Below are 57,193 nucleotides of genomic sequence, written 5' to 3' on the forward strand. Positions count from 1 at the left end.
ACTGGTACGCATCCCGGACGACCCCAGAATTCGCGCCGACCTCCGCAAAGTGCAAAAAACCACCACAACGGCAGGCAACATCCGTTTCGTTGCCGAAAGCGAAGGGGACGGCCACGCCGACCGCTTTTGGGCCTTAGCTTTGGCACGCCATGCGGGTGCCAACCCCACAGCGCCCCTTGAATACACAAGCGGAGGCCCGCGTGAGAGCAGCCAGCCACTAGGAGACTTCATCTATGGCTAAACGCACCCAGCCCACCCGCCACACCCCGATGACAGCACCCCAGCGGCCAGAACTCGATACCGAATTTGCCCACCGCCTACGCGACCCCTTTGAGCAGCACTACATGGGCGTGCTGCGCACCAACGACCCCCTGCTGTTAGAGCGTGGCAACGGCAGCGTCGAGTTGTACCGCGACCTCAAGCGCGACGGAAAAGTCTTTGCTGGCCTGCAAAAACGCCAACTTGCACTGATCGGCAAACCTTGGCAAGTGGAACCCCGGCAAAAAGACCATGCCAAAGCCAGCGCCGATACCGAAGTCGTGACCACTATCCTCAAAGCCTGCAACTTTGACCGGCTGTGCTCCGACCTGCTCGAAGCCCTATTGGCCGGATTTACCGTGGCCGAGATTGTCTGGACGGTACGCGATGGCTTGGTCGTACCGGCCCGGATTACCAAACGGGCGCAGCGGCGCTTCGTTTATGTGCAAGCAGACGACCAAACACCCCCTTGGCTGCACCTCCTGACCCGCGACAACATGCTCACTGGCACCCCGGTACCAGAGCGCAAATTCATCGTTCACCGGGTCAACCCCGAAGACGACAATCCCTACGGCACTGGCTTGGGCCTGCAACTATTCTGGCCGGTGTATTTCAAGCGCAAAGGCATCGTCGCTTGGAACAAGCTGTGCGACCGTTTTGGCTCTCCAACCCCGCACGGCAAATACCCCCGCAACGCTGGCCCGAAAGAAAAAGGCACACTGGCCGATGCCCTGCGCGCCATGAGCAACGATGGCTACTTGATGACCCCCGAAGGCATGGAGATTGCACTGCTCGAAAGCAAGCTCTCAGGCAACGTCACCACCCAACAACAGCTTTGTGAGTACATGGACGACTGGATTGGGGCCGTACTGACTGGGCAGGAGTCGCGTGCATCAGGTGGCGGTGCCTTGGCAGCGGCCAGCAAGGAACGCCAAGACGTGCGCCAAGACCTGACGCAGGCCGATAGCGACCTGCTCTCAGAAACCCTCAACGAAACCCTGCTGGCGTGGATTTGCGAATACAACGGCTTGGAACCTTGCCTCGTCTATCGCCAGATCAAGGACGAGGACGACACCAAAGCGCTTGCCGAGGCCGACAAAATCGTCTTCGATATGGGATTCGAGTTGGACGAAGATACCGTACGGGCCAAGTACGGTGAAGGCTGGCACAAAAAGAAGGCGTCACCATCACCGAGCACACCACAAAACACACCAAGCCCCCCCAATTTTGCCGAACCCGCTGCGGCAGGCGGCCCCGCCCTCGACCCCCTCCAGAAAGAAACCAAGCAACTGCTGACTAGCACCGCGCCGGTATGGTCTGGCATGGTGGAGCAATTGCAGGCATTGGTTGCACAAGCCAAAGACCTCGCGCAGGTACAGCAAACACTGGTGCAAGCCTACGGCCACCTCGACAGTGCCGAGCTGGTCAAACTGATGGCCGCTGCGCTGGCACTGGCAGAACTCAAAGGCATGGCTGCCGTGCAGTCCGAAGGCTGAACCCATGCCCACCGCACCCCTGAACATCGGCTTTGGCACACCGTGGGCCGATCAAATTGATTTTCTGCGGCAAAAACTGCGCTTGCCCACCGAACGCTGGGACGACATTCAGCGTGCCGCACATGACCGCGCCTTCATGGTGGCCGGGGTTGCCAAAGCAGACTTATTGGCCGATTTGCAGGGGGCAGTGACACGGGCGGCAGAAATGGGCATGGGTGTAGCGCAGTTTCAACGCGAGTTTCTGGCCATCGTTGCCAAGCACGGTTGGACGGGCTGGACGGGCGAAGGCAGCGCCGCCGGTGAAGCATGGCGTACCCGCATCATCTACCAAACCAACATGGCCAATAGCTACGCTGCTGGCCGCTATCGCCAACTCACCGACCCCGATTACCTGCGCCTGCGCCCATATTGGCGTTACATCCACAGCGATGGCGTAGCACACCCGCGCCCACAGCATCTGGCTTGGCATGGCCTGACCCTGCCGCACGATCACCCCTTCTGGCAAACCCACTTCGCCCCCAACGGCTGGGGCTGCGAATGCCGCATTACCTCTGTGAGTCGCAAAGAAGGCGAAGCCAGCGCCCGTGCCGGACTGGGTGAGCCGCCAGCGAGCTGGGACGCCATCGACCCCAAAACCGGGGCCATGCTGGGGATAGATAAGGGGTTTGACTATGCGCTGGGGGCGGGTGTCAAACAAAGCTTTCAGCGCCTGATCGACGACAAGCTGATCCGCTTGAATGCACCGATTGGCGCGGCAATGTGGGAAGCGTTGAAGCCCACCTTGTTACAAGAACGGCTTGTTGCATGGCAGCCGGTGGCTGATGCCACGTTCGCCAGCATGCGCAGCCAAGGTATCGCCACCCTCGTCCATACCCTAGAGCCAGCAACGGTAGCCGCACTGCAAAGCCAAGGCGTGGTGTTAGAAAACGCTGCAGTTTGGATACGCGACACCGAGCTGCTGCACGCCATCCGCCATGACAAGACCGGACGCGGTGCCGCCATCCCACATGAGGTGTGGCGCGAGCTTCCGGCGTTGCTGGCGCAAGCCACGCCCTACTGGGACAAGGTGAAGAAGAACCTGATTTACGCGATTGATCTTGGTTCCAAGGTGGGCAAGTTCGCAGTGGAGATCAACTACAACGAAAAAGGCTGGTTTGATGGCGTGCGCGCCAAGTTGGTGTCTAACTTTGTACGCACTGGGGGACTGGTGGAGCCAGCCAACCTGTTAGAGCCTAAGTATTTTCCGCTTAACGGAACCTAAACCGAGGCCTCTGATGCCGGGTTGGACTCGAACCAACATACACGGAGGACTTTCGTCCCTCGTCCCCTTCCCATCGGGGTACACAGCACCAGAGGTAGGTTGATTCTAGAAGAAATTGGGGACGTCGTGTTTGCGGCGATTATCGTAAAAGCGTCAATTTGAAGCATCCATGATTACCATCACCATCCAAGACCGAGAGGTACTCGCCACGCTGCAAGCCTTAACCCGGCGTATTGGCAACATGGCCCCCGTGCTACAAGCCATTGGCGACGACATCACCGAACGCACCAAGCGCCGCTTCGAGACCAGCACCGGCCCGGACGGCACACCTTGGGAAGCCAACAGCCCCACCACAATGGGTATCTACTCCCTACGCTTGGGCCAAGGCCACCGCAAGAAAGATGGCAGCTTGAACAAGCGGGGCGAAGCACGGGTAGCAGGCAAAAAACCACTGATCGACACCGGCGAGCTACGTCGCCAGATCGTGCCACAGGTATCAAACAACGTTCTCACCGTCACTGCCACCCCGGTCTATGCTGCCATCCACCAGTTCGGCGGCCAAGCTGGTGGCGGCCACAAAGTCAAAATTCCAGCCCGCCCCTACTTGCCGGTGAAAGCTGATGGCAATTTGTACCCGCAGGAACAAGCACTGATTCTTGAGACCTTGCAGTTGTTCCTGACCGAAGACCTGTGACCCCGACCACGTAAATGTTCCACAATGGGACGTGCAGTGCGGGCCATCCCCTCCAGAAAAAGAAAAAGTGCCAAATCGGCACTTTTGCTATCCCGAGTTTCGATTTTCATGTGGGGAAAAAGATTTCTATAGTTCTATCCCACGTCATGCCGCAGTAGCCCAATAAATCCCGATTTATCGCGCCGCTCACTCTTTCTTTATCTCAACTCCCCTCAAGCAACGCCCGATTCCAGCATCATCTCGTCAGTGCTCAGGCCATCGGGAGCGTCACTGCGAAAGAGATGCTCGACAACTGCTGCATAAGTTTTACGCGCTTTTGCATTCAGATTTGCTTTTTCCAGCTTGTCTAGCGCTTCGTCCAAGGTAGCAACCTTCAGGCTGTTGGGGAAAACACGCGTACGGTTTTCCTTTCTTTGGAGGAAACCGCTGCGTTCAAGCCATGCAATTGCTGTAGTCACTTTGGTTGCGGCGTCTCGCGAGTCGACCTCGATAGTTGTGCCCTCACTTTCAGCAAGCAGTTCCTTTGCTGACACAACAACCTCTGAGCTTTTCATCCGCTCACAACGTTTTCTGATGGCGCGCAATAGACCGTTGAAGTCCTGGTACCTCAGCTGCGAACCGGCTGAGAGCTTGAACTGGGTTTCAACATCTTCTTCATCAAAGAGGAGCACGCAGTGTGCAGACTCGCCGTCGCGGCCAGCGCGTCCGGCCTCCTGAAGATAGTTCTCAAGGGAGCCCGTGATGTCAGCGTGTATGACCAGGCGTACATTGGGTTTGTCCACCCCCATTCCAAAAGCATTCGTCGCAGCTATGACCTGAAGCGTGCCGCTGAGGAAGTCTTGCTGCACCTCCTTCTTCTTATCAGAGGCTAGCCCTCCATGGAAACAACCACTGACGACACCATGCTTTTCAAGGATTTCGGCAAAGAACTCGGCATTTTTCCTCGTGGCACAAAAGACAATGGCCGCTCCATCCGGCTTAAGGTCTTCCCGAATCAGTTCTAGGATGCGCTGCGCCTTTTCTGCTTTGGTCGCAGGCACAACCGAAAACGTGAGATTGGTGCGTTCATGGCCACCCAAGAACTTTTCAAGGGAAATTCCCAAACTGTCTTGGAAGTGCTCGCACAAGTCTTCGACCACATCCAGCTTAGCTGTAGCTGTAAAGCACGCAATAGGGGCACCTTGGGCCGAGAAGTTTTCACCAATGTATCGCGCCACATAGAGGTAGTCCGTGCGAAAGTCATGCCCCCACTTGGAAAGGCAGTGCGCTTCGTCGAACACCCAAGTGGCAATTTGTCGGTGTCGAATGGCATCACAAAACGTTCGACTCCGGAACTGTTCGGGCGAGACCAAAACGATGCCAGCATCTCCAAGACGGATTTTGTCCAAGGCTGCTCTGCGCTCGATTGGGGTGAGGAGGCCATTGATGGTGACCGCGCATTGCACGCCAGCCGCCACTAGGTTATCCACCTGGTCCTTCATCAAGGATTGAAGTGGGGATACGATGACAGTGAGCTTGCCAGTTCGCCAGTAGTGCGCCAGTGCTGGAAGCTGGTAGCAGATGGACTTTCCTCCTCCAGTCGGAAGTACAGCAAGCAAGCTATGGCGCTGGAGACCCGCTTGAACAATGGCCCGCTGCAAGGACGCACCGTCCGCAGTTGTCGGTTTATCCCTAAAGCTGGGTTTCGAGAAATAAGACTTCAGTAGTGCTTCAGGGTCGTGCTGCGTTTGGCAATAGGTACAAGTAGGGTCGCCGCAGTCTCTCTCCCGCAGGTGCTCCACCTGCCCAAACACGGTGGGCATGGTCTCACTCACCCAAAGTGGCAATACTGAGTTCCCTCCTGAGACTCGAATCCATCCCAAGGCATAGGCGAGTGCAGTTTGCGCCTCGGCCGCTTCTTCAGAAAATTTGGAGAAGCCTTCCGTTAACTGGCGCAAGGCTGTCTGGCAACACTTGTTCTGAAATTTTCGTAATGCAATGTCCTGTGCGGCCTGAGGTTCGGGCGCTGTCGAAGTTCGTATTTCTCCCAGCAAGCTACATAACGGCCCATCGCGGCGTAACAGGAAATGAAGCAGAGCGAACCAGTCTTCGTCACTTCGCCACATCTCTTCCAAAGCAACCAGTTCGTCAACGAGAAGGTCGAGCGTGATACGGGCATCACGTTCGGGCTCGTTCTTAGAATCGGAGACAAGCTTGTAGCCTTTGACCAGTCGGTGGTAGGGATTGTTCGGAAAAGCAATTGTGGACAGTTCCAGCGTGTCCAGCATAGGCAGGTGCAGGCACTGCAAGGTCGGATACTGTTTTTTGAGTTCAACCAGGTCGTGGCGCCGCAGGTTGTGGCCCACCAGGAGCCTTGAATCTATAGCCAGTTCGTCGACTTTTTGAACAAGGTCTGCGGCTGTCAACGTGCTCGCGGAGAGCGTCAGGCCACGCTGGTCTAAGCTGCGAACTGCTCCCAGCTTGAAGATACGATTGTCATCTTGAGGAACGGTTTCAACGTCTACCGAAAAGGCACGCCATGTACTCAGACGTGCAAGCCAATGCTGGCGGCGGTCAGGCTCAAGCTGCACCGGGTCTAGAACCTGTTCAGTGGAAATCAAACCCTCTCCTTATTATTTGCGATGGTCACCGCCAGCACGGTGTTCTGTACGAATTCAGAGGAAAACCGGCAGAAATCTTTGCACGCTTTGTGTATTCGCGAAACGAGTGAGACCCGCAAAAAGCAGCCTTACGGACCTTTTGTTACTAGTCTTATAGTCACAATTCAGCCGCAACTCTAGGTTGGGTGGCGCTGATGGCATGCATGATTACTGTTCTTGGCATGATACAGAAAAGGGACTCAAACCGAGATGGCGACCAAACCAATTGATAGGCTTCTGTTTGCTCAGGGCGGGGATTGCTTTTTTTGCAAACAACCGCTGGCCAAGGCAGAGGCCAGCCTTGAACATCTTGTAGCCCAGACCCACGGTGGCAAGGACAACGACGAAAACCTTGTCGTCTGCTGTAAGACGCTGAACACCCTGCTGGGCCGTATGTCGTTGAAAGAAAAGCTCGAGGTCATCCTCAAGCAGCGGGGCAAATTTCACTGCCCGGCCAAAACGGCTGCGCCTGAAAATTTGCCTACGAAAACTGTACCCACCAAGCCCGTCAGTCCACAGCCCAAGCCAGGCACCCCACTAGCCATCGTGGTTGATAACCTCAAGAAGCGGGGAAGCTCGCTGCCAACCAGCGTGGACAAGCTCTTGAACACTATCAAGACCACCCTGGAACACCAGAAACTGGATGCGTCCTTGGCTGAGAAATTACTGGTGCAGTTACGGTCCAATAAATGGATTTCGGTTACAGCTGACAGGGTGAGCTATTCGCTCCCCGGCGGCAAAGCAATCGTGCAAACCAATACGTCGCAATAGAGGTGGGCAGTGGCACGAGTCTGTGAACACAACAGCTTCTGTTGGCCACTAGACTTGTAGAGCTCTTCGCATCGGTGTTCGAGCTCCCAACGGCTTTGTTGCAAAGGCTCTCCGACTGGGAGTAAGCTTGCACCATGAGTGAAGCCAGCCATCGAGCCACGCACTACAAAACAACCAACTGGCCTCAGACAACTTCGTGCAACAAAGCCGTCAAAATGGGGCAAATCCATCAGAGGTAAGTAAGCCCGCGCAACCGTCGTGGAAGTGACTACACTGGAGAGACACCCAAAAAATTCCACATCAGTCCCGCGTGCTTACTTACCACTCATCATGTCCATCGGACGCAAACAGCTTCTTGGTTTTACCTGTACCCTGCTATTAGGGTCGACGATTGCGAGTCTCGCAAACGCCGGGAAAGGCTACCAGATTGAATGTGAAGATGCACAAGGCCGTAAAACCCAGCATCGTGTTTCAATAGGCGGCGGCATGGATTTTTCCATGGTCACTGGCTTTTGTCGTAGCAGCAAGGAGTATGTTTCCTTTTCTTGGTCAAACAACGAGGCTGCGCCAATCTCATCTGGTAGCGGCGAAGACCAGCGTGTAACGGTGCCGACCTGTCCTGAGCCGATTAAACCGATTAAGAGCATGAATGAACTGACTTATTGTCCACAGGACAGTGGAGAGGTCAGAGGTGTTCATCTCAAAATTAGGTACGATTGAGGGGCGTTCGGATGCTAGCGTTGTCTATCACCGCAAACATCCGCTTGTGAGGGTCACTGCTGCGGGCGATTTCATCCAGAAACTTGGTGCGGTGCGTACGGTAGACGCCATGTTTGTACACCCAGTCGCTGAAATTTTTGTGCCTAGCTCACTGCCCGGTGACTGGCAAAGCATCTATTTCCCGCCGGAAAGCGTGGTCAAACGTCTCACTTTCCAGCAACTTCACGAACCGTTCGGTCGCACCGGTAGCAGCAAATTTTTCTAAGGCTCTACGCTCGTCAGGGCTCAGAGTTTGCAGTAAAGCAGCCAAGCGCACGGTGGCTGAGACTTTTTTATCCGCAGCTGCAGCCGCCTGTGCCTGCTCGCCCAGGAGGGTCATCTTCTTACCGAGGCTGGACTGGTAGTGGGCAGCAATCAGGGCTTTATCTGAGGCGGATAAGCCGGTCTCCAAAGCACGTGCAATCGCCCCACCTAATGCAGTCTCGGACAGGCTGATGATTTTTTTCTCTAGCGTTAGCACATGGGGTGAATTTTTTTCAGCATGCTGTGGCAGGGACTGCATTCGCTGGGCCTGTGCTTTGAACTCGGCGGCAAAACCCATGGATTGAACTAGCATCTCGGTCGTAGACGGGGTTGGCACCTCTGGGAAGGTTTCTGCCTGCGTTGTGAGAATAGTGGCCAGCAAAGCCGTCAACCCCATTTTTTTAAAGTTCGGGAGCATAAGCGTAGGGAGGTTAAAGTGGAATCAATTGCAAGGCCAGCGGTACACCAAACAAAACTTGACCTTTCTGGGCGGCTTTGTTGCGCAAGTCCATCTGGGGCGCTGTCCTGATGAACAAAAATCCTCAAACCCTACAGGGCTAAGAGAACTTACTTGGGGTCTGTAGCCTCAGCCTCAGCCTCAGCATCATCGAGTCCGTCGGCGATGGTTGAAACCCAAAATGCAGATAAAAGGCTTTCGCTTGTTCATTCAAAGCATGCACGAGCAGAGCCCGAACGCCAGCATTTTCTGAAACCGTCATGGCCCGAATCACGACATCCTGCAACAAAGCGGCTCCCAATTTTCCAGCTACGTCGGGCCATGAGCTCGCTTTCCAGGCTGGCAAAGTCTGCAAGACTTCGAGGTTAATGGCTTTTCAAAAAATCGCTGGCATCGCCCGGCTGTTTTCTGTAAGACTGTAGGTTTGAAAAACCTTGGATTTAGAGCTGTCTGCGCTGACACTTGGTCGTCTCAAAGTTATCCACAGGTCACAAGTAAACACCTTGAACTGCACGAAGCCGACCTGCTTCGATAGCTTCAACAAATGCTCTGCAGAACGGTCGAGCCAAGCGTCGCCCATCCCTTACCTCAATTAGCATTCCTAAGTTATCGACCATGACGAGCAGTTTGTCATCGCGGCTCTTGAATGTTCGGCCAGCCAAGGCTTCTGCTTTATGCTTGAGGTACTCGCGCTCTTCGAGGTCGGCAGCGCTGCGGGCCTCCTCTGTGGCACGCTTGCCAAAGTCCTTTCCTTTGGTCAACAAGGCACGTAGGTACGCGTAGAGAGCTCTCCCCTCTAGACCCTCAAGGTACTTCCTTGTCGCAGCGACCACTGTGGAGAGGCGTTGCTGCGCTTGACTAGCAAGCTTCATGAGTTGTAGAACGCCTGAGCAGTGCATCCCTTGCTCCTTGACCAGCCAAGCAAGGTCTGTCGGCAACATGACCTTGCCAATACGCTCAAACCTGCCATTCTGTCGCAGAGGTGGGCTGCTGGACTGATTGGGGAGTTGGCTGTCCGAAATCTTCGATGGATACTTGTCGTTGACGCTCGCCTTGGCCTGCTTAGACAGTAAAAGTGTATCTAATAGTTTCTCCGTCGGGATAAGTGGTGAGCTGGAACCGCGCAGCTCGGGTCTGGCCCGCTGCTCGCGTTTTATCAGTCCGCGCAGCTCCAGCCAGCGGACTACGCGATGAACTGTTTCAACTGATTTTCCTGATTCCTCAGCAATTTTGGCGCGACTAGCCACAATTGGAGAATCCGGCCGTTTTAGGTTGATTTTCTTAATGATTCGCAGAATGACGCGGATGTAACCATCAGGTACTTCTTTGAAAACAGGGGATTCATCTAAGGCGGCACATGCCCGGCTGATGAGCGATGGGTAAACCGTAGGGACGATAGCAGTCATCACAATTTTCTCTCAAGATACGAAGTTCCTTGACGAAAAGCGACCACTTTCCTAAAATTCACGCGTTTGTGAGGCTTTTGACCGATTGGCGTCGGTTTAGGCTAAGTGATTGGGATTCATCAAAATTCCTAGAAACCCTCAGAGTTGGCGCTCTGGGGGTTTTTGTTTGTACGGGGCGTTTTAGGCTACTTCATGTGAGTTTTCCAAATTCATGGTTCCAAATGCACCGAACCCCGCATTAAGCGGGGTTCGGCAGCTGGGTTTAGGTAGCGAGTTGACTAAGTCTTGTGAGGCCTAGACATTTTGACCACAAACTAGCACGTAGGTTAGCTGAGTGCATGTTGTTGTGGATAAGGGTCATCAGACGAGCCAAAGTGTTTAGTTGACTAAACGCACAGTTACTGGGCGTGCACAAGTGTCCTTGAGTTTCAGTCAAAAAATTAGTCCCTGGTCGGATAGAGTGCACAAGGGATGCGGAGTTTAGTTGACTAAACGGTTCCGCTCCGATTCGAGGTAGAGCCCGAGTCTTACCAATCTCGCTGGTCATGAGGTTCTCTCGGTGTTTAGTTGACTAAACAGAGTCATAGCTCTACGTGTTTTTCATCCGCATCTTCTGCGGTGGCTGGTGCAATCGCAGCTATCTCCAAGAGCTCTTCCAGCCCTTGGGCGAAGGCCTCGCGCTGCTCAGCAGATACTGTGATGACCAATTCGAAAGAGTCACCACGCTGCTTGTAAACGCCGTTTGCGTACCGAATAGTCTTGCCAGCCGTCTTGGCTTTTTGGGCATTTGGATTTAGCAGAGCCTGAACTTGATTCGTCAGCCAGCGCTGCGTCTGGTCTTCGCTCGCATACTTATTCGCAAGAGAAACCGTTTTTCTAATGCCAGCTTTGTCGTAGAGCTTCGCGAGCTGATACGCCTCTGTAGCACCGAACTTACCCGGATGGAGGCGAATAATCTCGAGCACATCTTCGGGCAGTTTCCCGTAGGCTCGGTAAAAGCTCATCATTGTTTTTGATAGCTTGGCCCTGCGGGCAATTTCTGCCGCCGTTTCCCCGGCTGCGATGAGCTTCTCATAGAACATCGCACGGTCTAGGTCGCAGTGCTGAGACCTGCCTTCGTTTTGTTCATAACCAAACCAAGCCGACTCCTGCATGCTAAGGTCGGTGTGAATCTCTGCGAGCAAGGTGTCGAACACCTTGTGCTCACGGCATGCCTGGACACGAGTCCAGCCGTCGCAGATGATAAAGCGACCAGCAGCGGATGGATTGGGTATAACGTGTATGGGGTCGTGCTGACCTTGGACTCGCAAGTCTTCAGCCCGGTCTCGAATCATTTCCGGTGTGTAGACTTCGCGCGGTGCCAGCGGATTGGGGTCAATCAGGTTGACATTGACCGTGGTCAGCTTGCGACCCCCATTTGAGGTCTCTGGCGGGGCTACTTTATCTTGGGTTTCTATAAGGGGCGTTGTTTCATCACGGGCAACAGGACCAGGGATGTCTGGAAGTCCGTACATTGGTGTCGCAGGCACCACGGCACCGGACTTGATGAGGCCAGACAGTTTTGGAAGGGGCTTCGACATCATTCCTCTCCTGCCGGCAGGCCAGGCATGGTAATACCGTAGCTCCGGATGAGGCTCTTGGCTACATCAATCACTGCAGCGGCACCCACGGAGCTCGATTCGAATTCCACCAGAGGCCCTGTGTCCTCTTTTGCAGCCGGACTGAGCTGACGCGCAAATCCTGAAAACTGCGGAATGATAGAGTCATTGAGCATGCTGCCATACTTTGAGTACAAAAAGCCCATTGATTCACGCACGTGTTTCAGACTTGGGTGGTACTTGTTGATGACAACTTCCATCCCGATATTTGCACCGGTGACGGCTTTAATTTCAGCCAAGTTGGATGCAAGAGAGTCCAGCGCCCGGAGGCAGCTACCCTCAGGTTCCACGACGGTCAAAACTTTGCCGGACTGCTTTGCGGCAAACGAGAAGGCAAGCCCAATGGGAGTGGTTCCGGGTGCGGTGTCGACTACTATGACGTCGTAATGCTGGGCGAAGAATGTGCTGTTTCGATTCAAGAACAACTCAGCACGTGTGTGGCTCGACATCACAGCAACCAAACTGGCGTCTGTCTCAGCCAAGGTGATGTCAGACGGAATCAGGTCCAGTAAGCCGTCCTGATAGATGTGTTTGATTGCACTAGAGAGGTCTTCATCCGGTGAGCTGGTCGATTTCCTCAAAAAATGGCCAATGTGCAGGATGTCGGTGTCGTAGACGGCAGTCTCTATGCCGAGTAAGTTGGATGCGGATGCTTGCGGGTCTGCATCAATCATCAGGACGCGGTAGCCCATCATTGACATCGCTGCTGCGACATTGACAGAAATACTCGTTTTTCCGACGCCACCCTTGGTCATCCGGGTGACAATGACCGGCGGCAATTTGGTTATCAAAGGAAGCTGGCTGATAGCCGGTGGTTCGATACCTGCTGCCCGATACCTCGCAGCGCGGATATCCGATGGCAGATATCGCATGTGGTGCTGTCCTGCAGGCTTCTCGCGTCCACAGAGTTCCTGCAGCTTTTTTGCAGACACATCTAGATTAGATAGCGTGAGCGCTACCGACGTTTTGAAATCAATTGCCCGAGCCATAAATGTCCCACATTGTCAACATGTGCGACAGCATATCTCTAGAATAAATTATTTGCAAGTTTTTTTAGATTAATTGAGAAAAAACTATGAAGAAAATTTAAACTTCAAAAAATCTAAGAAAATTGGGAAAGGTATCTTTCGTATAACTAGCCCGAAAGTTTCGCACCACCCCTTACTAGGTGGTGTGAGAGGGGCGCAGCCTAGAGCTGTCCCCTATCCCAATCAATCCGCAAAAAACTTGCTGCTTTCCTCGAGCATCCGCACCCGCTCGGCTTGGACATAGATGCTCGTCGTCTGAATGGATGCGTGCCCCATGATGCGTTGCAAGACATCGATGGGCATTTTTTTGGCAGCAGCATGGGTACCGAAGGTGTGCCGGAAAGCATGGGGTGCGGCTTTGAGCAACAAATCCCGTTGCTCAGTGGTAAGCGCCAATTGTGCGTTTTGGGCCAGGGCCCGCAGCGTCTTAGTCACCACTTGGTACAGGGCATCGGGCGTAAATGGGGCCCCCGCCAGCCCTAGCCCTTGCGCCTCCCCCTCTGGCGCGGTGAGGTGCTTGGCCAGGGCACTTTGAGCATTCGACAACACCACAGGGGACACCAGTGCAAGCCCACTGGCACTATCCTCAAAGTCGTGTCCCCTGTCTGCCCAGTGCGCCTGAAGCACGTCAATAACCCTGGGAGGCAGAAAGACCGTGCGCCACTTGTTTCGCTTGCCCAGTGTTTTCAGCTCCCACAGTGGCTTCCCGGGAACCGGACGCACGTCTCGGCGTAAGGCGCGGCAGACCTCTTCTCGCCGCAACCCTGAAAACCCCATGAGCAAAATAGCCGCGCGGGCTAATCTGTACTGGACGCCTGCTACCCGCTCATCTTTGGGCCCAACGCGCTCGCCCGCTATCGGCGCTGACTGGTCACAGACCGCATCCAGTAGTCCACCCGGCTTGGAGAGTTCAGTCCAAAGTTCTACAGGCAGGGCCTTCTCAATTTCAATGGAGGTCTCTTTCTGAGCTACTGACGGGTCCGCGACGGTGACCCATGGGTTGCCGCCGAGATACCTGACTTTGACCAACCACTCAAAGCAGGCCCGGATGACTTGTACCGCGTAGCGCTGAGATGTCGGGGCCAGTTGGCCGTTAAAAGGCTTCCAGCGATGAGAATGCCGTGGGGCCCACGTACCAATCCAGTGGGCTGGAATGTTCGCCAGAAAGTCTTTGTAGGCTTCACATTCATCGGTGAGCACGGAAGAGAGCTGGGTTTTCTGCTCCAACGAGCACCACAGCAGAAAGCGCTCTAACTCTTTGCGGTAGGCCTTCAGGGTTTTGTCTTGGCCTCGAAATTTGTACAGATACGCTTTCAGGGCATCCAGGTCATTGCGTGCGGATATGAGGCAAAAGCTCTCACACCGGTTTCGGCCATGTAGGCGATAGGTGTCGGCTGGCAAACTGGCAATATGCTCCAAGGGGGCCAGCAGCTCCACGCCGGTGACGGCTATCAAGTGCCGCGAGGGCTCATCTGGGGACACTTTGAGCGGCCCAAGCTGGGGGTGCTTAGCGAACCAATTCTGGATGGCTTGGGCTTTTTTAACGCCGATGCGGGGTACCGCGCGGTACCAACTTTCCCCACGTTGCTCGATGTAGGCCTTGAGCTGTTCTATGGTCTTGATTTTCTCCATGCGCAGTGCCCGAACCACCCGGGGCTTAAACCACATGTCCAGCTTGTCAGCTATCAGCGCCATGGTCATGTTGGAGTCAGCAACTTGGACCAGATAGTCAATCGCGGATTTAGACCATGAATTGGTTTTGTAAGAGGTGGCCAGGATGGGGGCCAGCGCCGGGTTCTTGGTTTCTAGGCGACGCACCAGCTGCTGGCACAGGTCGGTAAGCCGCTTGCCCAGAGCTTCGAAGGTTGTGCACCCTAGCTCCTCGAGCATGTCCTCGGTGTAGTACAGGTTCGCAATGTGCGTGAGGGGAATGTTGTTGAGCCGAGCGCGCAATGCCGTGAAGTCCACGCGGGTGTAGCGGAAGGTTCTACGGGCAATGGAGGCGGTCTGGGCCATAGTTGTATTTCCTTTGAAATTAGCAACCAATTATCAGGGCTGAACATCCAAAAGATTGGTGATTGGTGGCATGAGCACCAAGTAGCCCCGAGCCCAAGGGCAGCAGCTTTAAGCAAGGTGCCTTCAGGATTTTTAGGCATAGGGCTGTCACATCCCCGGCTTAACCTTGCATAAAGGGGTTAAGCCCATAGCCCTAACCCCATAAACTTTTAGGAAGCCTTTCTAATGACTTCCTAAAGAAGTCTAAAGAGCCTGGCTTTTGCTACGCGGTTCCTGGCTTATGCTACACGCCCGCTGGCTTTTGCTACACGCTACCTGGCTTATGCTACACGCCACCCCAGTGTTTGGGCTAAAAACTGATACTAACCGCGCCAGACCTGCCATTGTGCTTGCCGGAAGGGACTCGATGTTGTACGGAGGAGGTGGCAAACCTGTGGAGGCTCTAGAGCCTGCTCCTTTGATAGTATGGCCGGTATGTAGACCTACACCCTCGCTGACAAAATGAGACCTACCCTCACGCTGAAAAAACGTCCAGCCGCTCCGGCCCCTTCCGATGCCGCGGAGGAGCCACCACCGGCCGATGCTGCGGCGCTCCAGCCTGCGCCCATGCCGACTGAAAACCAGCCCAAGGCGAGCAAGGCCGCCAAGCCTTCGGCCAAAGAGCTCAAAGAAGCCAGAGCCGCAGCCAATCGCTTGTTGGGCCAAGAGCAATACGCTCGCCGGGCCGCTTACCTGTCAAAGATGGAGCCGATTGTCCAAGCCCATTTGAACAACCAGCCCTTGATGCGTGACACCATGGTGGTGGATGGCGTGGAGTGTCTCCGGCCGTTGGTCATTGGCGTGCACAAGACTTTTCTGGCCCAGCTGCTCAGCCTGCCCGAGGCGCAAGGCTGCTCCAACACGGTGATTAACGATTTAATCAAAGCTGTGATGGAGGCCCATGTTAGAAAGTCGCAGTACATGCACGGCCTGTTGAAATTTCCGCACCGCTTCGACTTGGAAGGAAACCCGGCGGGTGTTGTCGGTGATGAGCTGAGAAAGCGCGTTCAAGCCCGGCTGCACAAGCTCAGCCAGAAGAAGGCCAAGCACCAGCCTGAGGCCGATAGCGCCACTTCCTGAGCCCGTGGGTGGTTCAGAGTCAGACCGCGATAGGTTGCATCCAGCCCAAAATGCGCAACACAAATAGCATTTTTCTAAAAATGCGACCATGCAGCCCTTGCCGCTAGATGCTGGGCTGAGCTTGAAGCCGTTGGGTTTGCTTGCGAACGCCATCGATGATGGACTCAGCCAAGTGTCCAGCGCCCCACCAACTCCCCATTAGCCCAGACAGCCAGCGGCTGGGAGCTTGAGCGACGGGCCATGGCTTACCACTCCACCGTCTGGGTGTCAGGAGTCTGTGGGGCCGACTCGCGCGACTGCACGGTCAGCTGTAGGCCCAACTGGGCACACAGGGCTAAGAGCTGGTCAACGCTCAACGTCCCGGGTGCGCGCTCAAGTTCAGACACACGTCGCTGGCTCAGCCCAAGGCGCTGCCCGAGCTGGGCCTGCGTGAGTTTGAGGTTTTTGCGCGTACCTTGTAAGACGACTCCCAACTGGGATGCCATGACGAGAGGTTGCGTTCGATGGAGCATGGGTTTACTGCTTATGTCAGTAAACGTATTTTAGCGGTATTTGGTCTAAAACGTAAATAGCGGGATATCCGGTAATTTGACCCAGGTAATTCAGAGTGCTGTGCCGAGGATGTCTTCGCGGTGCAGCCGCTCGGGCCAAACGTGCAGTGCGTGGGTCATGTTTGCCGAGCCTCAAAGTTGGGGTCGCTGGTCACAGAGGATGGGAGAGCTGCTTTGGCCGTAGCTGCTTCGTGTACCCACAGATGTTCCTTAGGCAGTACCATCAGCATCAGCCCCAGGCCATCGAGCACGGCCAATGCCTTGTCCAATCGGACCGAACCGTGGCCGTTTTCTAGTCTCGACATCAGGTCTACCGATACTCCGATGAGTGCGGCGGTGTCGTCAATGCGCAGCAGCTGGGCTTTCCGGCGCGCACGCACGATGGGACCCAGCGCAGTAGGTGTGGTCAGGATTGTCGGTTGGAGACTAGAGGAATCGGCCATTTCGGAATTTCAGTTATTGATTGCTGGGAGCAAGTCCAAGGATGGTTATTTCTGATATTCCGAAATATAGCGACTTATCAGGGCATCATCAACTGAAATTTCGGAATATCAGAAATAAAGGCGTCAAGTTCTGCAACGCACGCGGTAGGTCTGCAATAGCAGCCTTCCAGCCAAAGGACGGTGGCATTCGCAGCATCCGTACCGAACACAGATTTCGTGTCTGCCGATAGTCGTCCAGCATTTCGTTCAGCGGCAACGTGGCGGTCGTGTATCGACTCGCACCAAACGACCCCCTAAATGATAAACTTACTTATCATAGGTACAAAAATGACTAATCCATTGAGCATTATTGGCGACTTGGAAGCCATGCGCAAGGCTCAAAACTTGACGCAGGAGGAGTTAGCGATGCGGGCCGGTGTGAGTCGCATGACGGTCTCCCGTATCGAGGCAGGCTTTGACCCCAAGCTGAGCACCGTCTGGGAGCTCTCCCGTGCGTTGGACTTAGAGCTGGTGCTAGTACCCAAGGCTTTATGTCGCGAAGTCCAGCACTTCATCCAATCAGGTGGCAAGGTGGTGGGCCAGCCTGCGGGCATTGAAGCCCCCAAGTCGATTGTGGACCTCCTGCGCTGATACGCCGATGTCCGCCATCAAGTACCTGCGCTTGTATTTGCATACGCCACACGGGGCTCGCAGAGCCATTGGCTACCTCTCCTCCTTTGGGGATATGCTGCGGGTTTCCTTCGATGATGAGTATGCGAACGACCCCAATCGGCCTACTTTGTCCCTGCAATACATGGGTGCCACGGAAGCTGACACCCAAGCTATTTTGCGCGCCAGCCGAGACCGCCGCTTGGTGAGTAACGATGGCCGCTGGCCTGCCTACTTTCAGAATTTGCTGCCTGAGGGCCACAACCGAGACCGCTTGGCCAAAGAGCGAGGATGCGATAAAGACGATGAGTTTGAGTTGCTCGCCGCCGCTGGCCACGACCTCATGGGTGCGATAGAAGTGGAGCCTGTGCCGGTAAGCCAAGGTATTCCGCAGGCCATTGAACACTGGCACCGGGCGATGGGCATTGAGGGCCATGAGCCCGAATTGGTGGCTGTCCCCGTAGAGGATGCAGCCTCGCTTCCAGGGGTGGTTTCAAAGTTTTCGGCGGTGCAGGATGGTCGGCGCTACGTTGTGCGTCGCCATGGCCATGCTGGCAATTTCATCCTCAAGCTGCCATCGACTCGGCATCCTGATTTGGCTGAAATCGAGTACACCGGCTTTCAGCTGTGCGAGAGTCTGGGATTAGATTGCGCCAAGGCCACGATTATTTCCAAACAGGATGCTGAGCTGCCGGAGCATGTACCGTTTGAGCACTTGCTCGCGGTGGAACGCTTTGATAGGTGCAGCACTGGGCGTATCCACATGGAAGAGTTCGCCCAAGCCATGGGATTCACGCCACGGCAAAAATACGGCACCGAGCTATTGAAGGATTACGGCCAAATGCTGCGGGTGCTCGACAGATACTCACAGCGGCCGCAGCAGGATATCCGGGAATTTCTTTCACGCTTTGTCGCTTTTATTCTGTTGGGCAACACGGATGCACATTTGAAAAATTGGGCGCTGCTCTACCCGGATGGCCGCTACCCGGTGTTGGCACCGGTCTACGACCCGGTGAGCGTTTCTAGTTTCTTTGCCTGCGCAGCCCGGCAAGACTATGCGATTAATCGCAAAATAGATGAGCATCTCTGTGCGCTGAGCTGGTCGGATTTGGAGCGCTTAATGCATGTCGGCGGGCTTCGTCGTGCCACCCGTTTGCTTCAGCACTGCAAGCAGGTTGTGAAAAAAGCACAAGCCGAATGGCCTGCCTTGTTGCAGGACGCGCCCCTCAGCATGCAAACCGAAATCCATCAAAGGTTGCATGGCAAGGTGGGCCTTACATGCGCTTAACGCGGCTGCGCATGGGCGGCGCTACGACCGGTAGCAACCGGTCGTAAAGCGTTTCAGGGTTCATATCAATATGGCTCCTCGCGTAACGAACCGCTTAAGCATGCTCAACGGGCAGGTCTAACTACACCGCCCAGTCCGCGAAGGCAGCCGAAACACCGCGTTGGTTGAGTGGTGCACCCCTTAGTCGACACCGGTTCCCGCAGTACCCGTAGTACCTCAGGGTGCGCCTGAGCAACGCGTATTAAAGACTGTGCGGCCCCAGAAGGTTGTCTGAGCCCCTGTTCCCGTTCTTGCAGTGTGCGTAGGCTCACCCCCAGCAGCTTGGAAAATGCAGACTGCGAAACCCCCACCTTGTCCCGCGCCTGTGCTGCAACTGTCAGGGTGACGTGATGCACACGCCGCTCTCCACGTTTGGCCTGCTGAATCGACTCCAGCACATCATTGACAAACGCCTGCATTTCAGCGTCCATCTTCACGGTTTTAGGCATCGTAAGCATCCTTCCACATCTTCAGAACAGCGGCGGGCATATTGTCGAACTTGGCCTTGGTATAAATAGCCACCAACACCACCTCACCAGGCCTTGTCGGGGCTTCCGTGTTCATACCCAGCCTGACACACCGGCATGGAACTCCAATGGGAGCAGGTGCAGCTCAAGCCACTATTTCTAAAAAGCGCTGCCCCTGGTGGTAGGGTAGCCAGCTGCCGTACTTGAGAATTCGAAGCGAGAGCACTAGGGGTAGAGCAAGCTACAATAAAATGTTCGTTAAATCAATCTCACACCAATATAAAGCTCGATTTTACGAACATGAAAATAACGCAGTCCTACGCGATTCCCAAGCACCTGCTCCTAGAATGCACGCGCATGGGCCAATTGCTGGCGCGCCTGCGTACAGCTCGAAAAGTCAAGCAAGCAGATGCTGCCCTGCGCGCTGGTCTATCACGCAACACCGCCTATCGTCTCGAAAGAGGGGAGCCCGGCCTTGCCTTGGGTCAGGTGCTGCGCTATCTGGACGCTATCGCCCCAGGCAGCACATTGTTGGACTTGCTGTTGGAAAATGACCCGGCGCTCGTCAGTTTGGCTGCGCGAGAAGCTACCAAACGCGTCCGAGACCTGAACGCACGGGAACTCCAAGAACTGGACTTCTGAAGGGAGAATTCTCATGGCAGCTAATCAATTGAAGCTGATGGTCTTTGCGCATTTAGGTCAAGCCTGGGCACCATGTGGGCAGTTGCTCATGACGGAGGAAGGCCAAAATATGCTCGCGTCGAGCTTCGCCTATGGCCTGAATTACGCCCGTCGTCAGGATGCGTTGGAAGTAGACCCAGTCAGCTTAAGCATGCGTGACCGTGATGCGATACGAGGCAAACGCCTGCTACCCGCCAATGGGTTACTCCTGTTCGGCGGCATTCGGGACGCTGCACCGGACGCATGGGGCCGTCGGGTCATCGAGGCCAAACTCAAAGTACCAGCGAACAGCCTGCCTGAATCCCAGTATTTGTTGCACGCAGGCAGTGACCGGGTCGGTGCGCTGGACATACGTGAAGCCATTAACGACGGTCCCGTCCAAGGTGCCAACGCCACGCACTCGCTCGAACACCTCATGGAGGCCGCTGACCGCATTGAGGAAGGATTGCCCATTCCTGCACACCTAGAAAGCATTTTCTTGGATGGAACAGCGCTGGGTGGGGCGCGACCCAAGGCCTCAATACGAGACAAGCACGGCGTGCTCTGGCTGGCCAAGTTCTCCAGCCGCAAGGATAGCTTCGACATACCGACCATCGAGCACGCTGCATTACGCCTTGCCGCCTTGGTTGGATTACATGTGCCACCCGTTTCTGTACGTACACTGGGCAACCGCAAGGTCATGCTCATCAGACGCTTCGACCGCTACTGGGCAGAACCTGGCGCGACGCTGGGTGCTGATGTGGACTTGCTCATGACAGAACCAGGAGCGAGTCGGGCCGAGCACCGCATGGGCTTCGTTAGTGGACTGACAATGGTGGGTTGCGACGAGACCGAATCACGTACCAAATCTTATGCCGACCTAGCGCAGGCGGTTCGTCGTTATGCTCATCCGAGCGGCATCCGTGCGGACAATGCGGAGCTTTTCAAACGCATGGTTTACAACGTGATGGTCAGCAACGATGACGACCATCTGCGCAACCACGGGTTCGTATGGGAGCCTAGATGTGCCGGTTGGCGGTTAAGCCCCCTCTACGATGTATTGCCTCGACCAAGCCACGCCACGGAGCGATTTTTGCACCTTGGCATTGGTCCACAAGGAAGACTCGCTACGCTCGACAATGCGTTAGCATCGCACGAACAATTCACGCTGTCCCGAGCCACGGCGTGCGAAATAATAGCCAATATCTGGCGCGTCGTTCGCGAGTGGCGTGTCTACTTTGAGAACTTCGATGTTCCAGCGGAAGAAATCGACAAGATTGCACCCGCTTTCCGGCACATAGACATGGTCTCCACACCAGAGTTACGCAGACAATTGCCATGACCCGGCTGTGCGCCAAGCTCCCGCGAGACCTAGCGTACCCTGGGGGAGTCCTGCGCTTATCGTTGTAGCGAAAAAGTGCTGTTTTCTTATCGAAAAAAAGGGCTGTTTATCAAAAAATGGATGTTGGGAGCATCTTCGTCGCACGCATTTCTGCCGAAGATACCTTAGGATGGACTTGGATTTCCTAGAAAAGAGGCTAGACCTCCATGGCGTCGCTGCGTATTCCATCCCATCGTGGACACGATTCCACGCTGAAGGCGGACACGCCTGCTAACGGAACCTATCCACGAACCGAGAGCAAATGATGACAGCGGCCAACGTCAGTAACGCTTGGTGAATATCCAGCTGCCTCTCCAGACAAGTTATGTTAGCCACTCTTAATTTGGCATAGCTGTTGTAATTGCTTGAAGAAAGGCTGCTGACTGGCCCAACAGAAGCTTATCGCTGTTCAAGTCAAATGGCACCACATACATGCGCAATGCCTGGGGCAGCTCAAATGCAGGCAGCGCTGCCTGAAACTGTTCCCAGCGCGGGTACACCAGATACATCTCTCCCTTCCCCTGCAAGTAGGTGCAACCGTATGCCAGCATCTGGTACATATCACTTTGCGGAATGTTGTACTTTTTGTCACACCGGGCTTGGTCAATCCGTTTCCACTTGCAGTCCAGAACAGTTACGGCAGACCCCTTGGTGTCGCGCACCACTAAGTCAGGCTTAAGCTGAAACATCGGATGACCATCATGTTTGGCCAGCGAATACTGGCGCGACTGGGCATGCAACATGAATCCACTTGCCATCTGCTTGCGCAACGCACGGGTGACATAGCTTTCAAAGAGCTTTTCCATGGGAAAGAGCAGACTCACACCCAGCGAATCTCCCTTGAGCGCCAGTGGCATACCCTGTCCTAGCACCAACTCACACCACGGCTTGATGGCCTGATAGCCCGTCATCAAGCGTCCTGTTCCCCAGGCGCGCCAATCTTGCTCCGGTTGCCTGCTGAGAGGAATTTCACCCAGTCTGTGGCTCAACTCATTGGCCAGACGCCAGGTTTCTGGTTGCGCAGTAGCTTTTCGCACCCGCTCCAAAGCCAGGTGTAGCAAACGGTTGGCCGCTTGGTCGGGAGAGAAAACATCATGCCGCACATGAAAAAGATGCGCCCTAGTCAAGGGCTGGCGCATCTGCGCAGTCGTGTTTAGTTGACCGCGCAAAAACGGCAACTCCTCCTCCAGCCGTACATAGTCAGAGCGCAAGCCTTGCTGCACCAGTTGCTGCAGGTGCTGTACAAACTGCGCCATCACCCACTCAGTTAACGGAACATCAAAGCGCTCCAGCGCCGCCGTAGAGGCCTCCTTACTAGGCAAGTCCAGCAGCGCTGCCACCATCTTGCGCAGCAGTTTGCGGCTGCTGTGTACATCAGCCGCATCTGAAAATGTCTTGGGCAGCACTTCCAGCGTGGTGCCACAAGGCGTTTGTACCACGCCCACCAGACTATCCAGCCGCAGCCAAGTCTGTCCTTCTAGCTCAAGCAAGTGGGCCCCACCTTTGCCTAACCGGCTTTGCAGCTCGCACAGCCAAGTAAAGGCCGAGGCGGATACTTGGTGTGCATCCAAGGACGGAGGACAGTCCGCCGTGGTCAGCCTAGCGTACTCCCGCACCGTAATGGTGGTAGTACTCAATTGCCGTCACCCATCAACGCAGGCTTATGCTCTGGCACATCAAGCACAGCCGGCACGGAACCAATTTCAATCACCTCGGCAAAGCTTGCCAGCGATTCGAAAGCTTTGGGGTTGATGCACCAGCGCTTATCGACTGCGTGTACACCATGATTGGCACCAAACAACACATCCAAACTCCGGCCGTGCTTTTGCACAAAAGGTGGCACTTTGGAGGATTTTCGATGGTCGTTCAGCACCCACGCAATACGCTCCCAGTCATCAAAGAAATATTCCTGCAGCAGCGGCAGTATCTGATTTTTGAAAATCATCGCCAGCACCTCTCGCGTTGGCGTTTCACACAAAGGCATGAAATACGCATGCCCCAGCTGATGCTCGCGGTCCAGCAAGGCTTCAATGCGCTCATTCATCACCGATAGCAAACGTGCGATGTCCACACTCACCCCAGTTGCGTCATCACTGACTACCACCCCCTGCAAAGCCTGAGGGTCAGGCATCAGCTCCTCAAAGACAAAGCGGCGACGCAAAGCGACATCCAGCCCGGCCAAAGAACGGTCCGTGGTGTTCATGGTGCCGATGATGTAGACATTACGCGGCACACTAAAAGGCTGCTTGGAATATGGCAGGGTTACCGCCAATGCCTCTGACGCACCGGCTCGCTTAGACGGCTCCAGCAGGGTAATCAGTTCGCCAAAAATGCGAGAGACATTGCCCCGGTTGATTTCGTCGATGACTAGAACATAGGGCAATGCTGGCACGCTTGACTTGGCTTGAGCACCGGACAGTACATGGCCCTTGGCCAGCAGCGCTTCTTGCAAACGAGGCCAGGTGATGCGGTGCAGTTTATACATAGTCTGCTGTACCAAGGCCGTGTTGCCATTGAGCTCCTTGACAGAAAAATCAATGTTTTTAAGCAGCCAGCGTACCGGCCTCACCTGTACAAAGTCCTTGCGCACAGGTTCAGGCACTTGGGCCTCATGGCGGTAGTCACCACTCACCACCCCCACGGCGCTGATGCAGCTATTGCCGGCAAAACACAGCACAATGTCACCAATCTGTGCTCCTTCGGAAAAAGCCCATAGTGCATTTTTATTGTGAGGACTGAAAGCGGAATTACCAAGATAATCCTTGGTAGATAAATCGCCAGCTTGAGGCCAGCCCACGCGCATCTCATTATGAGAATAGCAATAGTCACGCGTATCACTTCCGCCGTTGATTTCACCGATAGAGATTTTCCAGACTGCTGCGTCGTCACGAACCCCCAATTGCTGGTTTTGCTCATGATTTTGCAGCGCTGCATCACAAAGTTGGGCAAAAATTCCCTTTTTAATCACGAAATTCGGTGTGCTGCTATCAGCAGCATCATCTACCGTAGCTCGAATGCCCTCCACAAAATCTTCATAACTAAAACTCTGATGAAACGTGGTAAATGAAATACGTTTTTCTTCCTTGAGTTCATCAAACCGCTTTTTCAATTGTTCTCTTTTTTCACCACGGTCAAGTGCTTTATCGGAGTTCACCTGCATTAGGAATGATGGGTCCAAAATTTCCAGCGCCTTGGTCACTATGCTGTACGTTTTTCCTGTGCCAGGAGGGCCAAACAAGATTTGATTAAGTGGTACTGCATCCATAGGCGTAAATTCCTTCATTGGCTTGTGCTAGGTAATCTGGGTGACAGGTGTTGTTGTAACTTATTGACCAAATTCTGCGTAATCTAGTACCCCTGCAGGCCAATTGGTTGCCGTAATGTCTTTGAGAGCGTTGGCAATGCTCTCCTGCAGTTCGCGCTGCAAACTAGGGACATCACCCTCGAATACCGCAGTGATTTTCTTCAATGCACCTGAAATAGCTTGGCGTACAGTGAAGTCCATTCGGCTCATCACTTCCAAGAATGCCAATACCACTTCTTTTTCTGGATGCTGTTGGCCGATGACGAGGTCTAACCATTCAATCAGCCTTTGTGACAGTGCAATACTATCCAGCTCTGCATAGGTTTTAGGCCATACGGATTGCGGATTTTTCTTCAAGCCTTCCGCAAGCCCGGCTGGGCTCAAGGTTTTGCTCGGTGTTCCAGCATCATCCGCAGAAATCCAGAACAACGGTGTTGATGCCGGAGGCTGCCAAGTCGGTTCCCTCTGCTCTATTGGGTATCCAAGCTGCTTGCGCAGGAAGGCTGGAATTTCCAAATCGTCCATGTCCCCCGAGAACAGCGCATCGACCTTGGCGGCAGCTTGGTTGCGGTTGGTACGCCAGACAGAGAAAGCCGCTGTGTTACTATGCATCGGCTCATCGACAGAACCACGGCTTTGTAACGGTGCTATTGAGGCGGCTAGCATACTACCTTGCCCGCCCCAGCCAGCTGCCAGCATGCCTTCAACAGTCCGAATTTCTGGCATATCCGAAGCCTTTTGGTCTTCTGCACGGGTCTTTACCAGAATCAGGCTGGTGTCATCTGTCACCAGCTGGTATTTTTCTGCGAGTGCTGGCAATTGCTTCTTCAGCACTTTGGGCACATTCTGCCCACGGCGTTTGAGCTGCCAATAGCGGTGGTTTGCCGCGAGGCGTGCCAAGGTGTTGGCTTCATCGGTAATGAACTCCGCATGGATTTCGGCCAAGCAAATTTCCTCTGGGACACCTTCGACCCGCCCCCACAAACGCACATTTTGGCCGAGCAGTTCTGCACTTTGAGCCTGCAAACGCACAAAAACCGTCACGTCGTCCCCATCAAACAGGCTACTTGGGAGGTCAGAGGCGGCGTGAACGCGGCAACCCTGCGGCCATTCGACCCGGCTATGGGTCACCGCTGGGGTACGCATACGCTGGTAGAGGCGAAGAATGGATGGTTCGACTGGTTCACCCGGGGCGACAAATTCACAACTGCCGCCAGTTTCTTCGGCCAGGCGGCGTAGCAAGCCTTCGGCAGGGCTGGTGCCAATGCCGACTACAAAGAAGCGATGTTTCGATTGATGGGCAGTTTCCACCACCATATCCACGGCTTCGATTTCGCCATCGGTAATGAGTAAAACAGTTTTGTCTTCTGCACCAGGCAAGCTCAGGGTGGACAAAATGGCGGCATTCATCTCAGTACCGCCCAAGTTCGATTCTAGTTGCTGGGCCCAGCGCCGGGCGGCGGCCAGAGCGGCAGGAGCTGCTTTCCACATGGCCTTACTGCGATGCTCGACCGTATCCCCAAACCGGCTCAAACTGAAGCGGTCGTTTTGTCCTAGGCCGGCCAAAATACCTTGCAATGCACTGCGGGCAGCTTGAATGCTGTCGCCATTCATTGAACCGCTGCAATCGACCAAGATTTTCATGGCAACCGGCAGGGCTTGGTGGCTGGGCAACCTAGGGGTAAAGTTGGCCATCACAACACCCAACCCAGCGTCGAAGCGGTCCCAAGCCGCCAGACCTTGGCTGGCATACGGCAGTTGGTCAAACACCAGCACAAAGTCGCGGTCCAGCCACGCTTTTGCAGCAAGACGAACCTCCGTCATCAGCCCTTCTTCGCTGTTTGTGGCAGGCATTGAACGGATAAGCACGCGATGACTTGGCGAACCGATTTCCGATTGAGCCAATTCACCTTGGATAACCAAGCTGATTGCAAACGGGTACACGGCGCTCACGCTGACCTTGGGTACAGCATGGGGTTCATACCGCCCATCATGGATAGGATTGCCATAACGTGGGGCAATGGTGGTTGGTAGCGTCAATCGCAGACTGCCTTGCGCAGGCTGCAGAATTTGCACGTAATGCAGACGAATGACGCAGGATTCCCCCTGCAGCAGATTGCCCAGCTCCAGCGTGTAGCTGCGGTCATGATTGACGCTCACCAAAATCCCGGTGTTGCCCTCAGATAGTGCTTCTTCGTAGTCAGTCCGTGCTTGTCCCTTGGCCTTGACCTGCCCAGTGAGGGTTTCCCCATTGAGCTCTACTTCTAATCCCAACAGCACAGCATGCCACGGCAAGGGGAAGGTATAGACCACTTCGACGTTAGTCGTTGCAGAATCTTTAAAGCGCTGCTCCAGCGTCATGTCCAGCATACGCCCCGCGACATGCCCCTTGGCGCTGATACTTTCCAGAATCAGTGTCTCTCCTGCTTTTGTTTTACAGACCGCATTTCTCATGTGCTTCTCCTGGGTATGTGGCAAATCGTGAAGGCGCAGTGACAGTTCCCATGTCGCTTGGGTGAATTCACGCCTGCGGCGGTGCTTTGGCTTGGGCCTCGATGGCATCAAACAAGGCCATAACGCCCCGGCTTAGTTCTCGCACCTGCTCTGGTGTCAAACCGGCACGGCTGGGCTCAATCACCAGCTCGACGCCGTCCGCTATGTGTAAGCGACTGACCACTTCAAGCATTCCACGGCGCTTGGAGCGTGCAGGCACTTCAGTTTCTTGCCCTGCCAGTAGCTCACGGATGCGCTCTAGTGAGAGACCGGCAGCAGTCCACTTTTTGATAAGCAGCAATTGGTCGAGGTGCTTCTGTCCATAGCGCGCTGCACGAGTCTCCCCTTCTGGACGCTCGACTAGACCTTGCTGTACGTAGTAACGCACGGTGCGAATGGGCATATCGACCAAGGCACAGAGTTCGTTGAGCAGGTAAGTGGGTGTCATAGATTGATATTAACACACTACTACTGTTTTAATAAGTGTGTATTTATCTCTGGCTCCAAGGTACTTTTTGTACGGGTCATGTTGTTTGATGTGGCCCCTGGTAGGCAGGGGGCGTGGAGTTCACTCCCTATCCACCAACTTCGCCGATATGCCGGCTTCAGGCCCTGACAGCTTCAGCTACCGCGCTGCCTATCGCAAGTCCATTGCTTTGGTCACTGGTCATAAAAATCAATGACTTAGCTCTTGGGGCCTAGAGCCATGAGTTTAAACCCGCCAAAAATGTCTAGAAAAAATTGCCACTGATAATAGGCATTATCAGGGCTGATAAAAGGCGCAACGGGGCCATGACCAGGGCAAGTTCAGGTGGGTGCAGCAGGGGAGGTTTAGCCCCCCATTAGTGACCGCCTTCGGGGTCAATGCTCGCATTGATGCCTCACGCACTACTGGCGGACTGAACAGCCTCGGGGCTGTTCATCGTGTCTGCGATGGGATGGAATACGCAACTACTCGATAACGATGTAGAAGGGCTCTGAATGGCCCATGAGGCGCTGGTCCCGCTTGCGTACGACGAAGGCCTCGACAAAATGCACCCCTCGATAGCTCAACGACTCGCTGCGGATGGCACCCTCGTCGGAGGGGTAGAACTCTCCGCGCAGCTGGTTGGCGGCCACAGCCGCTTTATCGGTATTCGTGACGCGCCACTTAATGCTGTAATCATCCGTCTGATACGGCACGCCGTGGATGTCTCTCGCGCAAAACTTCACCGTATAGCCGGGCTGAAGCGGCTCGGCAGACCTAATCGACCGCATCAATTGGCCGTAATTCGCGGTTTTCAACTCTGCTGTTAAGCGAACAGTCAGTTGCTCACTTGCGCGGCGCCACTTCGGTCGCTCAATGTGGGGGAGCCGGTGGATGCGTGTGGGAACTGCTCTGGTTCCGTAGACCTTGACCATGGAAACCAAATCCGTGAAGTCGTGCTCAGTGACCAGCGAAGTACCGTTCGAGTGCGTGACAGTTTCGCTGATTTGACCCGCAGCTCTCTTTGTTTCACCCTCGGCGAATCCATCGCCGAACACACGACGCCACTTACCGATGCTCTCCTCCTTGTCGTCCTCGTCGTAGGCGTCGTCAATCCACTCACGGTATAAGTTCACTTTGTCGCGGAAGTTCGCGTATTTGGTTTGGTCCCATCCGCTGGCTTGGTCTTCACCATAGAGCACAGGATTCGGCACTTCAGGCACGTTAGGTCGGGCCTGTAGCCAGTCGTCTAGGCGACCTACTAGCGTTTTAAGCGTGGTTGGCAGGTCAGCGAACTGAGCGCTGTTGCGGTCAGCGTCATAGATGCGATAGCCGAGAAGGGTGGTAAGCAGGAAGGACGGGCATGTGAAGTTGCCTTTGATGTCGCGCAGGTATTTCAACAGGCGTGTTGCCTTTTTTAGGTCGTTTCCGCCAGCAACGCCGTTCCTGCTCTTAACCCAATCGGTGTATGCGATGGGCTCAGAGTTCTCAAATGCATCCGTACCGCGATTGCAGACTTCATACGCTCCAGGGTAGAGCCGGTCGACAATGCAGGGGACGATATCAATCTTGCGCTCACCGGCGTACTCAATTGTGGCACAGTGGGAAAAGCGCCGCACCTTGTCCTTGTAGGCAGGAAGCGCGTTGAGTGCGGTCGCTAGTTTGTTGACGTAATCCTTCGCTGTCCAGTCTGGCACAGCCTTAACGAGCACAAGTAAATCCGCGTCAAAAGGTTTATCCGGTTGCGGCTTGATGATGGTCTCATGGGCCCAGGAACCCAGCTCAGCAAAGTCTGTAATCTCCGGCTCCCATGTGAGTCGCTTGACTGCCGTTTTCACCGCTTCCACGCTGTCGGTCAGCAGCCTCAGCCGGGTGTCGTTAAGATTGACGTAGTCTTCTAGGAACGTCTTGAAGTGGCTGTGCAGCTTCATTGAGCCGCCTTGACCGAAGTGAGGCTGTGCTGGGCATCGGCGACGAGGGTCTCTGCCCCGTGACGTGCAAGGTCCTCATTGAGCTTCCGCCTCAACCAATAGACCCAGTCGTACACCAACGGGTTAGACGTACGGTTGCGATAAATTGCGTCCTGGAGATTCCGGGAATCTTGTGCCAGCTCGGCGGAACTAGGTGTTTTCAACGCCTTCGCCCAAAGTTTGTCAACCTCAGACTTCAGCGTGGTCAGGGTTTCCACAGTGTCTGACTGCTTACGATGTTCGCGCAAAACGAACGCAGCAAGGGGAATGAAGGGGACTATGACGTTCAGTAGCAGGTCGGAGAAAGTAAGGCCTTCGTGCACGCCGCGGTACATCAGGAAAGCAATCAGCACACTTGCTAAAACAAGCCAGCCCGTAGCGTAGGCTTTCCGAACCCGCATATCGTAGGTAATGTTGGTGCGTTGGCAGATAAGACGGCCAAGCAGAAGCGGGATGGACCCAACACAGTGCTCATACCAACCCTCGACTTTTTTGCGTTGCGCAGCCGTGATAGGCTTAAGCGTCACGGCCCGAATAACTTCCGGGTCCACTTTAGACCCAACAACAAACTGGTTCCACGGAAGCTGAAATACCTCGGTATCGAACTGTTCTTGAATCCGTGCGGCAGTCTTGACCCAGTCGCGCTGAACCCGCGTTCCAAGACCGATTTCAAAGAGGAGCAACATGATACTGGTCAGTGCCAGCATGGGGCGAATCTTTGGGTCATCTGTACCCCAAATAGTCCCGACCCAAGGAAGGATGAGCGCAAGAATAAGAAACATGGTCTGCAGACGCTTTGCTCGACGGTAATACGTACGTTGCGCACGTAAAAGGTCGAGCCGGTCGTCCCGATTTTGGTCATGTATTATTTCATTCATTTTTAGCATCCGTGAGCCTACCCGACCTAATTCTTCATGCATAGCCTCGGTCGAGGCAGATAAAATCCGAGGACGCTATACGTAGTATTCTCGAAGAGGTAGTTAATATTTTATAGTGAACCACCCCGGGAATTGAGTGGGAGGTATGGCATAAGTAAGGTTGTGTAACCGATGTGGAATTTTTTGGGCGTCTCTCCAGTGTAGTGACTTCCACGACGGTTACGCACGCTTACTTAGATGATGATGATGCGAGCCAAATATTGGCTTTTGGCAGGACTACCCAAGGGAGAATAAAAAACCATGTGGTCTGACAACGAAACAACTGTTGACTATTTGAACTTCGGCGTCGTTGCTGACGCCTGTGCCAAGCTCCTACAGCAGGCGAAAGGGACGCCCATCTCCGTTGGCATCTCCGGTGGTTGGGGTGTGGGGAAGACCTCCTTGGTGCGCATGATTGAGATGCGACTGAAGAATGCCGACACGCCGGGGAAGAACACCTACGTCGTCGTGACGTTCAACCCATGGCTGTACCAAGACTTCGAGGGAGCCAGAAGTGCGCTACTTCAGCTTGTGGGAGACGAGGTACTTCGACTTGCAGCTGCGGACGAGACTCTGCTGAAGAAGGCTAGGAAAGTGCTGAAGCGCATCAACCTGCTTCGGCTGGCCCAGTTAGGCGGTGACGCTGCCGCGACGCTCTACACGGGTGTTCCAGTCGGCAGCATCGGAGCCGCCATCATGAAAGTTGGCGGATTCTTCGAGCTAGGCGACAAGGATAATGCCGACGACGTGGGGAGTGCCAATGATGACGAGGACAAAGCAGACAAGGAGAAAAGTGATGGCTTGCTCAAGTCGGCGGAGCCGGTTTCGTTGCCGAGCGAGATTCAAGCGTTTCGTGATGCGCTCGAGGAATTGCTTGAAGAACTGAAAGTCACTCTCGTTGTCTTCGTAGACGACCTAGACCGTTGCCTCCCAAAGACTGCAATATCGACGCTGGAGTCGATTCGTCTACTCCTGTTTCTCAAGCGCAGTGCCTTTGTCATCGCTGCTGACAACGAGTTTATCAAAGGCTCGGTGCGCGTGCACTTCGACGGGACAGGCATATCAGGCGAAATCGAGACGAACTACTTCGACAAGCTCATCCAGGTTCCTCTGCATGTTCCTAGGCTCGGCACCAACGAGGCGAAGGCCTACTTGGCACTCTTGCTCATGGAGCGGGCGCACGCAGATGGCATCTTTGACGAGCAGAAGTTCGATACTGCGAAGAAGGCCATCCCGGAACGGCTGCAAACCAGTTGGCGCGGTGACGCTGTGTCGACCGAATTCCTGCAGGCGCTGGCTGGACTGGACAACGCCCCGATGGTTGCCCTGATGGAGCTGGCCGAGGGCTTGGCACCTCTGCTGACCACTTCCAGCGTGAAGGCCAATCCGCGCTTGATGAAGCGGTTCTTGAACACGGTGTACCTTCGCTCAGCGTTGGCCGAGCCCCAGGGCATCAAGCTGGACATCCCGGCCCTCGCAAAGTGGCATCTTGTTGAGCGGTGCAACGAGCCTCTGGCGAACGCCCTAGCTGCCCTTGTTACCTCTGGGGCTGATGGTCGAGTCCCAGCGCTTCATGCTGCTGAAGCTGTAGCAAAAGACCCAGCCCAGCCACTCCCAGAGCTCTTCAAGTCCAGCGACGAGTCGTTCGCGCGGGAGTGGCTTCAACTGAAGCCGGACTTTGGCGAAGTGGACCTGCGTCCCTTGCTGCACCTGAGTAGGGATACCGCTACTCGGGAGTTCGGTGCCGACAACATGACCGCCGAAGGTCGCAAACTACGGGATGCGTTGGCCGTTGCAACGGACTCAAATGTACCGCTGACGGATGCCATCAAGGCGGTTGATGCTATCCAAGCAGGTATGGCGATGAGTAGGGCTTGGCAGATTCGGTCTGGTAAGCGGACTTGGCGCATGGCCGAAGATGTTGTCTCCCTCATTGAGCCCTGCAAGGTGTATCCGGAGCTCGGTGCCCAAGCGGCAGCGCACCTGTCAGAGGCACCTGTTAGCGGAGTCAGGGCGGGAATCATCCCGCGGCTGTATGAGCAGGGGTGGGCCCGCCCCATCTTGGACGGGTGGGATGAGAACTCACTTCTCGATGGGGCCGCCAAGAGAGCCATTCAAGTTGCCAGAAAGAAGGTGAAGTGATGGGGACCTCCACATCAAGCTCTGGCGGGAAGGCTGGCTCGCCCTTCGACCCCGAATGGCTGACTTCATCCGGGGCTGCAGGAGGTGCGGCAGGCAGCGATGGCGTTTCCGACGGTGACGGCGATTCCAGCGTCGAAGGCGGCGCCGATGGTCAGCAGGACGGCGGTGCAGAGGGGGCTGCTGACGGGGACTTTGCGCCGAGCCGGCGGTTTGCCGACGCGCGAACCAAGATGTCCGCCTACCTCGCTGGGGGTGGTCGCCCATCGTTGCGCGCTGCGGCCAAGAGCATGGTTACCCGAGGCATGGGTGGGTCGAGTCGGGCAGCCTCGACTATGCGAGGCACCTCGCAAGGCGCGGGTGCCCTTGGCCAATTCTTGGCCGCAGCCCGTGACGGCTCCGACCCGCGGGTCGCTGACTGGGTAAATCATGCCCGGCAGTCCAACATGGCTGCGGACGACCTCATTGTGGAGCTGGTCAAGGAGGTCATGCCCAACACTGGCAGCATTGATGACGAATCGCTGCGCAACGCTGCCGCCGAAGCCCTGGGACAACTGTATGAGCTCAACCCCGACATCGACATCTTCAACCTGACCGATGCCCAGATTCACGACGTCATGGCAATCACCATCGCCAACGATGTCTGCAATCGCATGGACCAGCAACTCGGGCAGGCCTACGAGAAGCTGAAGTACGACCCCCTGCAGATTCAGTTGTACCGGCAGGACGTCAAGGAGTACGTGCAGTCAGAAGTGCGCGTTGTGATGGAGCGCCACGGGTCTGTTGGACTTGACCCCCAAAACCTCGCCCATGAAGTGCTGAAGTCGACCCTGGAGGTGTTCGCATCATGATGAAGGTGCTGTGCACTTCTATTGACCATCTGCCGGCAACCCTAGCCGACGGCGAGCGTGCCTTCACGCTGTTCAAGAGCGCAAAGCGGGCCGGCATTGGAACTATCGCCAAGGGCTGGCGTGGCTCATTGAGGCGCAAGGGCTTTGCCCCAAGTGCGCAGACCTGGGACTTCGTTCAGTTCTGCCTATCCGCGTGTGCGGCAGACCTGTGCTGCCCACGGAACACCAGCGCCGACGGTTGGACGCGGACGATTGAGCTGACTGTTGCTTTGCACGAGCCACTTCGGTGGACGCCCTGGAAGGTTCACGCTGAGGCCCTGCTGAAGGTACTCACCGGGGACTACTGGACGCTGAACTTTGTGGACGGGGGTGTCGCCCCACCGAACGGCAAGCCCCAACCCCTGGTGCACGACTGTGTAAGTCTTCTATCCGGTGGGCTCGACAGCCTCGTTGGCGGTATCAACCTCGTGTCCGAGGGGCGGCGGCCCGCTTTCGTCTCCCAGTTGGCGCATGAGGACTCTGAACGTCAGCGTCGGTACGCCGCGATGCTTGGAGGCGGTGCAACTCATATGCAGTGGAGCCACGGCATCAGCTTCTCCGGTCGCCGTGAACCCTCGACGCGAGGGCGCTCGCTGGCGTTCTATGCGTTCGCGGTCTTGGCAGCGTCAAGGATTGCTGGTGCGCCGGTTCAGGTTTTCATCCCGGAGAACGGGTTAATCTGCATCAATCCGCCCTTGGTTCCAGGGCGGGTGGCCAGCCTCAGTACCCGCACGACGCACCCGTTGTTCATCGCGAAGTTGCAGGAGCTTCTCGATGGCCTCAACATAGGCGTCCATCTTGAACTGCCATACCAGTTCAAGACGAAGGGTGAGATGCTTCAGGAGTGCGCTGACCAGGCCTTGTTGAGCAACGTCGCCTCCGATTCGACTAGCTGCGGGAGGTACCGAACCTACAACCGGATTCACTGCGGGCGATGCGTCCCTTGCATGATTCGACGGGCAGCGTTTCTCGCATGGGGGCCGGGGCGAGACGCGACCCAATATGTGTACCAGTCCGTGGTGGGCTCCGACAAGTCCAGTGGCCCAGACGACCCTATGGCCGCAGCGCTGGCCGTGCTGTTGGCTAAGGAGAAAGGGTTGAACCGCTTCCTCGGTGGCACGTTGGCGTTTGCTTCGTTGGCCGAACGGCCTGCGTATCGCCGGGTGCTTCAAGCCGGATTTGACGAGCTTGAGAATCTGCTTCGAGGGGATGGTCTGCTTTGATGGATTTTCACTGCCACCTTGACCTCTACCCAAGGGCAAAGGAGGTCTATCGCGAAGCGACCCAACGGAACGACTTCACCTGGTTGGTGACCACGAGTCCGAAGGCTTTTGCAGCTACATCGCGTGCGCTGCCAGCCTCGCCATCTGTGCTAATTTCGCCAGGGCTTCACCCTGAAATTGCCCATGAGCGCGCCCCGGAGCTTGACCTGCTGCTGGAGCAGATGGCTGGTGTGAAAGCCGTCGGGGAGGTGGGCCTCGACGGGTCGCCACGGTTCAGGACTCACTACGAGGTTCAGCGGCGCATCTTCCGTGCTGTTATCAAGCGGAGTGTGGAGCTGGGTGGGCGCACCTTAAGCATCCACTCCCGTCGAGCGGTCAAGGATGTGCTTGCTGACCTTGATGCGTGTCCGGGATATGGAACGGCTGTCTTGCATTGGTTCTCGGGCAACCAGGCTGAACTGCGGGCTGCCATAGCCCACGGGTGCTGGTTCAGCATCGGTCCCGCCTTGTTCGAGTCCGAAAACGGCCGGCGTTTGGCTGGGGCGATGCCGCATGACCAGGTGGTGCCGGAGAGCGATGGCCCGTTTGCAAAGGTAGGTGGGAGGCCGGTGATGCCCTGGAGTGCACCAGAGACTGCTCAGTGCTTGAGCGAAGTCTGGAATCTGCCTGTGAGGGTGACTGCTGATATGCTCGCCAGCAACGGTGCGAACTTGCGCAAAACGACAGAGATTTGACGCGTCGGGTTCCCGTCAACGCCGTGGCTGAGGTGCTTGGCGAGGCCTGCGCTGTGTGCGGTGCTCAGGCCATCGCACGGGCGGCCATCAACCTGCGGCTCGCAGCTTGGACTTGCCCCGTTTTGACGGAGAGTTTGAAGACTATTTATTGAGTCTGGGTGGGTGGTGATTGTGTCAGGGTTTGCTTGTCTTGCTCATGTTTCCTTTCAAAGTTGACGGGCGACATGTGATTTAGGGCTGAATGTCGGCGGCGTGGGTTGTACCAGGCATCTATCCAGGTGAAGACAGCTGTGCGTGCCTCCGTCTTGGTCTTCCAGCTGCGTCGGGCAATGAACTCGCATTCCAGGCTGGCAAAGAAGCTCTCGGCCATGGCGTTGTCGTAAGCATCGCCCACGCTGCCCATAGAGGGGCGCACGCCCATCTCCTGACAGCGCTGGCCAAAGGCCAGGCTGGTTACTGGGCAGATTCAACCGGTCGTCATGCGCTCGCCAAAGGCCCAGCCTACGACCTTGCGGCTGTAGACATCGAGCACCGCGGCCAAGTATAAGAAGCCAGCCCACGTCGGGATGTAGGTCATGTCGGCCACCCACAGTTCGTTGATGTCGTTGGCCACAAAGCAGCGGTTAACTAGGTCGGGGGCCGAGCGCTGGCGTTTGTCGCGCTGCGTGGTCACGACGTAGCTGCGCCGCCCACCAGCTTCATTTGAACTTCACATTGGTTTGTAAACGAATGCTCTTTGAGTGCGTTGTATGTGCAGGGCTACAGTTTTTTGCAGCCCACTGCATACTGCAAAGGAATTTCAAATGCGTTCACAAGTTCGTGCGTTTTCCATCGCCCTTGGCCTGTTCTGTGCCGCATCCGTATTTGCGCAAACGCCTGCGCCAGTCGCCGCCAAGGAAAGCACTCCCGCCGTTGTTACTACCCCCGCAGCAGCGACCCCTGCTGCTAAGGCTGCCGTAACTCCCGCCGCCAAGGTTGTTGTTGCACCCGCAACTGCTACGGCCGCTAGTGGTGGCGATGGCAAGGTGTGGGTGAACACCAAGTCAAAGGTGTACCACTGCGAAGGCTCCAAGTCCTATGGCAAGACCAAAGTCGGTGAATACATGACCGAAGCCGATGCCAAAGCCAAGGGTAACCATGCCGACCACGGCAAGGTCTGCAGCAAGTAAGCAGGGATTTGTCCAATAAAAATTGGCGCTTCGGCGCCATTTTTATTGGGATTTTACGCCCAAACCCTCGAAATTTCCCGCTACCGGGGGTAGCCCCAACAGTTGTGTCACCAGCCGTCACTTGGCTATTGGAAAAGGTCTTGGCCGCCATCATGAGTCTCATCGAGTCAGCCCGCCTCAACGGGCACGACCCCTACGCGTACCTGTGCGATGTAATGACGTGCCTGCCCACGACCAAGCGGGCCGATATCGCCAGCCTGCTGCCCCATCGCTGGCAGCCTACTGCCGTTGCTACCTGCCTCTGAACCCGTTCCCAGTCAAGGAGGGGGTTGGATGGATGCTTACGGTTCACCAGCCTTTCCGCCGTTCGCAGCCTCGACTCTTCGACCTTGCAGCCGGACTTGAGGATTTTGTGAAAAACTTCGATTTTCCAGCGTAGTGCGTACCAGTTCAGTTTCTCGATGGCATCCTGCGAGGTGACAACCGGCAGGTCTGTTAGCAGTTTCGTAAGCGCCCAGACAACCCCCACCTTGACCGATGACGAATTCAGGGGCTGGTAGCAGGTTCGCTAGGCTGCCAGTGGTGGGGCAATAGGCTAGCGATGTCAGCCTGCTTAGTCGTAGGCAGGAGCGTCATGACATCGCGCAGGTACACGTAGGGGTCATGACCATTGAGGCGGGCCGATTGAATCAAGCTCATGATGGCTGCAGCACGTTGTCCCGCACGCAGCGAGCCTGCAAACAGCCAGTTCTTACGCCCCAGCGCAATTGGGCGCATCTGGTTCTCAGCCCAGTTGTTGTCGATAGGCCAGTGGCCGTTGTCGGCAAAGCGCGTCAATGCCGCCCAGCGGCGCAGGCTGTAATCCAAGGCCTTGGCAGTGGCCGAGCTGTCAGGTATCTGTTGGCGTTGGTGCTGCATCCACTGCTGCAGCGCCTCCAAGATGGGGCGCGAGTACTGTTGCCGTAGTGCCAAGCGTTGCTCGTCATTGAGCCCTTGGGCCTGGCGTTCAATGTCGTAGAGTTTGCCGATTTGCTCCAGCGCAAAGCCGGCAATATGGCTTTTATTAGCTGCGTGCAAGTCGAAGAATTTACGCCGGGCATGGGCCATGCAGCCCAACTCTATAACCTTTGAACCCGTAAAGATTTGCTTGTAGCCGACATAGTCATCGCACACCAGCGCACCCGACCAGCCCTGCAGAAAGTTACGCGAATGCTGTCCAGCACGTGAGTGGCAGAAGTCATAGACCACGGCGCGCAGCTCGCCCAGCATATTGCTGCTGTAAGCCCACAGGTAGGCGCGTTGCGTCTTGCCCTGACCGGGGTTGAGCATTTGCACTGGCGTTTCATCGGCGTGCAGCAGCGCAGTTTGCAGCAGTTCTTGTTTAAGCGCATCGACCAAGGGCTGCAACTGCACGCCGCAACTCCCCACCCATTGGGCTAAGGTTGAGCGGGCCAGTTCGACCCCACTGCGCGCAAAGATGCTCTGTTGGCGATGCAGCGGCACATGGTCAGCGTACTTGGCCACCAGCACCTGGGCCAGCAGCGCGGTGCTAGCCAATCCTTTATCGATGATGTGCGCCGGGATGGGGGCTTGTTGGATGGTTTCGCAAGCACGACAGACCCACTTGCCCCGGATGTGGCGCTGCACACTAAAAACACCGGGTTGGTAGTCCAACCGTTCGCTGACATCTTCGCCGATGCGTTTCATCTCGCAGCCACAGCGGCACTGGGTTGGCTCGGGTTCGTGGTAAATCTCGTGCCGGGGTAACTCTGCCGGCAAGGCAGTGCGTCGAGGACCTACTGCTTCAGCGGTTGTCCGTTCCTTTTGCGGTTGCAGCCGCTGAAGTTCCTGTTCTAGCGCCTGCAGGTCTGCATCAATGCTTTCTTCCAGTTCGCGTTGTTCTTCAGGACTGCGGCTGTGGCGCTCACTTTGCAGGGCAAACTTCAACCGTTTGAGCACCGCCATCTCATGCGTGAGACGGTCGATGAGCTGCTGCATCTGTTGCATCTGTTGCGACATCGTCAGCACCAGTTCGCGCAACTGCGGCGCATCGAGCAAGTCCAAATGGGCAGGCGTGTGCGCCAGCGTGACGGTCATATGACCAGGCAGTATAGCCACGACGGCTGGGGTTTATTCACACCAGCCGTATCGCCCCATCTGGCCCGAGACGCTTCCAAGGCAACCCCAGCACCAACGCCTGCAACTGCTGCTGGCTCAGCTGTATCTGCGCTCCTGCCTGTGCATCGGCCCAGACAAAGCGGCCTCGGTGCAAACGCCGTGCTGCCAGCCAAATCCCAATGCCATCGTGCACCAATACTTTAACCCGTGTGCTGCTGCGGTTGGCAAACACATAGGCATGGTGTGGCTGCACTGCCCCAAAGACCGCCACCACCCGCGCCAGTGCGCTGTCGATACCCGAGCGCATATCTAAGGGTTGGGTGGCCAGCCATACCGCTTGCACCTGTATCACGTCAGCACCGCGTGCAGCCAAGTCGCGCAATCGGATGCGGCCGCCACCGGCCAACGCACCTTGAGCGTTGTCTTGCCCTGGTGCAGCTCGACTTCAATGTGTTGTGACGATTCCGATGCCACGGTGCTGGGGCCAGGCATCTGTGCTGGCAAAGGTAGGGCGATAAAGTCCAGCGCAGCAGTCCCCATGCTGCCCATGCCTTGCCCTGCCAGTGTTAGAGAGCTTTCTCGACGCCACTTGTGCACTAAGTTGGCATTGATGCCATGGGCCTGCGCAATCGCAGCCACCGAGGTTCCGGGATGCTGGGATTCAGCCACGACTTGGGCTTTGAAGGCAGCGCTGTAGCTTCGGCGTGTGAGGTGTAATGAAGAGGGGGGCTGAGATAACGTGTGCATAAATAGGTGTCCACTTAAAAATAAGTGGACTACAGGGACTTCCGACATAGTCAAGTGCGGTATGCATAGTTTTTTGAAGACTGCTTCCTGACAATTGACGTAAACCGAACGGCATGAAACGAGGAACAGACTGCTTATCTACAGTCGGGCTTATTGCACTTGGTGCGGCCCCAGATACGAACCGCTCAGCAGGGCTCCATTCACCATGCGTGGTACCGAGGTAGCCACATTCCACTTATCGAGCTGACCTGCTGCCGGTCTGACCTGTTCAAAGCATCTTCGGTTTTACGTCTAGCAAGGAAAGAGACTTCGTAGCGAACATTGCCGTTCTGGTTGGTTACGTTGCCGCTGGCATCGCTCCAACAGGTGGAGCACTGACGTGGTGTGCGTCATAGCGCTTGTTACCAGTCATGACAGCCCACAGGATTCGTGCATTTTTGTTGGCCAGCGCCACGACGGCCTTCTGCCAGCCACCGCGCTCGCGCAGCCGCTGTACCCACTGCGAGATAGGGTCATCGTTGCGCTTTCCGACGAACACCGCTGCCTTAGCCCCTTGTATCAGCAAAGTACGCAAGTAATTGCTGCCGCGCTTGGTGATGTTGCCCAGGTTATTTTTGCCGCCACTGGAATTCTGTTTCGGTGTCAGCCCTAGCCAAGCGCCAAACTGGGCACCATTCTTGAACTGTTTGAAGTCACCGACGGTGGCCACAACAGCTGAGGCAGTCAAAGCGCCAACGCCCTTGAGCTCAGCAGCACGTTGGACTTGTTCGTCGTCCTTCCGGTGAGCTGCAACGCGTTCGTCACACCACTGAATATGCGCTTCGAGCTCTTGCCAATGTTCTTGGGCTCTTTGCAACACCAAACGGGCCATGCTGGCGATGTCGTTGCTGGCATCCTCGACAATCTCGCTCAGATGTCGGCGCAGAACTGCTGGTGTCTGAGGTAAAACAATACCAAACTCGGCCAGCAAACCACGGATGCGATTGATGCACCCGCTTCGCTCCTGCTTGAGCGCCTCACGCAAGCGGTGTACGCACAACATGCCTTGCTGGGTCAGCGTCTTGGGCAGCACAAAGTTCATGTGCGGCCGAGAAGCGGCCTCGCACACGGCTGCAGCGTCATTGGCATCATTCTTGCCGTTCTTGCCCTGGATTCGGTATGGGGCAACGAATTGCCCTGCAATCATGCGCGCATCCAAACCGCGTGCACGCAGTTGGCGACACCAGTGGTGAGCACCGCTGCAAGCTTCCATGGCCACGAGGCAGCCTGCGGGCAGCTCGGCACACCAGGCGAGGAACTTCTCGCGCTTGAGCGTGCGGTTGGTGACCACCTTGCCAGCGGCATCGACCGCATGAACCTGGATGGGGTCGCTTCAGGAAACGGAAAATAAAGCACGCTAAGCGCTAAGCCCGATCCGAGCCAGAGGCCGGCAACCAGCGGTACAGCGTCGGAACAGAGACACTGAGGTTCTCTGCCACTTCCCTGGGTGGCATGCCGCTGGCCAGCAGCTTCCTGGCCGACTCGATCTTGCTTGCGGTCATCTTGGGCTTACGCCCCCCTTTGCGACCGAGTTGACGGGCCACTTCCAGCCCGGCGCGGGTGCGCTCGACGATCAGATCGCGTTCCATCTCGGCCAGGCTGGCCATCACGTGGAAGAAGAACCGGCCTGACGGCGTGCCGGTGTCGATCGCGTCCGTCAGGCTCTTGAACTGCACGCCCTGCTGCTGCAACTCGCCCACCAGATCGACCAACTGCTTGACGCGGCGGCCCAGGCGGTCCAGCTTCCACACCACCAGCGTGTCGCCCTCGCGCAGCATTTCCCGTGCCTTGGCCAGACCGGGACGCTCGGCTCGCGTGCCGCTGACCTGGTCCTCGAAGAGCTTCTGGCAGCCCACCTGCCTCAACGCTTCACGCTGCAACTCAAGGTTCTGGTCCTGCTGTCGTTTTCAGAAGACAGCTGCACTAAGCGTCAGAAGCCGACTGCACTAAAGAAGCGAAGGTGGCTGGATCATCAGGCAATGATGCGCGGCTGCCGGCCAGAAGCGGTCGCAGATACGAACTGTCATTTTCAGAAGACGACCGCACCAAACATCAGAAGTCGATTGCACTGTGCCGGTGAAAGAAAAAAACTGACTAAATTCAGTACGCGCTAAACCTGCCTGTAGGGGCCAACCGACAAGCTGGGTACCTTGGCTCGGGGTCGAACTTGGCGTTGAGTTCATTGGGCGCTGTCAGATAGGGTCTTGCTCTCATCACACAACCTGCTAAGATAGTAATAGATTACTTTCTTTTGGATTGGCGATGAGCGAACACCCTAAGCACCTTCCGGCTGATGAACGGAGAGCGGCCACCGTAGAGGCGGTGATCAATCTGGCGGCTGAGCAGAATCCCAGCGACATCACCACCACGGCGATCGCGCAGCGCATGGGCCTGACCCAAGGCGCGCTGTTCCGGCACTTCCCCACCAAGGATGCCATTCTCGAAGCAGTGATGACATGGGTGGCGGAACGTCTTCTTTCCCGAGTAGACAGGGCGGCACAGAACGTGACTTCTCCTCTTGCCGCGCTGGAAGCGGTCTTCATGGCTCATATCGACTTCGTTTCCGAGCATCCGGGTGTGCCACGGATGCTCTTCGGAGAATTGCAGCGGCCCGGAGAAACACTCCCTAAAAGGATGGTTCAGACCTTAATTCAACGGTACGGAGAACGCTTGCGCCATCTACTGGAGCGGGGCAAGGCGATAGGCGAGCTTGATGCCAACCTCGATATCGAGGCTGCCTCGGTATCGTTCATCGGCTCCATCCAGGGCTTGGTGATGCAGTCACTCATCGCGGGTGACGCCGCTCGCATCCGTCGCGATGCCTCTGGTGTTTTTGCAATCTATCGTCGTGGCATTGGGAGTGAGTCATGAAATTTCCACCCTTACAACGCCGCACACTGGCACTTGTCGTAATCATCATTCCGCTTCTACTACTTTTCATCTATGTTGCTTTGCGTTCAGGGCCATTGGCTCCTATTGCAGCTACTGTCAGCACGGTAGAGTCCCGCTCCGTTGCCCCAGCATTAGCTGGTATAGGGACAGTACAAGCGCGCTTTACTTACAAAATCGGCCCCACCGTTGCCGGGCGCGTCAAGCGGTTGGATGTGCATGTCGGCGATATCGTTAAGGCAGGGCAAGTGCTCGGTGAAATGGATGCGGTGGACCTGGACGATCGCGTTAGCGCTCAGCAGGCTGCAATCAAGAGTTCCGAAGCTGCACTTCGACAGGCTGCGGCCAAAGAAACTTTCGCGCAGACACAGGCCACACGCTATGAGCAGCTTTTATCGGTGCGTGGCACCAGCGAAGAAACGGTAGTCACCAAACGGCAAGAACTGGCTGTGGCGAGCGCGGCATTGGTCGCCTCGCGAGAAGATATCGCGCGTCTGCGCGCAGAGTTGGAAGCGCTCCGCGCTCAACGCGGAAACTTGCGGTTGGTGGCACCGGTTGCCGGACTGGTCGCAGCACGCGATGCAGACCCTGGCACCACGGTGGTGGCGGGGCAAGCGGTAATCGAAGTAATTGACACCGCAGGCCTGTGGGTTGATACACGCTTTGATCAAATCAGTGCCGAGGGACTGGCTATAGGGCTTCCAGCCAAGATTGTTCTGAGATCACGGCGATCTCAGGCAGTGGCGGGACACGTATTGCGAATCGAGCCTCGTGCCGATGCCGTGACTGAGGAAACCCTGGCAAAAATCGTTTTCAACGCGCCTCCAGTACCTCTTCCACCATTGGGTGAGTTGGCGGAGGTGACTGTGCAACTGGGCGAATTGCCTGCCGCGCCGACCATCTCCAATGCCGCAATTCGGACAGTCGATGGAAAACGCGGTGTATGGAAGCTGGTTGAAGGAGGTTTGACTTTCACTCCGGTCGTGCTGGGCCGCTCCAGTCTTGATGGCCTGGTTCAGGTGCTCGAGGGCTTGAGCGTTGGCGACCAGATCGTGCTCTACAGCGAAAAGACACTCAGCGCCAAGAGTCGGATTAACATCGTCGATCGTCTGCCAGGAGTCTCACCGTGATAAGCCTGGCCGGACGTGACATCCTTCATGCCTGGGGGAAATTCATCTTTACGGGCATCGGCCTGGGCCTGTTGATTGGCGTCACGCTGACCATGGCGGGTGTGTATCGCGGCATGGTCGATGACGGTAAGGTGTTGCTGGACAACAGCGGTGCCAACTTGTGGGTGGTACAGAGAGACACACTGGGCCCTTATGCCGAGTCTTCCAGCATCCCTGATGACCTGTGGCGCAGCATCCGTACCCTGCCGGGCGTCGCAGAGGCCGCCAATGTGACCTACCTGACCATGCAGGTCGGAAGAGGTGAAAAGGATGTGCGCGCCATGGTCGTGGGCATTGCGGCAGGCGAACCGGGAACATCGGGTTGGCCACCTCAATTGGTCGCGGGGCGCCAGATTACGCGTGGCCACTATGAGGCGGTCGCGGACATCGCCACCGGGTTTAGGCTGGGCGATGATGTGAAAATTCGCCGCAACCACTACACAGTAGTTGGCCTGACCCGCCGCATGGTGTCCTCCAGTGGCGACCCAATGGTGTTCATCCCACTCAAGGATGCGCAAGAAGCGCAATTCCTCAAAGACAACGACGCCATTCTGATGCAGCGTCGCCGCACCGAAGCCAATCCGGCTTTTAACCGCCCCGGCGTGCCTGGTCTGCTCGATGCTGTGATTGCCTCACAAACCAGTAACAACTCGGTAAATGCCGTGCTGGTGCGTATCCAATCTGAATACTCCCCGCAGGAGGTGGCTGAACCGATACGGCGCTGGAAGCGGCTCACGGTTTATGACCGCGCGCAGATGGAAGAGATTTTAGTGGGAAAACTCATTGCCACATCCGCCAAGCAAATCGCCATGTTCCTGGTGATTCTGGCTGTGGTCAGCGCCGCCATCGTGGCGTTCATCATCTACACCCTGACGATGGACAAAATTCGCGAAATCGCAGTGCTCAAGCTCATCGGCACACGCAACCGCACGATTTCGGGAATGATCTTGCAGCAGGCGTTGGTACTTGGGGTCATCGGTTTTGTCGTTGGCAAGATCACGGCTACCTTCGCTGCACCCTTGTTTCCCAAATACGTATTGCTGATGCCCATTGATTCAATCTTGGGTTTCTTCGCGGTGATGGTTATTTGTGTGCTGGCCAGCGTTGTCGCCATCCGTATGGCGCTGAAGGTCGATCCGGCCGAAGCGATTGGAGGCTGAACATGACGGCAAAAGGCATTCACATCGAAGGCTTGAGCAAGCGTTACGGAGAGGGAGACACTGCGGTTCTCGCCTTGAAGAACGTGAACATGCAGGTTGCGCCGGGCGAGGTGGTTGGCCTGATCGGCCCATCCGGTTCCGGCAAGAGCACGTTGCTCAAGTGCCTGGGAGCCGTGATTGACCCCACCGCCGGTCGCATGGTGCTGGGAAACGAGGTGATTTTCGACGATGAATGGAAAGTGCGCGACCTGCGGGCTTTGCGCCGCGACAAGATCGGTTTCGTGTTTCAAGCGCCGTACCTGATCCCGTTTCTCGATGTCACCGATAACGTGGCGCTCTTGCCGATGCTCGCGGGTGTCGGCAATGACGATGCGCGAAAACGCGCGCTCGAACTGCTCACCGCGCTGGATGTGCAGCACCGCGCCAAGGCCATGCCGTCACAACTCTCAGGCGGAGAACAGCAACGCGTGGCTATTGCTCGCGGCTTGGTCAATCGACCACCAGTGATCCTGGCTGATGAACCAACAGCACCGCTGGATTCGGTGCGTGCGATGTCTGTCATCCGCATCCTCAACGACATGGCTCGGCGTTTTGAAACCGCCGTCATCGTCGTCACGCACGACGAAAAAATCATCCCGACGTTCAAGCGCATTTACCACATCCGCGATGGCGTCACTCACGAGGAAGCGGGTGAAGGGCGCAGTTTTGAATGACTGCACCACTCGTTATCGATGTCGCTGAGAAAAGAAGAGGTCTCATGAACAGCACTAAAAAACCGTTCCTGGTCATTGCCACCGTGCTTTTCACGGTGATGACCATATCAGTCAACCCTGCTGGCGCGCAGGCAGAATCCGCAAAGCCGATGGCGCTACGTGGTGTGATGGACAAATTAGGCCGCGACATGCAAGCCATTACAGGCGCAATTTCCAAGGAAGAGTGGGCGGTGGTTGCCGAGTTGGCGCCGAAGATTGCCAACCACGCAGAGCCTCTCGTCGCGGAAAAAATGCGCATTCTTGCTTGGCTCGGAACCGATGCTGGGAAGTTTCGCAGCCACGATGGGCAGACGCACGAATCTGCTACAGCTATGGGCGACGCAGCCAAGCGTGGTGATGGTCTAGCCGTCATCTCTGCTTTTTCGAAGGTGCAACAAAGCTGTCTCATTTGTCATCAGAGCTTCCGTAAGCCGTTCCTGGAGCATTTCTATGAAAACCGATGACCTGACTTGCACGGGCCAATGCACGAAACCCAGTCAAAGTCCAGCCAGAGCCCTGACATCTCTCGCACTTGTTGGTTTGTTGGCTGGTTGTGCGGTCGGGCCTGACTTCAAACGCCCCGAAGCGCCGACTACATCCAAATACACCGTTGCCACCATGCCAGCGCAAACCGCCTTGTCCACAATCCCCTTGGGGGAAGTGCAAACCCTCCGGGTCGGTCGGGAGGTCAGTTCGGAATGGTGGCACAGCCTGGGGTCATACAGACTCGATGCACTGATTGCATTGGCTTTACAAAACAGTCCCACGTTAGCCTCCGCAAAATCGACACTGCGGCAGGCGCAGGAGCTTCATGCTGCGCAAGCGGGATCAACGCGCTACCCCCAAGTCGATGCGAGTATCGGTGCGCAACGCCAACGCATGAGCTCCAGCGGTCTCGGATTGGCCGGCGAGGCACGTGAGTTCAGTCTTTACAACACCAGTGTTGGCGTAAATTACCGCCTCGACTTGGCCGGAGGGAATCGTCGTGCGCTGGAAGCGCTGGCCGCTCGTGTGGACTACCGGAGCCATGAACTGGCGGGCGCGCAACTGACCCTTGCGGCAAATATCACCACCACCGCCATTGTCCGAGCAAAACTCGCGGGTCAGCTTGCGGCCACCAAAGCGATGGTCGAAGCACAGGACGAGCAGATCAATGTCACCCGCGAGCGGGTGCGTTTTGGTCAAGCAGCACCGGACGAACTGCTTGCACAGCAAACGCAGACCGAACAGACTCGTTCTGGACTACCCCTGTTGCTCAAGCAACTGCAACAAAGTGAGCATCTTCTGGCTACGCTTTCCGGCCAGGCCCCTGGTGACGCGAAGGTGCCGGATTTCACTTTGGCCGAGTTCAAACTGCCCACCGAATTGCCTCTTGTGATGCCTTCTGATCTGGTGCGCAGACGGCCTGATATTCAGGCGGCAGAAGCATTGCTTCACGCGGCGAATGCCGAATATGGGGTGGCGATCGCCAAGCTGTATCCACAAATCAACCTCAGTGCAAACCTTGGCTCACAAGCACTCACAACCGGGGCTCTTTTTGGCGGCAACTCTGCTGTTTGGAGTGTGCTGGGGCCGTTGACCCAGTCACTATTCAATCCGGGACTACCCGCAGAAAAACGGGCATCGCTGGCGGCATTGGATGCCGCAGCGGAAAATTATCAGGGCGTTGTGCTCGACGCTCTGCGCAACGTGGCGGACACATTGAGCGCACTGGAGCACGATGCACAGGCATTGAGTTCACTCGCGTTTGCAGACTCAACTGCACAGTCTTCTCTTGAATCCACGGGGCGTCAGTATGCGCTTGGCGCAGCCAGCTACACGCAATTGCTGATTGCAAGGCAGCAGGCTCAACAAAATAGCATTGCCTTGGTCGCAGCGCAGGCGCAACGACTTGCCGATAGTGCCGCTCTATTTCAGGCGATGGGTGGTGGTTATGATGGATTGAAGGTCAAGCCTTACTGAGCAACTTCGTTCCGTCGGAACGCAACTGACCGGAGGGTGAAATATGCCGATACAAGGTCTGCCGGGTAATCCCGAGTTCCTGGCACAAATCGCTGACCTTGGTTTCCGGTTGCCCCATAGCCGCCATGGCCAAGCGCAGCTTGGCCGCCGTCATCTTGAACGGCCGCCCGCCTTTCCGTCCGCGTGCCCGTGCCGACGCCAAACCGGCAACTGTGCGTTCGGCGATCAGCTCGCGCTCGAACTCGGCCAGCGCAGCGAAAATGCCAAAGACCAGTTTGCCGGCGGCGGTCGTGGTGTCGATGGCCGCGCCGTGGCCGGTCAGCACCTTGAGGCCGATGCCACGTCCAGTCAGGTCATGTACGGTGTTGATCAGATGCCGCAGGTCGCGGCCGAGCCGATCCAGCTTCCAAACCACCAACGTGTCGCCGGATCGCAGCGCCTTCAGGCAGCTTGCCAGGCCCGGTCGATCCTCTCGTTTGCCTGATGCTTGATCCTCATAGAGATGAGCTGGATCGACGCCGACAGCGATCAGCGCGTCGCGCTGTAAGTCGGTCGCTTGGGAGCCGTCAGCCTTCGACACCCGCATGTAGCCAATCAGCATGTTTCACCTGTCACATATACGTTCGATTAAGTGACAGCATGAGCCAGAACACTCCGGTCATCAAAAATTGTTACTTAAACCGTAATTTATTCTAAGACATGCAAAGGGTGGGAAATGATCATGATGTGACAGAAATTCCGTCAGAGGCCCTTCTTGGGAGGTAAATCGAAAATTCCATAAACCTCCCGTCAATCGATCCCAAAACTGCCGCAAACCCACCGCACCAGGGACATGAACATCGTGGACAGGATGCCAGATATGTGCCTCACGGCGCAATCTGGAATTTCGCCCGCTAGGTCGCTTCGCGCCCGTCGCAGTCAACTCAGGGCTTCGCCCCGAGACCCCGGTGGAACAGACTGACAAAGCACAGCGCGCCTGGCACGAAACCAATCCAGCCCGGACGAAGGCACGATGCGAGCTGGCTGTGTGGCATAGCCCCGACCAGAGGACTGGGGGAAAGAGGCCCTGCAGCGCGCTGAGTGAGAGCTGAAGGACATAGCCTTTGACCGGTCGTCATGTGCAATGCCGAAACTTTCCAAATCCATATCGAGATACAATGAATACATGTATTCAAAAAGGACATGAGCATGGCAACTTCTGTACGGCTTGCCCCAGAGACTGAGAAACGGCTGGACTTCCTCGCTTCGCACACGGGACGCACCAAGGCCTTCTACCTGCGCGAAATCATCGAGCAGGGCATTGAGGACATGGAGGACTATTACCTGGCCTCCGACGTGCTGGAGCGCGTGCGCAAGGGCCAAGAGGCGGTGCATTCGGCAGCTGACGTGAGGAGCGCCCTTGGCCTGGACTATTGATTACACGGCCTCGGCCTTGGGGCAGCTGAAGAAACTCGACAAGCCCACAGCACGACGCATCGTTGACTACATGGAAGAGCGGATCTCAGAAATGGACAACCCGCGCAGCACCGGAAAGGCGCTGACTGGCCCGCTGGGAGGCCTATGGCGTTACCGGGTGGGCGAATGTCGCGTGATCTGCGACATCCAGGACGGCGCTTTGCGCGTTCTGGTGGTTCAGCTGGGCAACCGGCGCGAGGTCTACCGATAACCTCAACGGATCATGCCAGTGGCTGTCGTCGCGGCCTCGCTGCGCAGCAGTGGCCATGAGTGACTATTGTGAGTTGATGCAAAAAAATCTCACGTTTTCAAGAACAAAACAATGAACTAGCATCACTGCGCAATAGCGGCCCTGCTGGGTGGAATCAGCACCCAACAGAGCCTGACCAAATTCAACTAAGCGAGAGTCAAACATGGCGTTTAATGATTTTAACCAAGGCTTCGATGAGGCCGCTTATCGCGACCAAATGATTGCGGCGGGTTTACCGGCGCAGGATGCCGCAGCAACGGCAGCAAAAACGGCAGCAGCACACCGCTTTTCAATGAACGGCAATTCGTACCGCCTCCAGCTCATCGCCGCAGGCATGGCCCCTGAGCAAGCCAAAGTGGCCGCAGCCGCTCTGTTCATGGGGGCAGCAGAAGCCAAAAAAAACAGCACACTGGTACCCAAGAAAAAGAAAGAAGCACCCGTAAAACTGACACCACCAGCTATTTTAGAAAAGCCAAAGGTCGGGCCAGTCACAAAGCAGCAAAACAAGCTGCTGGACGTGGGCGCGGAAATCGCCAGTACGAAGCAGGACGAATACGGCGAGTTCATGTCTTTCACCCATGCCGTACTGTGCCAAGTGGGATTGCCGCGTGCCAAGACCGACGCCCGCGAGTTCATGCGCAAATCCGGCGATGCTTGGGTGAACGTGCAAGCCGGATGGCTGGACGAGGGCAAAGGGCCAGTGCAGCAGCCTATCCCCTACGGGGCTATGCCGCGTCTGGCGCTGGCGTGGGTGTCGTCCTACGCCAAGCGCTACAACACCCGTGAAGTTCCCATTGGCAACAGCGCTGCCGAGTTCTTGCGCCTCATGGGAATGGAGAGCCAAGGCGCACGCTATGCGACCTTGCGCAAGCAAATGCATGCGCTGGCCGCCTGCCGCTTGCAGCTTGGTTTCAAGGGCAGGACGTTTAACGGCCAGCCCGTCGAGCAGTTCGATGCATGGTTGGCAAACGGCAAGGCCGATCAGCGCACGCTATGGCCGGGGGTGATGGTGTTGTCTGACGTGTATTTTAATTCGCTGATTGAAAGCGCTGTGCCACTGGACAATCGCGCCCTACACGCCCTGAAAGGCTCTGCGTTGGCTTTGGACGTGTACGCATGGCTTGCCCATCGCCTGCACCGCATCGAGGGTCGCCCGGTCATTCTGCATTGGAAGTCGCTGCGCGAGCAGTTTGCGCAGGAGTATCAAGGAAAAGACCCTGATAAAGACTTCAAAAAGAAGTTTTTACCGGTGCTGAACAATGTGCAGGTGGTCTATCCGCAAGCCAAGGTTAAGCAGGTTACGGGCGGGTTGATGCTTATGGGTTCGTCGCCACCGATTCCGAAGAAGGCTTAACCGCGCACCGCACGGGTGGGCTATCGTGCTGCGCATTGAGCCTTGTTCCAGTCTTACTCCTTCGGACTTCTATCCCTTTCGCCATGGTAATGGCGAAACCACGGCGACGCTGGTCAGCGTGCCGGCGTGACTGTCACGATAAATCAGACCCCCCACCATTGGCGACAGATTCGCCCGACCTGGTACGCTGCAAGTTACCAATCAAAAGCACCCAGAAAAGAATAAAAAAACAGGCCACGCCTGTGGAAAATCCCTGTGAAAGTGGTGATTTATCCACGATAAATCAGACCCCCCCACTGCGATAGATCAGACCCCCCCATAGCGGTTTTTCACGATAGATCAGACCCCCCTTTTCACGATAGATCAGACCCCCCCAAAACCTGTAAGGTTTACCTATAGTTCCTTCCTATAAAAATTACCTGTAGTTGAAGACCCAAAAACCGGGGATAACTCAACCGCCTGCGCAAAATGAAGCACCGCAAAGCGGTCTGCGACCGGGGCACCCCTGCGGGGTTCCCCCACCCTTCGGGCGGCCCCCCCTCCCGCAACACCAGCTGGCCTTCGGCCTAGAGAAATAACAACCAGGAACGCGGCACTTGCCGCGCAGGGTTGCACCACCAGACCGCCCAGAACAAAGCCCAGTGTCCAAAACCAGGGCACCGGAAACCCTAAAACCAGTTTTTCAGTAAAACACCGCAAACCGTTTGGCATGGCTTCGCCATAAACAGCCAAGGAAGGCCGGAAACGTGGCGCCAGTGTGTTTTTTGATGGCGTCTAAGGGCTACGGTGCGGCAGCGCCTTGAAACGCGCCTGCGGGCCTAAAAGGGGTCGTCTCAGAAAACGGAGAATAAAGCACGTTAAGCCGATTGCAGAGGTCGCAACGGCCTGAACTTGCCCGCGCCGATCTTGGCGCTGCTGCGCCAGAGGTAATCGCCGGTCAGATTGATGTGTTCCCAGCCCAACGGCGACAGGTACTGCAATAGCGTTTCATCGACGGCATGGCCGTTGCTACGCAACGCATGCGCTGCGCGCTCCAGGTAGACCGTGTTCCACAGCACGACAGCCGCCGTCACCAGATTGAGGCCGCTGGCCCGGTAGCGCTGCTGCTCAAAGCTGCTGTCGCGGATTTCGCCCAGCCGGTTGAAGAACACGGCGCGGGCCAGTGCATTGCGTGCTTCGCCTTTATTCAGCCCGGCATGGACGCGGCGGCGCAGCTCAACGCTTTGCAACCAGCCCAGGATGAACAACGTCCGCTCGATGCGCCCCAGCTCACGCAGGGCGACAGCCAGGCCGTTTTGGCGCGGATAGCTGCCGAGTTTCCTAAGCATCAGCGAGGCCGTCACCGTGCCTTGCTTGATCGAGGTGGCCAGGCGCAGAATTTCGTCCCAATGGGCGCGGACGTGCTTGATGTTGAGAGTGCCGCCGATCATCGGTTTCAGCGCGTCATAGGCGGCTTCGCCTTTCGGGGTGTAGAGCTTGGTGTCGCCCAGGTCTCGGATGCGCGGTGCGAAGCGGAAGCCCAGCAGGTGCATCAAGGCAAAGACGTGATCGGTGAAGCCCGCCGTGTCCGTGTAATGTTCCTCGATGCGCAGGTCGGACTCGTGGTACAGCAGGCCGTCAAGCACGTAGGTGGAATCGCGCACGCCGACATCCGTTTAGACATGCAAGTGAAGGTCGATAACTATCGCTTGGACTTCGTTGCCAACCGGACTTTCATCATTGAGATCGACGGTGCCGCTTGGCATTCATCTCCCGAGGCGGTGGAGCGCGACAGAGTGCGCGATGCAGCTATGGTGGCGAAGGGCTATAAGGTGCTGCGCATACCCGCTAAGGTGGTACTAAATACGCCCAAGGAGGCGGTGAGGCGTGTAGACGTGTACCTGGGGCGAATCCAGCCAGAACCTGCTGTATCAAATATTAGGAAGTCGTTGAACGAGCTACTCAAGCATCAGCAAGCGCTTTCAACAGATCCAGTGATGAACCCAGCGGCCAAGAATGTTTTGTTTGTGGAGAAGGATGGCGCGAAGCTGGATGCAGAGGTGGATGCACGGACCATGCCCCACGGCTGCATGGAATCCAAGTTCCATACCTAGGCAATTTTCTGACTTACGCTATGCGCCAAACCCAGGAAGATCGAGATCAGTGGAGCTTGATGCCGCTCCTTTCTACAGATGAAGTGCACCTGTGTCGCCATGCTGGTGTCTGAAATAGTTAACTTAACAAGGCGAGGATCCGGCCTGTAGGCTGTTTCCGCCACGACGCCTAGGCCCAGCCCCTCCGCCACCGCCTCTCGAACGGACTCGCGGCTGCCCATCTCCAGAGCCACCTGCACCTCGACGCCTCGCTCCTTTAGTTCTTGTTCAAACACGCGTCTGGTCGTCGATCCTTCCTCTCGGATGACGAACCTCTGACCCTGCAGATCACGCAGTTTGAGAGTGGCCCGTTGCGCGAGTGGGTGTTGGGTGTTGCCGAATATCACCAATCGCTGGGTACGGTAAGCCGCGCCAAATAGATCTGGGTGAGCGACGTGATTGAGCACCATGCCCACGTCTCCCTGGTAGTCAAGAATCTTTTCAGTGATGGTTCGCGAGTCGCCTACGCCAACAGCCACGTTGACCTGGGGGAACTGTTTCATGAACAGCTTCAACACGGGCAGCACGTTGTGCGGCCCGATGGCATGGATGACCAGTCGCCCTACGTATTGATTTTTCGCAGCAGCGAGCAGTGCGTGCGCATCTTCCTCGCCACTGAAGGTACGCCGGGTGTAGTTCAACAGAGTGCGTCCAAAGGACGTGAGTTCAAGCCGCCGCCCGCGCCGATGAAAAAGCTCCACGCCGAAGTCGACCTCCAGGCGCTGTATGTGTGAAGAAACAGTCGGTTGTTGAATAGCGAGCACTCTCGCGGCAGCGGTCATGCTGCCGGCTCGGGCCGTTGCGTCAAAGGCCTTCAAGGCTGCGAGGAGGCTGAGTCCAGACATTGATGTGATCTATGGGTGCCCTCATTTTTAGGGATGAAAGTTTCATATTCATGACACCTTGGTCACCCAGACTTGAGCTGTGCTTCCACTGAAGCTGTTTCTTCCAGAACCTCCTCTTTCCCGAGAGATACCTCTGACCACTTGAGTCCTGGTGTGCGTCTAGCGCACCACAACAAATGAAACCGAGCTATGAAAACTGCAATTCGCGAGAGCCATCTGAGCTTGCGGGGTATCACGGTGACCTATGCCGATGGTCACACAGCGCTTGCGCCCACCTCGCTGGAGGTACAGCATGGCGGGTTCCTTGTGCTGCTGGGCGCGTCGGGCGCGGGAAAGTCAACGCTGCTGCGCAGCATCAATGGCTTGGTTAGCCCCACAGACGGAGAGGTGTCGGTGGCCGATCTGCCGGGCGGCACCGTCTCAAAACGCAACCTTCTTGAGCATCGGCGCCACTGCGGCATGGTGTTCCAGCAGCACCACCTGATCGGGCGGCAAAGCGTGCTGGCCAATGTGTTGATGGGCAAGCTCGCCACCCGCGGATCTCTGGCGTCGTTGTGGCCTTGGAGCAAGGCTGACAAGCTGGAGGCGCTGGCGGCCATTGACCGCGTAGGCCTGCTTGAGAAAGCCCTAGCACGGGCAGACACCTTGTCTGGTGGGCAACAACAACGCATTGGCATTGCGCGTGCCTTGGTGCAAAAGCCCCGCCTGCTGCTGGCCGATGAGCCGGTGGCCAGCCTCGACCCGGCGACCGCGCAGAGTGTGTTGACCCTGCTTCACGACATCTGCAAGAAAGACCGACTCACGGCCATCGTGAGTCTGCATCAAGTCAACCTCGCGCGCATGTTCGCCGACCGCATTGTGGGCCTTCGCCAGGGCCAGGTGGTGTTCGACGGGACAGCAGCGCAGTTGACGGAAGAAGCCCAGTCTGCCCTGTACGCGAAGTCGTCACCTGCCAACATGGGCAGTCAATTTGATTCCCCCTCTCAATCCAAGGAGTTTTTACCGTGCTGAATCGTCGCCGTTTCCAATTTATCGCTGCCGTCACTTTGGCCGCCCTGTTGCCACTTGGCGCCCATGCCGAGGGCAAAAATCCTTCCAAGCTTCGCGTTGCACTGTTGCCGGACGAAAACGCCGCCACCATCATTCAGAACGCACAGCCTCTGAAGCGGTATCTGGAGCAGACCCTGAAGAAGGAAATCGAGGTCACGGTGACCACGGACTACTCGTCGATGATTGAAGCCATGCGCTTCGGCCGCATCGAGGTCGCCTACTTTGGACCGTTCTCTTACGTGCTTGCCAAGTCCAAGGCGCCCAACATTGAGCCATTTGCCGTTGGCGTGGAGCGCGGCTCGCCGACCTACCAGTCGGTTCTCATCGCCACGGCAGGCGGCCCGGTCAAGACCCTGGCTGACGTTCGTGGAAAGCCTTTTGGCTTTGGCGATCAGGCTTCGACGTCCAGTCACCTTGCACCGCGCGCGCACTTGCTTAAAAACCACCAACTGAACGGCGAGACTGACTACCGCCCCGTTCACCTGGGCACGCACGATGCCGTGGCCCGAGCTGTTCAGGCAGGGCAGGTTCCCGCCGGCGCTCTGTCAAAAACCATTCTGGACAACCTCATCGCAAAGGGCATGGTGGATGCCAACAAGATTGTGCAACTTGAACTGTCGGCACCCATTCCGAACTATCCCATTGCGATGCAAGGTAATCTCACGCCGGAGCTCAAGGAAGCCATCCGAGCCGCCTTTCTTCAGATGAAGGACGCCGAGATTCTCAAATCATTCCGTATCGAGGCCTTTGCCGCTACCGATGACAAGGCCTACGACATTCTTCGCGACACAGCACAGATTCTCAAGCTTGATCTGGGACGCATGAAATGACATCGGTAGCCTTGGAATCCATAGTTGCCATCGACGGACAGCAGCGACTCAAACGGCTGGGCGCCGCCTGTGTCGTTCTGTTCGTCTGTGTGGTGGCTTTGTATGTCACCGGCTTCTTTGACGCGCAGCGTTTCATCGAAGGCGGCCCAGCGATTCAGCAGTTGGCCTCAGAGATGGTGCCGCCGAATTTCGAGCGCTGGGAGCACTGGGTCATTCCATTGCGTGACACCTTAGCCATGTCGATCGCAGGCACGGCGCTGACCGTTCTGGCGTCGTTGCCGCTGGCCCTGGTGGCGGCGCCCAACACCGCGCCGAATGCGGTGGTTGGGCGAATCGTCAGAACCATCTTGGCTGCATTTCGGTCTGTGCCTGAAATCATCCTGGGCATTCTGTTCGTCGCGGCCGTGGGCTTTGGGGCATTGCCTGGTGTGCTGGCGTTGGCCCTGCATTCCACGGGCATGGTGGCCAAGTTCTACGCCGAAGCCATAGAGCACGTGGACCCGAAACCTCTGGAGGCCGCTAAGGCCGCGGGCGCAAGCCGGTTTCAGGTCATCACCCATGCTGTGTTACCGCAGGTTTTGCCCCAGTTGGCGGACATCACCATCTACCGATGGGAATATCACTTTCGCGCATCGGCAGTGATGGGCATCGTGGGTGCGGGCGGCATTGGCTTCGAACTCATGGCAGCTCTGCGCCTGATCAAGTACGACGAGGTCTCCGCCATTTTGCTGTCCATCCTCATATGCGTGCTCGTGGTCGACGGCATTGGGTCGGCGCTTCGCAAACATCTGAAATAGAAAGAGAGAGGAAGGTAATGATGCCGAAAATTGTGGTGACGCAGCCCATCCATGAAGCAGTTCTGGCGCGTCTTCGATCCGCCGGTGATGTAGTGATGAATCAAGGGCCTGAGCCCTGGAGCGAGGAAGAGCTTTACCTCCACCTGAAGGACGCCGACGCCATGATGGCGTTCATGCCTGACCGGGTAAACAGGCGAACTTTGTTGAACGCTCCACGGCTCAAGACCATCGCTTGCGCATTGAAAGGGTATGACAATTTTGACCTGATGGCCTGTGAACAAGCGGGGGTCAGCGTGAGCTTTGTGCCAGACCTTCTGACAGAGCCCACGGCAGAGCTGGCCATCGGTCTGGCCATTGCCGCTGCGCGTCACGTGCTCGCTGGCGACACCCGTGTTCGCAGGGGCTACGCCGGCTGGCGTCCTCAGCTGTATGGAATAGGTCTGCACGGCTCGGTCGTGTCGGTCGTTGGCCTGGGCGCCGTGGGACGGGCCATCGTTGACCGCCTCTGCGGATTTGGTTGCGCTCAACTGCTGGGCGTGGACCCGCATGGTGATGACGAACGCCTGACCATGGTGAGCCTGGGTGAGGCCCTGTCGCAATCCGACTATGTCATTCTGGCCGTTCCGCTGCTGGACGTAACGCGTCACCTCGTCAATGACACCATGCTTGAAGGTGTTCGGCGGGGGCAGATCCTGGTCAACATTGGGCGAGGCTCGGTTGTGGACGAGGCTGCCGTGGCACGGGCGCTCAAGGACGAGCGCCTGGGTGCCTACGCCGCCGATGTGTACGAGATGGAAGACTGGCTGCTGGCAGACCGTCCACGCCAGATTCATCCGGAACTCTTGCAACACCCCTCCACGGTTTTCACACCCCACATTGGTTCGGCGGTGAAGAAGGTTCGCCGAGCCATCGAGTTGCAGGCTGCTGAAAATTTGCTCGTTGCGTTAAATGGTAATGAGCCGCTTGCACACTACGAGGCATCGCACCGAGCGGCTCATGTGGCAGCTTCGCACTGCTCGGTGCAGCCATGAGGTCA

Annotated in this window: 50 protein-coding genes and 7 pseudogenes; 31 read left to right on the plus strand and 26 right to left on the minus strand. The window is 56.4% G+C overall.

What is annotated here, in order from left to right:
• From BMX55_RS14035 to BMX55_RS14050, 4 genes and pseudogenes are all read left to right on the plus strand, one after another.
• Nucleotides 1–241: pseudogene (locus BMX55_RS14035) on the plus strand (phage terminase large subunit family protein); the annotation flags it as partial.
• Complete coding sequence (locus BMX55_RS14040; RefSeq protein ID WP_218144510.1) at nt 234–1,754, plus strand: DUF935 domain-containing protein; 1,521 nt, start codon at nt 234–236, stop codon at nt 1,752–1,754. The pseudogene BMX55_RS14035 and the gene BMX55_RS14040, both read left to right, overlap by 8 nt.
• A gap of 4 nt (nt 1,755–1,758) precedes the next feature.
• Nucleotides 1,759–3,015, plus strand: a complete 1,257-nt coding sequence (locus BMX55_RS14045; protein WP_091458790.1) for a phage head morphogenesis protein — start codon at nt 1,759–1,761, stop codon at nt 3,013–3,015.
• 169 nt (nt 3,016–3,184) lie between these two features.
• Complete coding sequence (locus BMX55_RS14050; RefSeq protein WP_091458791.1) at nt 3,185–3,709, plus strand: phage virion morphogenesis protein; 525 nt, start codon at nt 3,185–3,187, stop codon at nt 3,707–3,709.
• Nucleotides 3,710–3,921: 212 nt separating this feature from the next.
• Here BMX55_RS14050 and BMX55_RS14055 read toward each other — a convergent pair whose 3' ends face one another.
• A complete protein-coding gene (locus BMX55_RS14055) occupies nt 3,922–6,309 on the minus strand; it encodes a RecQ family ATP-dependent DNA helicase (RefSeq protein ID WP_245751486.1) in 2,388 nt (795 codons plus the stop codon).
• Nucleotides 6,310–6,558: 249 nt separating this feature from the next.
• On the opposite strand from BMX55_RS14055, the gene BMX55_RS14060 reads away from it, so the two are divergent.
• Nucleotides 6,559–7,119 (plus strand): HNH endonuclease, encoded by a 561-nt coding sequence (locus tag BMX55_RS14060; protein WP_091458793.1) that lies wholly within the window; start codon nt 6,559–6,561, stop codon nt 7,117–7,119.
• Nucleotides 7,120–7,449: 330 nt separating this feature from the next.
• Nucleotides 7,450–7,839 (plus strand): hypothetical protein, encoded by a 390-nt coding sequence (locus tag BMX55_RS16285; protein WP_143059685.1) that lies wholly within the window; start codon nt 7,450–7,452, stop codon nt 7,837–7,839.
• 148 nt (nt 7,840–7,987) lie between these two features.
• Here the strand turns inward: BMX55_RS16285 and BMX55_RS14065 are convergent, their stop codons facing one another.
• From BMX55_RS14065 to BMX55_RS14090, 5 genes are all read right to left on the minus strand, one after another.
• On the minus strand, nt 7,988–8,560 hold the full coding sequence (locus BMX55_RS14065; RefSeq protein ID WP_143059686.1) for a hypothetical protein: 573 nt from the start codon (nt 8,558–8,560) through the stop codon (nt 7,988–7,990).
• A gap of 527 nt (nt 8,561–9,087) precedes the next feature.
• The gene (locus BMX55_RS14075) at nt 9,088–10,005 is read right to left on the minus strand and encodes a helix-turn-helix domain-containing protein (RefSeq protein WP_091458797.1); all 918 of its coding nucleotides are present in this window, start codon (nt 10,003–10,005) and stop codon (nt 9,088–9,090) included.
• 581 nt (nt 10,006–10,586) lie between these two features.
• The gene (locus BMX55_RS14080) at nt 10,587–11,585 is read right to left on the minus strand and encodes a ParB/RepB/Spo0J family partition protein (RefSeq protein WP_091458904.1); all 999 of its coding nucleotides are present in this window, start codon (nt 11,583–11,585) and stop codon (nt 10,587–10,589) included.
• Nucleotides 11,585–12,652: a ParA family protein gene (locus tag BMX55_RS14085; RefSeq protein WP_091458800.1), complete on the minus strand. Its 1,068-nt coding sequence runs from the start codon at nt 12,650–12,652 to the stop codon at nt 11,585–11,587. The genes BMX55_RS14080 and BMX55_RS14085 overlap by 1 nt, the downstream gene beginning before the upstream one ends.
• Before the next feature lie 222 nt (nt 12,653–12,874).
• The gene (locus BMX55_RS14090; protein WP_091458802.1) at nt 12,875–14,707 is read right to left on the minus strand and encodes a phage integrase family protein; all 1,833 of its coding nucleotides are present in this window, start codon (nt 14,705–14,707) and stop codon (nt 12,875–12,877) included.
• A gap of 501 nt (nt 14,708–15,208) precedes the next feature.
• Here BMX55_RS14090 and BMX55_RS14095 point away from each other — a divergent pair.
• Nucleotides 15,209–15,826 carry a ProQ/FINO family protein gene (locus tag BMX55_RS14095; RefSeq protein ID WP_091458804.1) on the plus strand — a complete coding sequence of 206 codons (618 nt, stop codon included), beginning with the start codon at nt 15,209–15,211 and terminating at the stop codon, nt 15,824–15,826.
• Between the two features lie 245 nt (nt 15,827–16,071).
• Here BMX55_RS14095 and BMX55_RS14100 read toward each other — a convergent pair whose 3' ends face one another.
• Nucleotides 16,072–16,338: a helix-turn-helix domain-containing protein gene (locus BMX55_RS14100; RefSeq protein WP_091458805.1), complete on the minus strand. Its 267-nt coding sequence runs from the start codon at nt 16,336–16,338 to the stop codon at nt 16,072–16,074.
• 155 nt (nt 16,339–16,493) lie between these two features.
• Nucleotides 16,494–16,820 (minus strand): helix-turn-helix domain-containing protein, encoded by a 327-nt coding sequence (locus BMX55_RS14105; protein ID WP_091458807.1) that lies wholly within the window; start codon nt 16,818–16,820, stop codon nt 16,494–16,496.
• 327 nt (nt 16,821–17,147) lie between these two features.
• Between BMX55_RS14105 and BMX55_RS14110 the strand changes: the two genes are divergently transcribed.
• Entirely contained in the window at nt 17,148–17,450 is a 303-nt protein-coding gene (locus BMX55_RS14110) for a helix-turn-helix domain-containing protein (protein ID WP_091458809.1), read from the plus strand.
• Nucleotides 17,451–17,457: 7 nt separating this feature from the next.
• Entirely contained in the window at nt 17,458–18,756 is a 1,299-nt protein-coding gene (locus BMX55_RS14115) for a type II toxin-antitoxin system HipA family toxin (protein WP_091458811.1), read from the plus strand.
• Between the two features lie 104 nt (nt 18,757–18,860).
• On the opposite strand, the gene BMX55_RS14120 is transcribed toward BMX55_RS14115, so the two are convergent.
• A complete protein-coding gene (locus BMX55_RS14120; protein WP_342707695.1) occupies nt 18,861–19,253 on the minus strand; it encodes a helix-turn-helix domain-containing protein in 393 nt (130 codons plus the stop codon).
• A complete protein-coding gene (locus BMX55_RS16875) occupies nt 19,237–19,359 on the minus strand; it encodes a hypothetical protein (protein WP_281242846.1) in 123 nt (40 codons plus the stop codon). Before BMX55_RS16875 ends, BMX55_RS14120 begins: the two co-directional genes overlap by 17 nt.
• Before the next feature lie 203 nt (nt 19,360–19,562).
• Between BMX55_RS16875 and BMX55_RS14130 the strand changes: the two genes are divergently transcribed.
• Nucleotides 19,563–19,904, plus strand: coding sequence for a helix-turn-helix domain-containing protein (locus BMX55_RS14130; RefSeq protein WP_245751488.1), 342 nt, complete (start codon nt 19,563–19,565; stop codon nt 19,902–19,904).
• Between the two features lie 13 nt (nt 19,905–19,917).
• Nucleotides 19,918–21,264: a type II toxin-antitoxin system HipA family toxin gene (locus tag BMX55_RS14135; protein ID WP_091458813.1), complete on the plus strand. Its 1,347-nt coding sequence runs from the start codon at nt 19,918–19,920 to the stop codon at nt 21,262–21,264.
• Between the two features lie 377 nt (nt 21,265–21,641).
• On the opposite strand, the gene BMX55_RS14140 is transcribed toward BMX55_RS14135, so the two are convergent.
• The 6 genes and pseudogenes from BMX55_RS14140 to BMX55_RS14165 form a co-directional block, all read right to left on the minus strand.
• Nucleotides 21,642–22,919 carry an McrC family protein gene (locus tag BMX55_RS14140; protein ID WP_281242847.1) on the minus strand — a complete coding sequence of 426 codons (1,278 nt, stop codon included), beginning with the start codon at nt 22,917–22,919 and terminating at the stop codon, nt 21,642–21,644.
• Nucleotides 22,920–22,936: 17 nt separating this feature from the next.
• Nucleotides 22,937–24,568, minus strand: coding sequence for an AAA family ATPase (locus tag BMX55_RS14145; protein WP_218144511.1), 1,632 nt, complete (start codon nt 24,566–24,568; stop codon nt 22,937–22,939).
• Nucleotides 24,569–25,816: 1,248 nt separating this feature from the next.
• Nucleotides 25,817–27,169: pseudogene (locus BMX55_RS16775) on the minus strand (VIT domain-containing protein); the annotation flags it as partial.
• Entirely contained in the window at nt 27,129–27,548 is a 420-nt protein-coding gene (locus BMX55_RS14155; protein WP_091458821.1) for a MerR family transcriptional regulator, read from the minus strand. The pseudogene BMX55_RS16775 and the gene BMX55_RS14155, both read right to left, overlap by 41 nt.
• 503 nt (nt 27,549–28,051) lie before the next feature.
• Entirely contained in the window at nt 28,052–29,497 is a 1,446-nt protein-coding gene (locus BMX55_RS14160) for an SMODS domain-containing nucleotidyltransferase (RefSeq protein ID WP_091458823.1), read from the minus strand.
• On the minus strand, nt 29,494–30,414 hold the full coding sequence (locus BMX55_RS14165) for an S-4TM family putative pore-forming effector (protein ID WP_177172920.1): 921 nt from the start codon (nt 30,412–30,414) through the stop codon (nt 29,494–29,496). The genes BMX55_RS14160 and BMX55_RS14165 overlap by 4 nt, the downstream gene beginning before the upstream one ends.
• A 300-nt stretch (nt 30,415–30,714) precedes the next feature.
• On the opposite strand from BMX55_RS14165, the gene BMX55_RS14170 reads away from it, so the two are divergent.
• Genes BMX55_RS14170 through qatD form a run of 4 tightly spaced genes read left to right on the plus strand, consistent with a single transcriptional unit; the run spans nt 30,715 to nt 35,439 of the window.
• Nucleotides 30,715–32,595: a KAP family P-loop NTPase fold protein gene (locus BMX55_RS14170; RefSeq protein ID WP_091458828.1), complete on the plus strand. Its 1,881-nt coding sequence runs from the start codon at nt 30,715–30,717 to the stop codon at nt 32,593–32,595.
• Nucleotides 32,595–33,443, plus strand: coding sequence for a Qat anti-phage system associated protein QatB (gene qatB, locus BMX55_RS14175; protein ID WP_091458830.1), 849 nt, complete (start codon nt 32,595–32,597; stop codon nt 33,441–33,443). Before BMX55_RS14170 ends, qatB begins: the two co-directional genes overlap by 1 nt.
• The gene (qatC, locus tag BMX55_RS14180) at nt 33,440–34,705 is read left to right on the plus strand and encodes a Qat anti-phage system QueC-like protein QatC (protein WP_091458831.1); all 1,266 of its coding nucleotides are present in this window, start codon (nt 33,440–33,442) and stop codon (nt 34,703–34,705) included. The genes qatB and qatC overlap by 4 nt, the downstream gene beginning before the upstream one ends.
• Entirely contained in the window at nt 34,705–35,439 is a 735-nt protein-coding gene (gene qatD / locus BMX55_RS14185) for a Qat anti-phage system TatD family nuclease QatD (protein WP_091458833.1), read from the plus strand. The genes qatC and qatD overlap by 1 nt, the downstream gene beginning before the upstream one ends.
• A 145-nt stretch (nt 35,440–35,584) precedes the next feature.
• On the opposite strand, the pseudogene BMX55_RS16780 reads toward qatD, so the two are convergent.
• Nucleotides 35,585–36,127, minus strand: a pseudogene (locus BMX55_RS16780) (integrase core domain-containing protein); the annotation flags it as partial.
• Nucleotides 36,128–36,242: 115 nt separating this feature from the next.
• Between BMX55_RS16780 and BMX55_RS14200 the strand changes: the two are divergent.
• Both BMX55_RS14200 and BMX55_RS14205 read left to right on the plus strand, forming a co-directional pair.
• Nucleotides 36,243–36,608 (plus strand): hypothetical protein, encoded by a 366-nt coding sequence (locus tag BMX55_RS14200; RefSeq protein ID WP_091458839.1) that lies wholly within the window; start codon nt 36,243–36,245, stop codon nt 36,606–36,608.
• A gap of 134 nt (nt 36,609–36,742) precedes the next feature.
• A pseudogene (locus tag BMX55_RS14205) lies at nt 36,743–36,913 on the plus strand (transposase domain-containing protein); the annotation flags it as partial.
• 44 nt (nt 36,914–36,957) lie between these two features.
• On the opposite strand, the pseudogene BMX55_RS14210 reads toward BMX55_RS14205, so the two are convergent.
• From BMX55_RS14210 to BMX55_RS14235, 6 genes and pseudogenes are all read right to left on the minus strand, one after another.
• Nucleotides 36,958–37,110: pseudogene (locus BMX55_RS14210) on the minus strand (IS4 family transposase); the annotation flags it as partial.
• A 44-nt stretch (nt 37,111–37,154) separates the two neighbouring features.
• Nucleotides 37,155–38,705, minus strand: a complete 1,551-nt coding sequence (gene tnpC, locus BMX55_RS14215; RefSeq protein ID WP_091458841.1) for an IS66 family transposase — start codon at nt 38,703–38,705, stop codon at nt 37,155–37,157.
• Between the two features lie 37 nt (nt 38,706–38,742).
• Nucleotides 38,743–39,108 (minus strand): IS66 family insertion sequence element accessory protein TnpB, encoded by a 366-nt coding sequence (tnpB, locus tag BMX55_RS14220; RefSeq protein ID WP_218144512.1) that lies wholly within the window; start codon nt 39,106–39,108, stop codon nt 38,743–38,745.
• Entirely contained in the window at nt 39,075–39,521 is a 447-nt protein-coding gene (gene tnpA, locus BMX55_RS14225; protein WP_342707697.1) for an IS66-like element accessory protein TnpA, read from the minus strand. Before tnpA ends, tnpB begins: the two co-directional genes overlap by 34 nt.
• A 289-nt stretch (nt 39,522–39,810) precedes the next feature.
• A complete protein-coding gene (locus tag BMX55_RS14230; protein WP_091458844.1) occupies nt 39,811–40,836 on the minus strand; it encodes an IS110 family RNA-guided transposase in 1,026 nt (341 codons plus the stop codon).
• A gap of 40 nt (nt 40,837–40,876) precedes the next feature.
• Nucleotides 40,877–41,410 (minus strand): annotated as a pseudogene (locus tag BMX55_RS14235) (recombinase family protein); the annotation flags it as partial.
• Between the two features lie 364 nt (nt 41,411–41,774).
• Here BMX55_RS14235 and BMX55_RS14240 point away from each other — a divergent pair.
• The 6 genes from BMX55_RS14240 to BMX55_RS14265 all read left to right on the plus strand — a co-directional run bounded on the left by BMX55_RS14240 (nt 41,775) and on the right by BMX55_RS14265 (nt 47,444).
• The gene (locus BMX55_RS14240; protein ID WP_054257778.1) at nt 41,775–42,383 is read left to right on the plus strand and encodes a TetR/AcrR family transcriptional regulator; all 609 of its coding nucleotides are present in this window, start codon (nt 41,775–41,777) and stop codon (nt 42,381–42,383) included.
• Entirely contained in the window at nt 42,380–43,531 is a 1,152-nt protein-coding gene (locus BMX55_RS14245; RefSeq protein WP_091458848.1) for an efflux RND transporter periplasmic adaptor subunit, read from the plus strand. Before BMX55_RS14240 ends, BMX55_RS14245 begins: the two co-directional genes overlap by 4 nt.
• On the plus strand, nt 43,528–44,730 hold the full coding sequence (locus BMX55_RS14250) for an ABC transporter permease (RefSeq protein ID WP_091458850.1): 1,203 nt from the start codon (nt 43,528–43,530) through the stop codon (nt 44,728–44,730). Before BMX55_RS14245 ends, BMX55_RS14250 begins: the two co-directional genes overlap by 4 nt.
• A 2-nt stretch (nt 44,731–44,732) precedes the next feature.
• Nucleotides 44,733–45,443 carry an ABC transporter ATP-binding protein gene (locus tag BMX55_RS14255; RefSeq protein ID WP_091458852.1) on the plus strand — a complete coding sequence of 237 codons (711 nt, stop codon included), beginning with the start codon at nt 44,733–44,735 and terminating at the stop codon, nt 45,441–45,443.
• A gap of 98 nt (nt 45,444–45,541) precedes the next feature.
• A complete protein-coding gene (locus tag BMX55_RS14260; RefSeq protein ID WP_342707699.1) occupies nt 45,542–45,946 on the plus strand; it encodes a cytochrome c in 405 nt (134 codons plus the stop codon).
• Nucleotides 45,933–47,444, plus strand: coding sequence for an efflux transporter outer membrane subunit (locus BMX55_RS14265; protein WP_091458856.1), 1,512 nt, complete (start codon nt 45,933–45,935; stop codon nt 47,442–47,444). Before BMX55_RS14260 ends, BMX55_RS14265 begins: the two co-directional genes overlap by 14 nt.
• On the opposite strand, the gene BMX55_RS14270 is transcribed toward BMX55_RS14265, so the two are convergent.
• A complete protein-coding gene (locus BMX55_RS14270) occupies nt 47,431–48,045 on the minus strand; it encodes a recombinase family protein (RefSeq protein WP_091458858.1) in 615 nt (204 codons plus the stop codon). The genes BMX55_RS14265 and BMX55_RS14270 overlap by 14 nt on opposite strands.
• Nucleotides 48,046–48,632: 587 nt before the next feature.
• On the opposite strand from BMX55_RS14270, the gene relB reads away from it, so the two are divergent.
• The 3 genes from relB to BMX55_RS14285 all read left to right on the plus strand — a co-directional run bounded on the left by relB (nt 48,633) and on the right by BMX55_RS14285 (nt 50,503).
• A complete protein-coding gene (relB, locus tag BMX55_RS14275) occupies nt 48,633–48,860 on the plus strand; it encodes a type II toxin-antitoxin system RelB family antitoxin (RefSeq protein WP_091458913.1) in 228 nt (75 codons plus the stop codon).
• Nucleotides 48,844–49,110 carry a type II toxin-antitoxin system RelE family toxin gene (locus BMX55_RS14280; protein WP_091458860.1) on the plus strand — a complete coding sequence of 89 codons (267 nt, stop codon included), beginning with the start codon at nt 48,844–48,846 and terminating at the stop codon, nt 49,108–49,110. Before relB ends, BMX55_RS14280 begins: the two co-directional genes overlap by 17 nt.
• Nucleotides 49,111–49,312: 202 nt before the next feature.
• Nucleotides 49,313–50,503 (plus strand): replication protein RepA, encoded by a 1,191-nt coding sequence (locus BMX55_RS14285; RefSeq protein WP_245751496.1) that lies wholly within the window; start codon nt 49,313–49,315, stop codon nt 50,501–50,503.
• Nucleotides 50,504–51,360: 857 nt separating this feature from the next.
• Here the strand turns inward: BMX55_RS14285 and BMX55_RS14290 are convergent.
• Nucleotides 51,361–52,155, minus strand: a pseudogene (locus BMX55_RS14290) (Tn3 family transposase); the annotation flags it as partial.
• Nucleotides 52,156–52,170: 15 nt separating this feature from the next.
• On the opposite strand from BMX55_RS14290, the gene BMX55_RS14295 reads away from it, so the two are divergent.
• Entirely contained in the window at nt 52,171–52,596 is a 426-nt protein-coding gene (locus BMX55_RS14295; protein WP_218144513.1) for an endonuclease domain-containing protein, read from the plus strand.
• Here the strand turns inward: BMX55_RS14295 and BMX55_RS14300 are convergent.
• The gene (locus BMX55_RS14300; RefSeq protein ID WP_066553272.1) at nt 52,593–53,480 is read right to left on the minus strand and encodes a LysR substrate-binding domain-containing protein; all 888 of its coding nucleotides are present in this window, start codon (nt 53,478–53,480) and stop codon (nt 52,593–52,595) included. The genes BMX55_RS14295 and BMX55_RS14300 overlap by 4 nt on opposite strands.
• Before the next feature lie 189 nt (nt 53,481–53,669).
• On the opposite strand from BMX55_RS14300, the gene phnC reads away from it, so the two are divergent.
• Genes phnC through BMX55_RS14320 form a run of 4 tightly spaced genes read left to right on the plus strand, consistent with a single transcriptional unit; the run spans nt 53,670 to nt 57,188 of the window.
• On the plus strand, nt 53,670–54,491 hold the full coding sequence (gene phnC / locus BMX55_RS14305) for a phosphonate ABC transporter ATP-binding protein (RefSeq protein WP_035242057.1): 822 nt from the start codon (nt 53,670–53,672) through the stop codon (nt 54,489–54,491).
• Nucleotides 54,485–55,360, plus strand: a complete 876-nt coding sequence (gene phnD, locus BMX55_RS14310; protein WP_024815577.1) for a phosphate/phosphite/phosphonate ABC transporter substrate-binding protein — start codon at nt 54,485–54,487, stop codon at nt 55,358–55,360. The genes phnC and phnD overlap by 7 nt, the downstream gene beginning before the upstream one ends.
• Nucleotides 55,357–56,157: a phosphonate ABC transporter, permease protein PhnE gene (gene phnE / locus BMX55_RS14315; RefSeq protein ID WP_008903165.1), complete on the plus strand. Its 801-nt coding sequence runs from the start codon at nt 55,357–55,359 to the stop codon at nt 56,155–56,157. Before phnD ends, phnE begins: the two co-directional genes overlap by 4 nt.
• Before the next feature lie 17 nt (nt 56,158–56,174).
• Nucleotides 56,175–57,188, plus strand: a complete 1,014-nt coding sequence (locus BMX55_RS14320) for a phosphonate dehydrogenase (RefSeq protein WP_091458863.1) — start codon at nt 56,175–56,177, stop codon at nt 57,186–57,188.
• Nucleotides 57,189–57,193: the final 5 nt, after the last annotated feature.

Source organism: Giesbergeria anulus (assembly GCF_900111115.1).
GTDB classification, from domain to species: Bacteria; Pseudomonadota; Gammaproteobacteria; order Burkholderiales; family Burkholderiaceae_C; genus Simplicispira; species Simplicispira anulus.

Bases quoted from the DNA above. Each gene is read 5' to 3' on its own strand.
- BMX55_RS14040 (WP_218144510.1), top strand. From the start codon at position 234: ATGGCTAAACGCACCCAGCCCACCCGCCACACCCCGATGACAGCACCC.
- BMX55_RS14045 (WP_091458790.1), top strand. From the start codon at position 1,759: ATGCCCACCGCACCCCTGAACATCGGCTTTGGCACACCGTGGGCCGAT.
- BMX55_RS14050 (WP_091458791.1), top strand. From the start codon at position 3,185: ATGATTACCATCACCATCCAAGACCGAGAGGTACTCGCCACGCTGCAA.
- BMX55_RS14060 (WP_091458793.1), top strand. From the start codon at position 6,559: ATGGCGACCAAACCAATTGATAGGCTTCTGTTTGCTCAGGGCGGGGAT.
- BMX55_RS16285 (WP_143059685.1), top strand. From the start codon at position 7,450: ATGTCCATCGGACGCAAACAGCTTCTTGGTTTTACCTGTACCCTGCTA.
- BMX55_RS14065 (WP_143059686.1), bottom strand. From the start codon at position 8,560: ATGCTCCCGAACTTTAAAAAAATGGGGTTGACGGCTTTGCTGGCCACT.
- BMX55_RS14075 (WP_091458797.1), bottom strand. From the start codon at position 10,005: ATGACTGCTATCGTCCCTACGGTTTACCCATCGCTCATCAGCCGGGCA.
- BMX55_RS14080 (WP_091458904.1), bottom strand. From the start codon at position 11,585: ATGTCGAAGCCCCTTCCAAAACTGTCTGGCCTCATCAAGTCCGGTGCC.
- BMX55_RS14085 (WP_091458800.1), bottom strand. From the start codon at position 12,652: ATGGCTCGGGCAATTGATTTCAAAACGTCGGTAGCGCTCACGCTATCT.
- BMX55_RS14090 (WP_091458802.1), bottom strand. From the start codon at position 14,707: ATGGCCCAGACCGCCTCCATTGCCCGTAGAACCTTCCGCTACACCCGC.
- BMX55_RS14095 (WP_091458804.1), top strand. From the start codon at position 15,209: ATGAGACCTACCCTCACGCTGAAAAAACGTCCAGCCGCTCCGGCCCCT.
- BMX55_RS14100 (WP_091458805.1), bottom strand. From the start codon at position 16,338: ATGCTCCATCGAACGCAACCTCTCGTCATGGCATCCCAGTTGGGAGTC.
- BMX55_RS14105 (WP_091458807.1), bottom strand. From the start codon at position 16,820: ATGGCCGATTCCTCTAGTCTCCAACCGACAATCCTGACCACACCTACT.
- BMX55_RS14110 (WP_091458809.1), top strand. From the start codon at position 17,148: ATGACTAATCCATTGAGCATTATTGGCGACTTGGAAGCCATGCGCAAG.
- BMX55_RS14115 (WP_091458811.1), top strand. From the start codon at position 17,458: ATGTCCGCCATCAAGTACCTGCGCTTGTATTTGCATACGCCACACGGG.
- BMX55_RS14120 (WP_342707695.1), bottom strand. From the start codon at position 19,253: ATGCTTACGATGCCTAAAACCGTGAAGATGGACGCTGAAATGCAGGCG.
- BMX55_RS16875 (WP_281242846.1), bottom strand. From the start codon at position 19,359: ATGAACACGGAAGCCCCGACAAGGCCTGGTGAGGTGGTGTTGGTGGCT.
- BMX55_RS14130 (WP_245751488.1), top strand. From the start codon at position 19,563: ATGAAAATAACGCAGTCCTACGCGATTCCCAAGCACCTGCTCCTAGAA.
- BMX55_RS14135 (WP_091458813.1), top strand. From the start codon at position 19,918: ATGGCAGCTAATCAATTGAAGCTGATGGTCTTTGCGCATTTAGGTCAA.
- BMX55_RS14145 (WP_218144511.1), bottom strand. From the start codon at position 24,568: ATGGATGCAGTACCACTTAATCAAATCTTGTTTGGCCCTCCTGGCACA.
- BMX55_RS14155 (WP_091458821.1), bottom strand. From the start codon at position 27,548: ATGACACCCACTTACCTGCTCAACGAACTCTGTGCCTTGGTCGATATG.
- BMX55_RS14160 (WP_091458823.1), bottom strand. From the start codon at position 29,497: ATGAAGCTGCACAGCCACTTCAAGACGTTCCTAGAAGACTACGTCAAT.
- BMX55_RS14165 (WP_177172920.1), bottom strand. From the start codon at position 30,414: ATGAATGAAATAATACATGACCAAAATCGGGACGACCGGCTCGACCTT.
- BMX55_RS14170 (WP_091458828.1), top strand. From the start codon at position 30,715: ATGTGGTCTGACAACGAAACAACTGTTGACTATTTGAACTTCGGCGTC.
- qatB (WP_091458830.1), top strand. From the start codon at position 32,595: ATGGGGACCTCCACATCAAGCTCTGGCGGGAAGGCTGGCTCGCCCTTC.
- qatC (WP_091458831.1), top strand. From the start codon at position 33,440: ATGATGAAGGTGCTGTGCACTTCTATTGACCATCTGCCGGCAACCCTA.
- qatD (WP_091458833.1), top strand. From the start codon at position 34,705: ATGGATTTTCACTGCCACCTTGACCTCTACCCAAGGGCAAAGGAGGTC.
- BMX55_RS14200 (WP_091458839.1), top strand. From the start codon at position 36,243: ATGCGTTCACAAGTTCGTGCGTTTTCCATCGCCCTTGGCCTGTTCTGT.
- tnpC (WP_091458841.1), bottom strand. From the start codon at position 38,705: ATGACCGTCACGCTGGCGCACACGCCTGCCCATTTGGACTTGCTCGAT.
- tnpA (WP_342707697.1), bottom strand. From the start codon at position 39,521: ATGTCGGAAGTCCCTGTAGTCCACTTATTTTTAAGTGGACACCTATTT.
- BMX55_RS14240 (WP_054257778.1), top strand. From the start codon at position 41,775: ATGAGCGAACACCCTAAGCACCTTCCGGCTGATGAACGGAGAGCGGCC.
- BMX55_RS14245 (WP_091458848.1), top strand. From the start codon at position 42,380: ATGAAATTTCCACCCTTACAACGCCGCACACTGGCACTTGTCGTAATC.
- BMX55_RS14255 (WP_091458852.1), top strand. From the start codon at position 44,733: ATGACGGCAAAAGGCATTCACATCGAAGGCTTGAGCAAGCGTTACGGA.
- BMX55_RS14260 (WP_342707699.1), top strand. From the start codon at position 45,542: ATGACCATATCAGTCAACCCTGCTGGCGCGCAGGCAGAATCCGCAAAG.
- BMX55_RS14265 (WP_091458856.1), top strand. From the start codon at position 45,933: ATGAAAACCGATGACCTGACTTGCACGGGCCAATGCACGAAACCCAGT.
- BMX55_RS14270 (WP_091458858.1), bottom strand. From the start codon at position 48,045: ATGCTGATTGGCTACATGCGGGTGTCGAAGGCTGACGGCTCCCAAGCG.
- relB (WP_091458913.1), top strand. From the start codon at position 48,633: ATGGCAACTTCTGTACGGCTTGCCCCAGAGACTGAGAAACGGCTGGAC.
- BMX55_RS14285 (WP_245751496.1), top strand. From the start codon at position 49,313: ATGGCGTTTAATGATTTTAACCAAGGCTTCGATGAGGCCGCTTATCGC.
- BMX55_RS14300 (WP_066553272.1), bottom strand. From the start codon at position 53,480: ATGTCTGGACTCAGCCTCCTCGCAGCCTTGAAGGCCTTTGACGCAACG.
- phnC (WP_035242057.1), top strand. From the start codon at position 53,670: ATGAAAACTGCAATTCGCGAGAGCCATCTGAGCTTGCGGGGTATCACG.
- phnE (WP_008903165.1), top strand. From the start codon at position 55,357: ATGACATCGGTAGCCTTGGAATCCATAGTTGCCATCGACGGACAGCAG.
- BMX55_RS14320 (WP_091458863.1), top strand. From the start codon at position 56,175: ATGATGCCGAAAATTGTGGTGACGCAGCCCATCCATGAAGCAGTTCTG.